The sequence below is a fragment of the Pseudomonas sp. GW821-FHT02H09 genome (assembly GCF_059421425.1).
On the sequence record NZ_JBWKVA010000017.1, the window covers coordinates 1 to 56154 of the forward strand.

Sequence of the window (56154 nt, forward strand, 5' to 3'; positions counted from 1 at the left end):
ATCGCCGATGGTAGTGTGGGGTTTCCCCATGTGAGAGTAGGTCATCGTCAAGATTAACTTCCGAAACCCCTATCTGCGTACGCAGGTAGGGGTTTTGTTTTTGCGCGCAAGAAGCTCACAGTCTTGCGTTTTCTATGCAACGGCTCTAGGCATGGCTATCATGCGTGCCTCATTGTGAGGCGGGATGCGCATGCTGACGTTGTTAAAGCTTCTGAAGGACGGTCGATTTCACTCGGGACAAGCGCTTGGTGCTGCTTTGGGCATTAGTCGCAGTGCTGTGTGGAAGCAGCTTCAGCATTTAGAGGCCGACCTGAATCTATCCATTCACAAGGTGCGTGGTCGTGGCTATCAATTGGCTACACCGCTGACGCTTCTAAATCCTGCCGAGATCGCCGGACAAGCGCCGGATTGTGCGTGGCCGGTGATGATTTTCGACTCTATTGACTCCACTAACGCAGAGGCCCTGCGCTCCATCGAGAGGGGGCTGCCTGCGCCGTTTGTTGTGCTTGCAGAGAGACAGACTGCTGGTAGGGGGCGGCGGGGTCGAAAGTGGGCAAGTCCTTTCGCAGAAAACATTTATTACAGTCTGGTACTGCGTATAGATGGCGGTATGCGACAACTTGAGGGGCTCAGTCTCGTCGTTGGTTTGGCTGTAATGCAGACCTTGCGTGAGTTGGGAGTGCTGGAGGCGGGTCTGAAGTGGCCAAATGACGTTCTAGTCGGTCAGAAAAAGATTGCCGGGATACTATTGGAGTTGGTTGGCGATCCTGCTGATGTGTGCCACGTCGTCTTGGGTGTAGGGATTAACGTGAACATGCAGATGACTGAGGAGGTCGATCAGCAATGGACCTCGATGCGCCTCGAGGCGGGCAAGGCTTTCGATCGCAATCACCTGGTTGCTAGCCTGGGGGGGATGCTTCAGAAGTATTTGAGTCTCCATCAGGATTCGGGCTTTGCCGCTATCCAGGCGGAATGGGAGCAGAACCATCTATGGCAAGGACGCGCAGTTTCGTTGATCGCTGGAGTTAACCAGATTGATGGAATTGTAATGGGCATCGATCGGCAGGGCGGGTTACGTTTGAAGGTGGGTGGCGTGGAAAAAGTATTCAGTGGCGGTGAGCTCAGCTTGAGGTTGCGCAATGATTCTTGAGCTCGACTGCGGTAATAGCTTCATCAAGTGGCGTGTGCTTCTTGCTGATGCGGCTCGTGTATTTGCCGAGGGTGTGGTTGATTCGGATCTCGCTCTGCTGGACAGCTTGCATAAGTGTGACGGGTTGCTCCTGACGCGCTGTCGGTTAGTCAGTGTCCGGACCAATGAAGAGACTCGCGCGCTTATCTCTTCATTGGTTGACTCGTTCGGGGTATCTGTTGCCTGCGCGGCGCCGGCTCGTGAGATGTCGGGGGTTCGAAACGGTTATAAGGAGTACGAGAGGTTAGGTCTCGATCGGTGGCTTGCGATGCTCGGTGGGTTCCATCTCGCGTCTGGAGCTTGTCTGGTGCTCGATTTTGGCACTGCAGTGACAGCTGACTTTATTGCAGCGGATGGCGAGCACCTGGGCGGATTCATCTGTCCAGGAATGCCGTTGATGCGTAACCAGTTGCGCACCCATACACGGCGAATCCGTTATGACGACCTTGCAGCTGAGCGGGCATTGGAAAAGCTGGTGCCGGGTATTACAACGGTCGAAGCGGTTGAGCGCGGTTGCTCATTGATGTTGAGAGGCTTCGTCCTGACTCAGCTGGAGCTGGCGCGCAACTATTGGGGGCAGAATAATTTCACGGTGTTCCTCACGGGTGGTGATGCGGGGCTGGTTTCAGAGGTTGTGCCGGGGGCCAGGGTTGTCCCGGATCTTGTATTTGTAGGCTTGGCTATGGCGTGTCCCTTGTCCTGAGGTTTTTATGCGTTGGTTGTTTCTGTTGTTGCTGGTTCTCAATGGGTTCTATTACGTCTGGCATCAGCAGGAGGCACCTTTGCGGGCAAAAGAGGTGATGCCGCTTACCTTGTATCGTGGTTCGCAGCAGGATATCCGTTTGCTGAGCGAGTCGGCTGATGCGGTGGCGAGGCGCGACAAGGGGCGGTCGGCTGATATGGATAGCAATTGCCTTTATGTGGGGGGCTTTGCTCGTCAGGAAGCTGCTCAGGCACTCGAGCAGCGGTTGAGTGGTATGGATATCAAGGTCCGGCCGCAGTTACTCAACCTTGCTGATTCCGCCGGTTATTGGCTGCGTGTGGAGCCAGAAAGCCGGCATCTGGCGGACGATATGCTTCTGCAAAACCTTTCCAAAGAATTCAATGAGTTAAAACATAAAATAATGCCGTGCGAAGGCATTGCAACTGTCGAATAGTTTGCATAGAATGGCGCCCGCTCCGCAGTGAACACCTCTTGAGGTGTTAGCGGCGAAGCAGAAGGTCATGCAGCTAACCTCAGGTTTTTAATGAGAAAATGCTTGACAGAAGGGCAGCATAGTATAGAATGCTGCCTCGCTTAGGAGGGGTTCCCGAGCGGCCAAAGGGATCAGACTGTAAATCTGACGTCTACGACTTCGAAGGTTCGAATCCTTCCCCCTCCACCATATTTTAAGCGTGAGCTGCAAGCTCCGCGGGTATAGTTTAGTGGTAGAACCTCAGCCTTCCAAGCTGATGATGCGGGTTCGATTCCCGCTACCCGCTCCAAGTTTGCTGTTTGTGCACAGTGTTTCGCTCTTGTAGCTCAGTTGGTAGAGCACACCCTTGGTAAGGGTGAGGTCAGCGGTTCAAATCCGCTCAAGAGCTCCATATAACAAGGCAGATATGAAAATATCTGCCTTTGTTTTAATGGTTGATGTAGCTAGCTCAATTCTTCTCCTGAGGGTGATTTCGATGGCTAAGGAAAAGTTCGAACGTAATAAGCCGCACGTCAACGTAGGTACCATTGGTCACGTCGACCACGGTAAGACCACGCTGACCGCTGCGCTGACTCGTGTCTGCTCCGAGGTTTTCGGTTCGGCAAAAGTTGACTTCGACAAGATCGATAGCGCCCCGGAAGAAAAAGCTCGCGGTATCACCATCAATACCGCTCACGTTGAATATGACTCGGCTGTGCGTCACTACGCACACGTTGACTGCCCGGGTCACGCTGACTACGTAAAAAACATGATCACCGGCGCTGCCCAGATGGATGGCGCGATCCTGGTTTGCTCGGCCGCTGATGGTCCTATGCCGCAGACTCGTGAGCACATCCTGTTGTCTCGTCAGGTTGGCGTTCCGTACATCGTTGTCTTCCTGAATAAGGCTGACATGGTTGACGATGCTGAGCTGCTGGAGCTGGTTGAGATGGAAGTGCGTGATCTGCTGAGCACTTACGATTTCCCAGGCGACGACACTCCGATTATCATCGGTTCCGCTTTGATGGCTCTGAACGGCCAAGATGACAACGAGATGGGTACCACTGCGGTTCGTAAGCTCGTTGAGACTCTGGATAGCTATATTCCTGAGCCGGTTCGTGCAATTGACAAGCCGTTCCTGATGCCGATCGAGGATGTGTTCTCTATTTCTGGTCGCGGTACTGTTGTGACTGGGCGTATCGAGCGCGGAATCGTCAAGATTCAGGAAGAGATCGAGATTGTTGGTCTGCGTGATACTATCAAGACCACTTGTACGGGTGTTGAGATGTTCCGCAAGTTGCTCGACGAAGGTCGTGCTGGCGAGAACTGTGGTGTTCTGCTGCGTGGTACCAAGCGTGACGACGTTGAGCGTGGTCAGGTTTTGGTCAAGCCAGGTAGCGTGAAGCCTCACACCAAGTTTGTTGCTGAGGTTTACGTTCTGAGCAAGGAGGAGGGTGGTCGTCATACCCCATTCTTCAAGGGTTACCGTCCGCAGTTCTACTTCCGTACGACTGATGTGACCGGTAATTGCGAATTGCCGGAAGGCGTTGAAATGGTGATGCCGGGTGATAACGTTCAGATGACCGTTACCCTGATCAAGACCATTGCAATGGAAGATGGTTTGCGTTTCGCCATTCGTGAGGGCGGTCGTACCGTCGGCGCCGGTGTCGTGGCAAAAGTCATCGAGTAAGTTGTTGAAGTATCTTTGTCGGGCCGACATAATGGTCGGCCTGATTTTGTTTTTAGGTCAGTAGCTCAATTGGCAGAGCGACGGTCTCCAAAACCGTAGGTTGGGGGTTCGATTCCCTCCTGACCTGCCAGATTCACTCGGTGTGTCTGGCTTTCTTTTCACAGGATTTTCTTAGATGACACCCAAGGCTGAAGCTCAAGGTTCTCGCTTCGATCTGCTTAAGTGGCTTGTAGTAGTCGCTTTGGTGGTTGTCGGTGTTGTGGGTAATCAGTATTACTCCGGTTCGCCGATCCTGTACCGCGTACTCGTGTTGCTCGTCATTGCTGCTGTAGCTGCCTTTGTAGGCCTGCAGACTGTCAAGGGCAAGTCTTTCTTTGTACTGGTTAAGGAAGCTCGCACCGAAATTCGTAAAGTCGTATGGCCAACTCGCCAAGAAACCACGCAGACCACGTTGATTGTTGTGGCTGTTGTTCTGGTTATGGCGTTGCTGTTGTGGGGGCTTGACTCCCTGCTCGGCTGGCTTGTTTCCTTGATTGTTGGCTAAGGGTGTCCCGTGGCTAAGCGTTGGTACGTTGTGCATGCTTACTCGGGTTACGAGAAGCATGTCATGCGCTCGTTGATCGAGCGTGTGAAGCTGGCTGGCATGGAAGAAGGCTTTGGCGAAATTCTGGTTCCCACTGAAGAAGTGGTTGAAATGCGTAATGGCCAGAAACGCAAAAGCGAGCGCAAGTTCTTTCCAGGCTATGTGCTGGTTCAGATGGATATGAATGAGGGTACTTGGCACTTGGTCAAGGATACTCCTCGTGTGATGGGTTTCATCGGCGGAACCGCCGACAAGCCCGCGCCGATCACCGACAAAGAGGCTGAAGCCATTCTGCGTCGTGTTGCTGATGGTAGCGACAAGCCGAAGCCGAAGACGTTGTTCGAGCCGGGTGAAGTGGTGCGCGTCACAGATGGTCCGTTTGCTGATTTCAACGGTACTGTCGAAGAAGTTAACTACGAAAAGAGCCGGATCCAAGTGGCAGTGCTCATTTTCGGTCGCTCTACTCCGGTAGAGTTAGAGTTCAGTCAGGTCGAAAAGGCATAACTGAACAAGCATCCCATACCCCCGCAGCCCTAGGCTGTGGGGTTTTGTCGTCACTGGGATAAACGCGCAAGTAACCGGGGAGCCTTTTCAGGCGTTTGAACCCGTAATTGGAGTGCCTCATGGCTAAGAAGATTACTGCTTACATCAAGCTGCAAGTGAAGGCCGCACAGGCCAACCCAAGTCCACCCGTCGGCCCGGCTCTGGGTCAGCACGGCGTGAACATCATGGAATTCTGCAAGGCATTCAACGCCCGTACTCAGGGTCTTGAGCCAGGTCTGCCGACTCCTGTGATCATCACTGTTTACAGTGACCGCAGCTTCACTTTCGAAACTAAAAGCACCCCAGCTTCGGTTCTGCTGAAGAAGGCTGCTGGTCTGACTAGCGGTTCCGCTCGTCCGAACACCGTTAAGGTTGGCACCGTGACTCGTGCTCAGCTGGAAGAAATCGCGAAAACCAAAAACGCGGATCTGACTGCAGCTGATATGGAAGCAGCCGTGCGTACTATCGCCGGTTCTGCTCGTAGCATGGGCCTTAACGTGGAGGGTGTGTAATGGCTAAGTTGACCAAGCGTCAAAAGGCTATCGCCGGCAAAATCGAAGCAGGCAAGGCCTACAACTTTGTAGATGCCGCTGCTCTGCTGACCGAGCTGTCGACTGTCAAGTTCAGCGAGTCGGTTGACGTCGCTGTAAACCTGGGTGTTGACCCGCGTAAATCCGACCAGGTTGTTCGTAGCGCTACTGTGCTGCCGCACGGCACTGGCAAGACCGTTCGCGTTGCTGTTTTCACCCAGGGCCCAGCCGCTGAAGCTGCTCTGGCTGCCGGCGCTGATCGCGTAGGTATGGACGATCTGGCTGCTGAAATGAAGGGTGGCGACCTGAACTATGACGTCGTTATTGCTTCCCCGGATGCAATGCGCGTTGTTGGTCAGCTGGGTCAGATCCTCGGTCCACGTGGCCTGATGCCTAACCCTAAAGTCGGTACTGTTACTCCAGACGTCGCTACCGCGGTTAAAAACGCCAAGGCTGGTCAGGTTCGTTATCGCACCGACAAGAACGGCATCATTCACACTTCCGTTGGCAAGGTCGGTTTCGACGCCGTCAAGCTGAAGGAAAACGTTGAAGCCCTGATCGCTGATCTGAAGCGTATCAAGCCGGCCTCCTCGAAAGGCATCTACGTCAAGCGCGTTACCCTGAGCACCACCATGGGCCCAGGTCTGGTCATCGACCAAGGTTCGCTGGACGTATAAGACACAAATTGGCGTGAGAGATCGCGCCAATTGAAAGATTGGGGTCCCTGCCTGGCGGGGGCTATCCAAGACCGTAGGCGACGCAAGTCTTAAACCTCAAGCCTACGCAGATGGTGCTCCCGGTTCCTTACCGAATCAGACACCAAAACGACATCCGGTCTCGACTGGATGAAACGGTAACAAGCAGGAGTTAAACCCGTGGCAATTAAACTCGAAGACAAGAAGGCCATCGTCGCTGAAGTCAACGAGGCTGCCAAAGTCGCTCTGTCCGCTGTCGTGGCTGATGCCCGTGGCGTAACAGTAGGCGCGATGACCGGACTCCGTAAAGAGGCTCGTGAAGCTGGCGTTTACGTACGTGTTGTACGTAACACCCTGCTCAAGCGCGCTGTTGCTGACACTGAATACAGTGTTCTCAACGACGTGTTCACTGGCCCGACCTTGATCGCGTTCTCCAACCAACATCCTGGCGCTGCTGCCCGTTTGTTCAAGGAATTCGCCAAAGGTCAGGACAAGTTCGAGATCAAGGCAGCTGCGTTCGAGGGCAAGTTCCTCGCAGCTAATCAGATCGACGTACTGGCAACTCTGCCGACCCGTGACGAAGCAATTTCCCAGCTGATGAGCGTGATTCAAGGCGCTACCAGCAAGTTGGCTCGTACTCTGGCGGCTATTCGCGACCAAAAAGAAGCTGTTGCAGCCTAAGGCTGAGCACTTCCTTTCGCGCTTTTTTGTTTATTTCGATGGTCGCGTAGGCCGTCCCCAAATCAGGAATTAGAGTCATGTCTATCTCTCAAGACGATATCCTCAACGCCGTAGCTGAAATGTCCGTTATTCAGGTTGTTGAGCTGATCAAAGCTTTCGAAGAAAAATTCGGCGTTACCGCTGCTGCTGCTTCCGCTGGCCCAGCTGTTGCTGCTGCCGTTGCTGAAGAGCAAACCGAATTCAACGTCATGCTGCTTGAAGCTGGCGAGAAGAAAGTTAACGTGATCAAGGCTGTACGTGAGCTGACCGGTCTGGGCTTGAAAGAAGCCAAGGCTGTAGTTGACGGCGCTCCAGGCATGGTTCTGGAAGCTGTAGCTAAAGACGCTGCTGACAAAGCCAAGGCTACCTTGGAAGAAGCAGGCGCTAAAGTCGAGCTGAAGTAAGCATCGACTTTGCGTCTCCAGCCCAAGCGTTAAGCGGAAGGCTGATGGCTGGTGGCTCTTGCCACCGGCCTTTTTCCGTTATTGGCAATCGACTCGGTCGTCGCCACTAACGTGCTGTAACCACCCGATGCGGTGGCGCAAACCATGGGGTTTGCAAGATTTTCTGGCTGCTCCCGTCGGGAGGGGCCAAACAAGCAGGTGACCAAGCTGGGGAACGCTGATGGCTTACTCATATACTGAGAAAAAACGTATCCGCAAGGACTTTAGCAAGTTGCCGGACGTCATGGATGTGCCGTACCTCCTGGCCATCCAGCTGGATTCGTATCGTGAATTCTTGCAAGCGGGAGCGACTAAAGATCAGTTCCGCGACGTGGGCCTGCATGCGGCCTTCAAATCCGTTTTCCCGATCATCAGCTACTCCGGCAATGCTGCGCTGGAGTACGTCGGTTATCGCTTGGGCGAACCGGCATTTGATGTCAAAGAATGCGTGCTGCGCGGTGTCACGTACGCCGTACCTTTGCGGGTAAAAGTTCGTCTGATCATTTTCGACAAAGAATCGTCGAACAAAGCGATCAAGGACATCAAAGAGCAAGAAGTCTACATGGGTGAAATCCCCCTGATGACTGAGAACGGTACCTTCGTAATCAACGGTACCGAGCGCGTAATCGTTTCCCAGTTGCACCGTTCCCCGGGCGTGTTCTTCGACCACGACCGCGGCAAGACGCACAGCTCCGGTAAACTGCTGTACTCCGCGCGGATCATTCCTTACCGCGGTTCGTGGCTGGACTTCGAGTTCGACCCGAAAGACTGCGTGTTCGTGCGTATCGACCGTCGTCGCAAGCTGCCTGCATCGGTACTGCTGCGTGCGCTTGGCTATACCACTGAACAAGTGCTCGACGCGTTCTACACCACCAACGTATTCCATGTGCAGGGTGAAAGCCTCAACCTGGAGCTGGTGCCTCAGCGCCTGCGTGGTGAAATTGCTGTTCTCGATATTCAGGATGACAAAGGCAAGGTTATTGTCGAGCAGGGTCGTCGTATCACCGCTCGTCACATCAATCAGCTGGAAAAAGCCGGGATCAAAGAGCTGCAAGTGCCTCTGGACTATGTCCTGGGTCGCACTACCGCCAAGGTCATCGTGCATCCGGCAACCGGCGAAATCCTGGCTGAGTGCAACACCGAGCTGAACACCGAGATCCTGGCGAAAATTGCCAAGGCCCAGGTCGTTCGCATCGAGACGCTGTACACCAACGATATCGACTGTGGTCCGTTCGTCTCCGACACTCTGAAGATCGACTCCACCAGCAACCAATTGGAAGCGCTGGTCGAGATCTATCGCATGATGCGTCCTGGCGAGCCGCCAACCAAAGATGCTGCCGAGACCCTGTTCAACAACCTGTTCTTCAGCCCTGAGCGCTATGACCTGTCTGCGGTCGGCCGGATGAAGTTCAACCGTCGTATCGGTCGTACCGAGATCGAAGGTTCGGGCGTGTTGTGCAAAGAAGATATCGTCGCAGTCCTCAAGACTCTGGTTGATATCCGTAACGGCAAAGGCATCGTCGATGACATCGACCACCTGGGTAACCGCCGTGTTCGCTGCGTAGGCGAAATGGCTGAAAACCAGTTCCGCGTTGGCCTGGTGCGTGTTGAGCGTGCGGTCAAAGAGCGTTTGTCGATGGCTGAAAGCGAAGGCCTGATGCCGCAAGACCTGATCAACGCCAAGCCAGTGGCTGCGGCGGTGAAAGAGTTCTTCGGTTCCAGCCAGCTGTCCCAGTTCATGGACCAGAACAACCCGCTGTCCGAGATTACCCACAAGCGTCGTGTCTCTGCACTCGGCCCTGGCGGTTTGACTCGTGAGCGCGCCGGCTTTGAAGTTCGTGACGTACACCCGACTCACTATGGTCGTGTATGCCCGATTGAAACGCCGGAAGGTCCGAACATCGGCCTGATCAACTCCCTGGCCGCTTATGCGCGCACCAACCAGTACGGCTTCCTCGAGAGTCCGTACCGTGTGGTCAAGGACGCTCTGGTCACTGACGAGATCGTGTTCCTGTCCGCCATCGAAGAAGCTGATCACGTGATCGCTCAGGCTTCGGCCACGATGAACGATAAGAAAGTCCTGATCGACGAGCTGGTAGCTGTTCGTCACTTGAACGAGTTCACCGTCAAGGCGCCGGAAGATGTCACCTTGATGGACGTTTCGCCGAAGCAGGTAGTTTCGGTTGCTGCGTCGCTGATCCCGTTTCTCGAGCACGATGACGCCAACCGTGCGTTGATGGGTTCGAACATGCAGCGTCAGGCTGTACCGACCCTGCGTGCCGACAAGCCGTTGGTCGGTACCGGCATGGAGCGCAACGTTGCTCGTGACTCCGGCGTTTGCGTCGTGGCTCGTCGTGGCGGCGTGATTGACTCGGTCGATGCTAGCCGTATCGTGGTTCGTGTTGCTGATGACGAAGTTGAAACCGGCGAAGCTGGTGTCGACATCTACAACCTGACCAAGTACACCCGTTCCAACCAGAACACCTGCATCAACCAGCGTCCACTGGTGAGCAAGGGTGATCGGGTTCAGCGCAGCGACATCATGGCCGACGGCCCGTCCACCGATATGGGTGAGCTGGCTCTGGGTCAGAACATGCGCATCGCGTTCATGGCATGGAACGGCTTCAACTTCGAAGACTCCATCTGCCTGTCCGAGCGTGTGGTTCAGGAAGACCGTTTCACCACGATCCACATCCAGGAACTGACCTGTGTGGCGCGTGACACCAAGCTTGGGCCAGAGGAAATCACTGCAGACATCCCGAACGTGGGTGAAGCTGCACTGAACAAACTGGACGAAGCCGGTATCGTTTACGTAGGTGCTGAAGTTGGCGCAGGCGACATTCTGGTAGGTAAGGTCACTCCGAAAGGCGAGACTCAGCTGACCCCGGAAGAAAAACTGCTGCGTGCCATCTTCGGTGAAAAAGCCAGCGACGTTAAAGACACCTCCCTGCGTGTGCCTACCGGCACCAAAGGTACTGTTATCGACGTACAGGTCTTCACTCGTGACGGTGTCGAGCGTGATGCTCGTGCTCTGTCGATCGAGAAGACCCAGCTCGACGAGATCCGCAAGGACCTGAACGAAGAGTTCCGTATCGTTGAAGGCGCTACTTTCGAACGTCTGCGTTCCGCTCTGGTCGGCCACAAAGCCGAAGGCGGCGCCGGTCTGAAGAAAGGTCAGGAAATCACCGACGAAGTTCTCGACGGTCTTGAGCATGGCCAGTGGTTCAAACTGCGCATGGCTGAAGATGCTCTGAACGAGCAGCTTGAGAAGGCCCAGGCCTACATCGTTGATCGCCGCCGTCTGCTGGACGACAAGTTCGAAGACAAGAAGCGCAAACTGCAGCAGGGCGATGACCTTGCTCCAGGTGTGCTGAAAATCGTCAAGGTTTACCTGGCAATCCGTCGTCGCATCCAGCCGGGCGACAAGATGGCCGGTCGTCACGGTAACAAGGGTGTGGTCTCCGTGATCATGCCGGTTGAAGACATGCCGCACGATGCCAATGGCACCCCGGTCGACGTCGTCCTCAACCCGTTGGGCGTACCTTCGCGTATGAACGTCGGTCAGATCCTTGAAACCCACCTGGGCCTCGCAGCCAAAGGTCTGGGCGAGAAGATCAACCGCATGATCGAAGAGCAGCGCAAGATCGCTGATCTGCGCAAGTTCCTGCACGAGATCTATAACGAGATCGGCGGTCGCAACGAAGAGCTGGACACCTTCTCCGACCAGGAGATCATGGACCTGGCTAAGAACCTGCGCGGCGGCGTTCCGATGGCCACTCCAGTGTTCGACGGTGCCAAGGAAAGCGAAATCAAGGCCATGCTGAAACTGGCTGACTTGCCAGAAAGCGGCCAGATGCAGCTGACTGACGGCCGTACCGGCAACAAGTTCGAGCGTCCGGTTACCGTTGGCTACATGTACATGCTGAAGCTGAACCACTTGGTAGACGACAAGATGCACGCTCGTTCTACTGGTTCTTACAGCCTGGTTACCCAGCAACCGCTGGGTGGTAAGGCACAGTTCGGTGGTCAGCGTTTCGGGGAGATGGAGGTCTGGGCGCTGGAAGCATACGGCGCGGCATACACTCTGCAAGAAATGCTCACAGTGAAGTCGGACGATGTGAACGGTCGGACCAAGATGTACAAAAACATCGTGGACGGCGATCACCGTATGGAGCCGGGCATGCCCGAGTCCTTCAACGTGTTGATCAAGGAAATTCGTTCCCTCGGCATCGATATCGATCTGGAAACCGAATAACACGTGACGCGAATCGAGAGCGGGGCAGGATTGCCCGCTCTCTGCTCCGCCAGGAGGAAAGGCCTTGAAAGACCTACTGAATTTGCTGAAAAACCAGGGTCAAGTCGAAGAGTTCGACGCCATCCGTATCGGATTGGCATCGCCTGAGATGATCCGTTCGTGGTCCTTCGGTGAAGTTAAAAAGCCGGAAACCATCAACTACCGTACGTTCAAGCCTGAGCGTGACGGCCTGTTCTGCGCCAAGATCTTTGGCCCGGTAAAGGATTACGAGTGCCTGTGCGGTAAGTACAAGCGCTTGAAGCATCGTGGTGTGATCTGCGAGAAGTGCGGCGTTGAAGTTGCGCTGGCCAAGGTTCGTCGTGAGCGCATGGCGCACATCGAACTGGCATCGCCTGTCGCCCACATCTGGTTCCTGAAATCGCTGCCGTCCCGTATCGGTTTGCTGATGGACATGACCCTGCGTGATATCGAACGCGTTCTCTACTTCGAGAGCTATGTCGTTATCGATCCAGGCATGACCACCCTTGAAAAAGGTCAGCTGCTGAACGACGAGCAGTACTTCGAAGCGCTGGAAGAGTTCGGTGATGATTTCGACGCCCGCATGGGTGCCGAGGCTGTCCGTGAGCTGCTGCACGCTATCGATCTGGAGCACGAGATTGGCCGTCTGCGTGAAGAGATTCCGCAAACCAACTCCGAAACCAAAATCAAGAAGCTGTCCAAGCGTCTGAAGTTGATGGAAGCCTTCCAGGGTTCCGGCAACCTGCCAGAGTGGATGGTGCTGACCGTTCTGCCGGTTCTGCCGCCAGATCTGCGTCCACTGGTCCCGCTGGATGGCGGTCGTTTCGCGACTTCCGACCTCAACGATCTGTATCGTCGAGTGATCAACCGTAACAACCGCTTGAAGCGCCTGCTTGATCTGTCCGCTCCGGACATCATCGTGCGCAACGAAAAGCGTATGTTGCAGGAAGCCGTCGACGCCCTGCTCGACAACGGTCGTCGTGGCCGCGCTATCACTGGTTCCAACAAGCGTCCTCTGAAATCCCTGGCTGACATGATCAAGGGTAAGCAAGGTCGTTTCCGTCAGAACCTGCTCGGTAAGCGTGTTGACTACTCCGGTCGTTCGGTAATTACCGTAGGTCCGACCCTGCGTCTGCACCAGTGCGGTCTGCCGAAGAAAATGGCTCTCGAGCTGTTCAAACCGTTCATTTTCGGCAAGTTGGAAATGCGTGGCCTGGCCACCACCATCAAAGCCGCGAAGAAAATGGTTGAGCGCGAGCTGCCAGAGGTTTGGGACGTTCTTGCTGAAGTAATTCGCGAACACCCGGTACTCCTCAACCGTGCTCCGACCCTTCACCGTCTGGGTATCCAGGCGTTTGAGCCAGTACTGATCGAAGGTAAGGCGATCCAGCTGCACCCACTGGTCTGTGCTGCGTACAACGCCGACTTCGACGGCGACCAAATGGCCGTGCACGTACCGCTGACACTGGAAGCCCAGTTGGAAGCGCGTGCGTTGATGATGTCGACCAACAACATTCTGTCGCCAGCCAACGGTGAGCCAATCATCGTGCCGTCGCAGGACGTTGTATTGGGTCTGTACTACATGACTCGTGAAGCGATCAACGCCAAAGGCGAAGGTCGTGTGTTCGCGGATCTGCAAGAAGTTGACCGTGTATTCCGCGCCGGCGAAGCCGCGCTGCATGCCAAAGTCAAAGTTCGGATCAACGAAACCGTAAACGATCGTGACGGTGGCAGCGTGACCAACACCCGTATCGTCGACACCACTGTCGGCCGTGCGCTGTTGTTCCAGGTTGTGCCAAAAGGCCTGTCCTTCGACGTCGTCAACCTGCCGATGAAGAAAAAGGCGATCTCCAAACTGATCAACCAGTGCTATCGCGTGGTTGGTTTGAAAGAGACCGTGATCTTCGCTGACCAGTTGATGTACACCGGTTTTGCCTATTCGACCATTTCCGGCGTTTCCATTGGTGTTAACGACTTCGTTATCCCTGATGAAAAAGCGGCCATCATCGGTGCTGCTACCGACGAAGTGAAAGAGATCGAAAGTCAGTACGCCTCCGGCCTGGTAACCCAGGGCGAGAAGTACAACAAAGTGATCGACCTTTGGTCCAAGGCGAACGACGAAGTTTCCAAGGCGATGATGTCGAACCTCTCGAAAGAGAAGGTTATCGACCGTCACGGCGTCGAAGTCGACCAAGAGTCCTTCAACTCGATGTACATGATGGCCGACTCGGGCGCACGGGGTTCTGCTGCGCAGATCCGTCAGCTCGCCGGTATGCGTGGTCTGATGGCCAAGCCGGACGGTTCCATCATTGAAACGCCGATTACTGCGAACTTCCGTGAAGGTTTGAGCGTACTTCAGTACTTCATCTCTACTCACGGTGCTCGTAAAGGTCTGGCGGATACCGCGTTGAAAACTGCGAACTCCGGTTACCTGACTCGTCGTCTGGTAGACGTGGCGCAGGATCTGGTTGTTACCGAGATCGACTGCGGCACCGAACACGGTCTGGTGATGACTCCGCACATCGAAGGCGGCGACGTTGTAGAGCCGTTGGGTGAGCGCGTGTTGGGTCGTGTAATTGCTCGCGACGTATTCAAGCCAGGTACTGAGGACGTTATCGTTCCTGCCGGCACTCTGGTCGATGAGAAGTGGGTCGAGTTCATCGAGCTGAACAGCATCGACGAAGTAATCGTTCGTTCGCCGATCAGCTGCGAAACCCGCTACGGCATCTGCGCCAAGTGCTACGGCCGTGACTTGGCTCGTGGTCACCAGGTGAACATTGGTGAAGCTGTCGGCGTTATCGCTGCTCAGTCGATCGGTGAGCCAGGTACACAGCTGACGATGCGTACGTTCCACATTGGTGGTGCGGCGAGCCGGACCTCTGCTGCTGACAGCGTTCAGGTGAAGAATGGCGGTACTGTCCGTCTGCACAACCTGAAGCACGTTGAGCGGGTGGATGGTCACCTGGTGGCTGTGTCCCGTTCCGGTGAGCTGGCAATCGCGGATGACTTCGGTCGTGAGCGTGAGCGTTACAAGCTGCCGTACGGTGCTGTGATTTCGGTGAAAGAGGGTGACAAGGTCGACGCTGGCGCAATCGTGGCCAAGTGGGATCCGCACACTCACCCAATCGTTACCGAAATGAAAGGTACCGTGACCTACGTGGGCATGGAAGAAGGCATCACGATCAAGCGTCAGACTGACGAATTGACCGGTATGACCAACATTGAAGTACTCGACGCCAAAGACCGTCCAGCTGCCGGCAAAGACATCCGTCCTGCCGTGAAGATGGTAGGCATGGATGGCAAGGATCTGCTGTTGCCAGGTACCGACGTACCGGCTCAGTACTTCCTGCCAGCCAACGCCCTGGTCGGCGTTGCGGATGGTGCGCAGATCGCGATCGGTGATGTTATCGCTCGTATCCCGCAAGAAACTTCGAAAACCCGTGACATCACCGGTGGTCTGCCGCGTGTTGCCGACTTGTTCGAAGCTCGTCGTCCGAAAGAAGCCTCGATTCTGGCTGAAGTCAGCGGCACCATCGCGTTCGGTAAAGAGACCAAAGGCAAGCGCCGTCTGGTCATTACCCCGAACGACGGTAGCGATCCGTACGAAGAGCTGATTCCGAAGTGGCGTCACCTGAACGTCTTCGAAGGCGAACAGGTAAACCGCGGCGAAGTTATCTCCGACGGTCCGAGCGATCCACACGACATCCTGCGTCTGCTGGGTGTGAGTGCGCTGGCCAAGTACATCGTCAACGAGATCCAGGACGTTTATCGTCTGCAAGGCGTGAAGATCAACGATAAGCACATCGAGACCATCCTGCGTCAGATGCTGCGTAAAGTTGAAATCGCTGAATCTGGCGATTCCACTTTCATCAAGGGCGACCAGATGGAGCTGACTCACGTTTTGGTCGAGAACGAGCGTTTGAGCGCGGACGAGAAATTCGTTTCCAAGTTCACTCGAGTGTTGCTGGGTATCACCAAGGCGTCGTTGTCCACCGAATCGTTCATCTCGGCAGCCTCTTTCCAAGAGACTACCCGCGTACTGACCGAAGCGGCGGTAACCGGCAAGCGCGATTACCTGCGCGGCCTGAAAGAAAACGTGGTTGTGGGTCGTTTGATCCCGGCCGGTACCGGTTTGGCTTATCACAGCGAGCGTAAGCGTCGCCGTGAAGCTGACAAACCGTTGCGCGTTAGCGCCAGTGAAGTGGAAGCTGCACTGACCGAAGCGCTGAACTCGAGCGGTAACTGAGTTCTGCGATAAATAGGCGCCGGGCCCTGACAGCCCCGTTCAGCGGATCGATGCATTTGTCGAGGTTCGTTGAGCGGGGAGGTCGGGGCCTTGCCTTGACTGGGGACAAGATCCTCTTTAGACTCTTGTACCCCTAAATTTGGCGGGAATTCGTTCCTGCCATTTTTGCTTTTCTTGCAAGACAATAGCGTCGCAAGACAACAGTGGAGCTAGTAGATGGCAACTATCAACCAGCTGGTACGTCAGCCGCGTAAGCGTATCGTCGAGAAATCCGACGTGCCTGCGCTGCAGAACTGCCCGCAACGTCGTGGCGTGTGCACTCGCGTGTATACCACTACGCCGAAAAAACCTAACTCGGCACTGCGTAAAGTATGCCGTGTGCGTCTGACCAACGGTTTCGAGGTTTCCTCGTACATCGGCGGTGAAGGCCACAACCTGCAAGAGCACAGCGTGGTACTGATCCGCGGCGGTCGTGTAAAAGACTTGCCAGGTGTTCGTTATCACACCGTTCGCGGCTCTTTGGATACTTCCGGCGTGAAAGGTCGTAACCAAGGTCGTTCGAAGTACGGTACCAAGAAGCCTAAGTAGTAGCGGCTTTTTGTAAAAAACTGAATTATCTATTTTTCTGAGTCGATAAGAGTAAGGTCGGAGGCGTCCCGAAAGGGCACCGATTCCGAGCGAACCTGAAGACCGTTTGAGGGCTTATCCATGCCAAGAAGACGCGTAGCAGCCAAGCGCGAAGTGCTTGACGATCCAAAATACGGAAGCCAAATCCTGGCCAAGTTCATGAACCACGTAATGGAAAGCGGCAAGAAAGCCGTTGCCGAGCGTATCGTTTATGGCGCGCTGGAGAAGGTTAAAGAACGCAAGAACAGCGACCCCCTGGAAATCTTCGAGAAAGCTCTCGACGCCATCGCTCCGCTGGTCGAAGTGAAGTCGCGCCGTGTAGGCGGTGCTACTTACCAGGTTCCGGTCGAAGTTCGTCCGTCCCGTCGTAACGCTCTGGCAATGCGCTGGTTGGTAGACTTCGCCCGTAAGCGTGGCGAGAAGTCTATGGCTCTGCGTTTGGCTGGCGAACTGTTGGACGCTGCTGAAGGTAAAGGTGCTGCAGTTAAGAAGCGTGAAGACGTGCACCGTATGGCTGAAGCTAACAAGGCTTTCTCGCACTACCGCTTCTAATTTTAGCGTCACTAATTTTGCGAGGGCTTTATGGCTCGTACTACTCCGATTAACCGCTACCGTAACATCGGTATCGTTGCTCACGTGGATGCTGGTAAAACCACCACCACCGAGCGCGTCCTTTTTTACACTGGCGTAAACCACAAGATGGGCGAGGTGCACGACGGCGCCGCGACCATGGACTGGATGGTGCAGGAGCAGGAGCGTGGTATTACTATCACCTCCGCTGCAACCACGGCCTTCTGGTCGGGTTCTGTCAAGCAGTTCGACAAGTATCGCTTCAACATCATCGATACCCCGGGCCACGTTGACTTCACCATTGAAGTGGAGCGCTCGTTGCGCGTGCTCGATGGCGCGGTCGTTGTGTTCTGCGGTACTTCGGGTGTTGAGCCTCAGTCGGAAACCGTATGGCGTCAAGCCAACAAATACGGCGTCCCACGTCTTGTTTATGTAAACAAGATGGACCGTGCTGGTGCGAACTTCCTGCGCGTGATCGATCAGATCAAAAAGCGCCTGGGTCACACTCCGGTGCCAATCCAGTTGGCCATTGGTTCGGAAGACAACTTCCAGGGTCAGGTTGATCTGATCAATATGGAAGCGGTCTACTGGGATGATGCCGACAAGGGCATGGCTCCTCGTCGCGAGGCTATTCCGGCAGATATGCAGGAACTGGCTGAAGAGTGGCGCAGCAACATGGTTGAGGCTGCTGCCGAGGCCAGCGAAGAGCTGATGAACAAGTATCTCGAAGGTGAAGAACTCACCATCGAGGAAATCAAGGCTGCTCTGCGTCAGCGTACTATCGCTGGTGAGATCGTCTTGGCTGTTTGCGGTTCTTCCTTCAAGAACAAGGGTGTTCCCCTGGTTCTCGACGCCGTTATCGACTTCCTGCCGGCGCCAGTCGACATTCCTGCCATCAAGGGTACCGACCCGGATGACGAGACTGTTGAAATGGAGCGTCATGCGGACGACAGCGAGCCGTTCTCGGCTCTGGCGTTCAAGATCGCTACTGACCCATTCGTGGGTACTTTGACCTTTGCTCGCGTTTACTCGGGCGTGTTGAGCTCCGGCGACGGCGTGATCAACTCGGTTAAAGGCAAGAAAGAGCGCGTGGGTCGTATGGTGCAAATGCACGCAAACACCCGCGAAGAGATCAAGGAAGTACGCGCTGGCGACATCGCGGCCCTGATCGGCATGAAGGACGTTACCACTGGTGACACCCTCTGCTCCGCTGACAAGCCAATCATCCTGGTTCGCATGGACTTCCCGGAGCCGGTTATTTCGGTTGCCGTAGAGCCTAAGACCAAGGACGACCAGGAAAAAATGGGTATCGCTCTGGGCAAACTTGCTCAGGAAGACCCGTCTTTCCGCGTCAAGACTGATGAAGAGACTGGTCAAACGATCATCTCCGGCATGGGCGAGTTGCACCTGGACATCCTGGTTGACCGGATGCGCCGTGAGTTCAACGTCGAAGCCAACATCGGTAAGCCGCAGGTTTCCTATCGTGAGCGCATCACGAAGAACTGCGAAATCGAAGGCAAGTTCGTTCGCCAGTCCGGTGGTCGTGGTCAGTTCGGCCATTGCTGGATTCGTTTTGCTCCTGCTGATGAAGGTCAGGAAGGTCTGCAATTCGTGAACGAAGTGGTGGGTGGTGTGGTTCCTAAGGAATACATCCCGGCTATCCAGAAGGGTATCGAAGAGCAGATGAAGAACGGCGTTGTTGCCGGTTATCCGCTGATCGGCCTGAAGGCTACCGTTTTTGATGGTTCTTACCACGACGTCGACTCCAACGAGATGGCGTTCAAGGTGGCTGCTTCCATGGCAACCAAGCAACTGGCTACCAAAGGTGGTGGTGAGCTGCTTGAACCGATCATGGCTGTAGAGGTTGTTACACCTGAGGACTATATGGGTGACGTGATGGGTGACCTGAACCGTCGTCGCGGCATGATCTTGGGTATGGAAGACACGGTTTCCGGCAAAGTGATTCGTGCCGAGGTTCCGCTGGGTGAGATGTTCGGTTATGCGACCGACGTCCGTTCCATGTCTCAGGGTCGCGCAAGCTACTCTATGGAATTCAAAAAATATGATACGGCTCCGGCGCATGTCGCAGAAGCTGTCACTAAAAAACAAGGCTGATTCAGCCCTTTAGGCAAGGAGTTAATTGTCGTGGCTAAAGAAAAATTTGATCGTTCCCTACCGCACGTCAACGTTGGCACCATCGGTCACGTTGACCATGGTAAAACCACTCTGACTGCTGCTCTGACTCGCGTCTGCTCCGAAGTTTTCGGTTCGGCTCGTGTTGACTTCGACAAGATCGACAGCGCACCAGAAGAGAAAGCTCGCGGTATCACCATCAACACCGCTCACGTTGAGTACAACTCGAAGATTCGTCACTACGCTCACGTTGACTGCCCAGGTCACGCTGACTATGTGAAGAACATGATCACCGGTGCTGCCCAGATGGACGGCGCGATCCTGGTTTGCTCGGCTGCTGATGGTCCGATGCCGCAAACTCGTGAGCACATCCTGTTGTCCCGTCAGGTAGGTGTTCCGTACATCGTGGTCTTCCTGAACAAGGCTGACCTGGTAGACGACGCTGAGCTGCTGGAACTGGTTGAGATGGAAGTGCGCGATCTGTTGAGCACTTACGACTTCCCAGGCGACGACACTCCAATCATCATCGGCTCTGCCCGTATGGCTCTGGAAGGTCTGGACGATAACGAAATGGGCACCACTGCCGTTCGTAAGCTGGTTGAGACTCTGGACTCCTACATTCCTGAGCCTGAGCGTGCTATCGACAAGCCATTCCTGATGCCAATCGAAGACGTATTCTCGATCTCGGGTCGTGGTACTGTTGTGACTGGTCGTATCGAGCGCGGTATCGTTCGCGTTCAAGACGCTCTGGAAATCGTTGGTCTGCGTGACACCACCACCACCACCTGCACTGGTGTTGAAATGTTCCGCAAGCTGCTCGACGAAGGTCGTGCTGGCGAGAACTGCGGTGTTCTGCTGCGTGGCACCAAGCGTGACGACGTTGAGCGTGGTCAGGTTCTGGTCAAGCCAGGTTCGGTTAAGCCGCACACCAAGTTCACCGCAGAAGTTTATGTTCTGAGCAAAGAAGAAGGCGGTCGTCACACTCCGTTCTTCAAAGGCTACCGTCCACAGTTCTACTTCCGGACCACTGACGTGACCGGTAACTGCGAGCTGCCGGAAGGCGTTGAAATGGTAATGCCAGGCGATAACATTCAAATGACTGTTACCCTGATCAAGACCATTGCAATGGAAGATGGCCTGCGTTTCGCTATCCGTGAAGGCGGTCGTACCGTCGGCGCTGGCGTCGTAGCTAAAATCATCGAGTAATATCGATGAGTTGAAAAAAGCCCCCGCCTAGCGGGGGCTTTTTTATTGGGTTGACACTATGTTGGCCCGTCTATAGAATTGCGCCTCCTTTTAACGGGCGTATTGCGCTCGGTGGGAATAGCAGCCTGGAGTCTGAAATCCAATGCAAAATCAGCAAATCCGTATCAGGTTGAAGGCTTTTGACCATCGCCTGATCGACCAATCCACCCAGGAAATCGTGGAAACCGCGAAACGTACTGGTGCTCAAGTGCGTGGTCCAATTCCACTGCCTACCCGTAAAGAGCGGTTCACCGTTCTGGTCTCCCCGCACGTCAACAAGGACGCGCGCGACCAGTACGAGATCCGTACTCATAAGCGCGTACTGGATATCGTCCAGCCAACGGATAAAACCGTTGATGCACTTATGAAGCTTGATCTTGCGGCCGGTGTGGAAGTGCAGATCAGCCTCGGCTAAGACTCGGTCTTAGTCGTGTAACGCTCTGAAATGGGCGGCCATAGCGGGTGAAAGCCCCGTACACTCATGAGGTTTACAACATGACTATTGGTGTAGTCGGTCGTAAATGCGGTATGACCCGTATTTTCACCGAAGAAGGTGTCTCCATTCCGGTCACGGTCATTGAGATCGAGCCGAATCGCGTCACCCAGTTCAAAACTGAAGAAACCGATGGCTATCGTGCAGTGCAAGTCACTGTCGGCGAGCGTCGTGCTTCGCGTGTGACTGCTGCTCAAGCAGGTCACTTCGCTAAAGCAAACGTTGCAGCTGGTCGTACCGTAATGGAATTCCGTCTTGAAGAAGGCGAGTACCAGGCCGGCGATCTGATCAACGCTGAAATCTTCGCTGCTGGTCAACTGGTTGATGTAACCGGTCAGTCCAAAGGTAAAGGCTTCCAGGGTACGATCAAGCGTTGGAATTTCCGTGGCCAAGACAACACTCACGGTAACTCCGTTTCCCACCGCGTCCCGGGCTCTATTGGCCAGTGCCAGACTCCTGGTCGTGTATTCAAGGGCAAGAAAATGTCCGGTCATATGGGCGCTGAGCGCGTGACCGTGCAGTCCCTCGAAGTAGTGCGCGTCGACGCTGAACGCAATCTGTTGTTGGTCAAGGGTGCTGTTCCTGGCGCTACTGGCGGCAACCTGGTTGTACGTCCAGCGGCCAAGGCTCGCGGTTAAGGGGAAGCTGACATGCAATTAAATGTAAATGACGCTCAAGCGATCGAAGTTTCCGAACTGACATTTGGCGGCGATTTCAACGAGACGCTGGTTCACCAAGCAGTCGTGGCCTATATGGCTGGCGGCCGTCAAGGTAGCAAGCAGCAAAAGACCCGTTCCGACGTTTCTGGTGGCGGCAAGCGCCCTTGGCGTCAGAAAGGTACTGGCCGTGCTCGTGCCGGTACTATTCGTAGCCCAATCTGGCGTGGCGGCGGTACCACTTTCGCAGCTCGTCCACAGGATCACTCCCAGAAGCTCAACAAGAAGATGTATCGCGCTGCTCTGCGCTCCATCCTTGCTGAACTGGTGCGTACTGATCGTCTGGTCGTGGTTCAGGACTTCGCTGTTGAAGCGCCGAAAACCAAAGATCTGCTGAGCAAACTGAATGGCATGGGTCTGACTGATGTCCTGATCGTGTCTGAAGTTGTTGATCAGAACCTGTACCTGGCTGCTCGCAACCTGCCACACGTTGATGTACGTGACGTGCAAGGTTCCGATCCAGTTAGTCTGATCGCATACGACAAGGTGTTGATCACCGTGTCGGCCGTGAAGAAATTCGAGGAGCTGCTGGGATGAACCAGGAACGCGTATTTAAAGTTCTGCTTGGCCCGCACGTTTCCGAGAAGGCTACGGTTCTGGCAGACAAGAAAGGCCAGTTCGTTTTCAAGGTTGCTACTGATGCAACCAAGCTGGAAATCAAGAAGGCCGTCGAAAGCCTGTTCAGCGTGAAAGTAGAGCGTGTTACTACCCTGAACGTTCTGGGTAAGAGCAAGCGCACTGCTCGCGGTCTGGGCAAGCGTAATGACTGGAAGAAGGCAGTTATCTCCCTTCAGCCAGGCCAAGATCTCGATTTCAGCAGCAGTGCTGAGTAAGGAAGGGGTGCATCATGGCAATCGTTAAATGCAAACCGACTTCCCCTGGCCGCCGTTTTGTGGTCAAGGTGGTCAACCAGGAGCTGCATAAAGGCGCTCCTCACGCACCGCTGCTCGAGAAGAAATCGAAGTCTGGTGGTCGTAACAACAATGGCCGTATTACCACTCGTCACATTGGTGGTGGTCATAAGCAGCATTATCGTCTGGTCGACTTCCGTCGCAACGACAAAGATGGCATCGCTGCCACTGTCGAGCGTATCGAATACGATCCAAACCGTACTGCTCACATCGCTCTGCTGCTGTACGCAGATGGCGAGCGTCGCTACATCATCGCCCCTAAAGGCGTGAGCGCTGGCGACCAGCTGATCGCAGGTGCTTTGGCGCCGATCAAGCCGGGCAACGCTCTGCAACTGCGTAACATTCCAGTTGGTAGCACCGTACACGGCATCGAATTGAAGCCGGGTAAAGGCGCGCAAATCGCTCGTTCCGCTGGTGCTTCGGCTCAGCTGATCGCTCGTGAAGGTGTCTACGTGACCCTGCGTCTGCGCTCTGGTGAAATGCGTAAAGTATTGGCTGAATGCCGTGCAACGCTTGGCGAAGTCTCGAACTCCGAGCACAGCCTGCGTTCGCTAGGTAAAGCTGGTGCCAAACGCTGGCGTGGCGTTCGCCCAACCGTTCGTGGTGTTGCCATGAACCCGGTTGACCACCCACATGGTGGTGGTGAAGGTCGTACCTCTGGTGGTCGTCATCCGGTATCGCCATGGGGCTTCCCGACTAAGGGCGCGAAGACTCGTGGTAATAAGCGTACCGACAAAATGATCGTCCGTCGTCGCAAGTAAATAGAGGGATACGACAGTGCCACGTTCTCTGAAAAAAGGTCCTTTTATTGATCTTCACCTACTGAAGAAGATCGAAGTGGCGGCGGAAAAGAACGATCGCAAACCAGTTAAGACCTGGTCGCGCCGTTCCATGATCCTGCCACAAATGGTCGGTTTGACCATTGCTGTGCATAACGGTCGTCAGCATGTTCCAGTTCTCGTGAACGAAGACATGGTCGGCCACAAACTAGGCGAGTTTGCCGGTACCCGCACATATCGTGGGCACGTGGCAGACAAGAAAGCCAAGCGTTAAGGGGTAAGGAACGATGGAAGTAGCCGCTAAGTTGTCGGGCGCTCGAATCTCCGCCCAGAAAGCCCGCTTGGTCGCCGACCAGATCCGCGGGAAGAAGGTGGGCGAAGCGCTCAACCTGTTGGCTTTCAGCAGTAAGAAAGCCGCCGAGATCATCAAGAAAGTGCTGGAGTCGGCCGTAGCCAACGCCGAGCATAACGAAGGCGCAGACGTTGACGACCTTAAAGTCGCCACCGTTTTCGTCAACGAAGGGCGTTCGCTGAAGCGCATCATGCCGCGTGCCAAAGGCCGTGCTGATCGCATCGTCAAGCGGTCTTGCCATATCACTGTCAAGGTTGCTGACAAGTAACGGAGTCGAAGAGATGGGTCAGAAAGTACATCCCATTGGCATTCGCCTGGGAATCGTCAAGGAGCACACCTCTGTCTGGTACGCAGACGGTCGGACTTATGCGGACTATTTGTTCGCTGATCTGAAGGTGCGTGAGTATCTCCAAGACAAACTAAAAAGCGCGTCCGTAAGCCGTATCGATATCCATCGTCCGGCTCAAACTGCACGTATCACCATCCACACCGCTCGTCCAGGTATCGTTATCGGGAAGAAAGGTGAAGATGTTGAGAAACTGCGTCAGGACCTGACCAAGCAAATGGGTGTGCCTGTGCACATCAATATCGAAGAGATCCGCAAGCCGGAACTCGACGGTATGCTGGTTGCGCAGAGCGTAGCTCAGCAGCTGGAGCGTCGCGTAATGTTCCGTCGCGCTATGAAGCGCGCAGTACAGAACGCCATGCGCATTGGTGCCAAAGGCATCAAAATCCAAGTGAGCGGTCGTCTCGGCGGTGCTGAAATCGCACGTACTGAATGGTATCGCGAAGGTCGTGTGCCACTGCACACCCTGCGTGCCGACATCGACTATGCCAACTACGAAGCTCACACCACTTATGGTGTGATCGGTGTAAAGGTTTGGATCTTCAAAGGCGAAGTAATTGGTGGTCGCCAAGAAGAGCTGAAACCACAAGCACCAGCGCCTCGTAAAAAAGCTGCTAAGTAAGGGGTACGCCAAATGTTGCAACCAAAGCGTACGAAGTTCCGCAAGCAGATGACAGGCCACAACCGTGGCTTGGCTCAGCGCGGTAGCAAAGTCAGCTTCGGCGAATATGCGCTGAAGTCTGTTGCTCGTGGTCGTCTCACCGCTCGTCAGATCGAGTCAGCGCGTCGTGCTCTGACCCGTCACGTAAAACGTGGCGGCAAGATCTGGATCCGTGTATTCCCGGACAAGCCTGTCACCAAAAAGCCACTCGAAGTTCGGATGGGTAAAGGTAAGGGTAACGTGGAATATTGGGTTGCCCAGATTCAGCCAGGCAAAGTCCTGTATGAAATCGAGGGTGTTACTGAAGAGCTGGCGCGTGAGGCTTTCGCCCTGGCTGCTGCAAAGCTGCCGCTCGCCACCTCCTTTGTTAAACGGACGGTGATGTGATGAAAGCGAATGAACTTCGTGAAAAATCAGCACAGCAGCTGAACGAGCAACTGCTCGGCCTGCTGCGCGACCAGTTCAATCTGCGTATGCAGAAAGCAACTGGCCAGTTGGGGCAGTCTCACCTGCTCTCGCAAGTTAAGCGTGACATCGCTCGCGTGAAGACTGTGCTCAACCAGCAGGCAGGTAAGTAATCATGGCTGAAGCCGAAAAAACCGTCCGTACGCTGACTGGCCGTGTTGTCAGCGACAAGATGGACAAGACCATCACCGTTCTGATCGAGCGTCGCGTTAAGCACCCGATCTACGGTAAATACGTTAAGCGTTCGACTAAGCTGCACGCGCACGACGAAACCAATCAGTGCCACATCGGCGACAAAGTCACTATTCGTGAAACTCGTCCGCTGGCCAAGACCAAGTCTTGGGCATTGGTTGAAGTTCTCGAACGCGCTGTGGAAGTCTAAGGACTAGGGGTCGGAGAAATTATATGATTCAGACTCAATCCATGCTCGATGTGGCCGATAACAGCGGCGCTCGCCGCGTTATGTGCATCAAGGTGCTGGGTGGCTCCCATCGTCGTTACGCTGGTATCGGTGACATCATCAAAGTTACCGTGAAGGAAGCAATTCCTCGCGGTAAGGTGAAAAAAGGCCAAGTGATGACTGCTGTTGTAGTCCGCACTCGCCATGGTGTCCGTCGTGCTGACGGCTCCATCATCCGCTTTGATGGCAACGCTGCTGTTCTGCTGAACAACAAGCAAGAGCCGATCGGCACCCGTATCTTTGGGCCAGTGACCCGTGAACTTCGTACCGAGAAGTTCATGAAGATCGTCTCGCTCGCCCCAGAAGTGCTGTAAGGAGATCCGACATGCAAAAGATTCGTCGTGACGACGAGATCATCGTGATCGCCGGCAAAGACAAAGGTAAGCGCGGTAAGGTGCTTAAGGTTCTCGCTGACGACCGTCTGGTTGTTGGTGGTCTGAACCTGGTTAAGCGTCATACCAAGCCTAACCCGATGTCGGGCGTACAAGGCGGTATCGTCGAGAAAGAAGCGCCACTGCACGCTTCCAACGTCGCCATTTTCAACGGCGAAACCAACAAGGCTGACCGCGTTGGTTTCAAAGTAGAAGACGGCAAGAAAATTCGTGTCTTCAAGTCGACCCAAAAAGCGGTTGATGCTTGAACACTGCTAGGTAGAAGACCATGGCACGACTAAAAGAGATTTACCGGAAGGAAATCGCACCGAAACTTAAGGAAGAACTTAAGCTTTCGAACGTGATGGAAGTTCCGCGCGTTACCAAAATCACCCTGAACATGGGTCTGGGCGAAGCGATCGGCGACAAAAAAGTCATCGAGCACGCTGTTGCTGACCTGGAAAAGATCACCGGTCAAAAAGTCGTTGTGACTTACGCTCGGAAATCCATCGCTGGCTTTAAAGTCCGTGAAGGTTGGCCGATCGGCGTCAAAGTGACTCTGCGCCGTGAGCGTATGTACGAGTTCCTGGATCGTCTGCTGTCGATCTCCCTGCCTCGGGTTCGCGACTTCCGCGGCCTGAATGCCAAGTCCTTCGATGGTCGTGGTAACTACAGCATGGGCGTTAAAGAGCAGATCATCTTCCCGGAAATCGACTACGACAAGATCGATGCTCTCCGCGGTCTGGACATTACCCTGACCACCACTGCCAAGAACGATGATGAAGGTCGCGCTCTGCTGCGCGCTTTCAAATTCCCGTTCCGCAACTGATTGGAGTAGGAAAATGGCCAAGATGAGCATGAAAAACCGCGAGCTGAAGCGTCAGCTCACGGTTGCCAAGTACGCCAAAAAGCGTGCAGCGCTTAAAGCTATCATCGTTGATCTGAACGCAAGTCCAGAAGCGCGTTGGGAAGCTACCGTAGCTCTGCAGAAGCAGCCACGTGACGCAAGCGCTTCGCGCATGCGTAACCGCTGCCGCCTGACCGGTCGTCCGCACGGCGTTTACCGCAAGTTCGGCCTCGGCCGTAACAAGTTGCGTGAAGCAGCAATGCGTGGCGACGTACCGGGTCTGGTTAAAGCCAGCTGGTAAGTACTGTCAAAGTCTCGATGTTCGGGATCGCAAGATCCTGACCGTCGGTGGCCTTGAATCTGAATCAAGCCCCTTTTGGGGCTTGATTCATTTCTGGGGTGTGTCTAGAATGACCGGCTCGCCTGAGCCCGTGCCTTTTGTGTGCGGAGTTTTTCGGCGAAGGTTGTAGCCGCAAGGCTTATTTTTTTTGTATCAGGAGCGTCTAGCCCATGAGTATGCAGGACCCGTTAGCGGACATGCTAACTCGAATCCGTAATGCCCAGATGGCTGAAAAGTCCGTCGTAAGCATGCCATCTTCCACGTTGAAGGTAGCTGTAGCAAAAGTCCTGAAGGACGAAGGTTACATCGCGGGTTATCAGATCAGCAGCGAAATCAAACCACTGCTGTCCATCGAGCTGAAGTACTTCGAAGGCCGTCCGGTCATCGAGGAAGTGAAGCGCGTTAGCCGTCCAGGCCTGCGTCAGTACAAGTCCGTCGAGGATCTGCCAAAAGTTCGTGGCGGTCTCGGTGTGTCTATCGTCTCCACCAACAAAGGTGTGATGACGGATCGTGCTGCGCGCGCTGCCGGTGTCGGCGGCGAAGTTCTTTGCACTGTGTTCTAAGGGGGGATAAGCATGTCTCGCGTCGCTAAGAACCCCGTTAAGCTGCCAGCTGGTGTCGAAGTAAAATTCGCAGGCCAACAGCTTTCGGTGAAGGGTGCCAAGGGTACTCTCGAACTGAACATCCATTCGTCCGTTGAGATCGTTGAAGAAGCCGGTGAGCTGCGTTTTGCTGCTCGCAATGGCGATCAACAGACTCGCGCAATGGCCGGTACCACTCGTGCGTTGGTAAACAACATGGTCCAGGGCGTAAGCCAAGGCTTCGAGCGCAAGCTCCAGCTGGTCGGTGTTGGTTACAAAGCGCAAGCAAAAGGCACAGTGCTGAACCTGGCTCTCGGCTTCTCGCACCCAGTGGATTACGAACTGCCGGAAGGCATCACCGCTGAGACTCCTAGCCAGACCGATATCCTGATCCGGGGTATCGATAAGCAGCTGGTAGGTCAAGTGGCCGCCGAGATCCGCGACTTCCGTCCACCAGAGCCTTACAAAGGTAAAGGTGTGCGCTACGCGGACGAAGTCGTCCGTCGTAAAGAAGCCAAGAAGAAGTAGGGCATAGCAAATGACCGACAAAAAAGTTACTCGACTGCGTCGCGCTCGCAAAGCACGCCTGAAAATGCACGAACTCGAAGTCGTGCGTCTCTGCGTGTTCCGCTCTTCGCAGCACATCTACGCCCAGGTCATTTCGGCCGACGGCAACAAAGTCCTGGCAAGCGCCTCGACTTTGGACAAAGAACTGCGTGATGGTGCCACTGGCAACATCGACGCGGCCACTAAGGTTGGCCAGCTGGTCGCTACGCGTGCTAAAGCCGCCGGCGTCTCGCAGGTGGCTTTCGACCGCTCTGGCTTCAAGTACCACGGCCGCGTCAAGGCGCTGGCTGATGCTGCTCGTGAAGCTGGGCTGGAGTTCTAAGTTATGTCAAATAACGACCAAAAGCGCGACGAAGGCTACATCGAGAAGCTGGTTCAAGTTAACCGCGTAGCCAAAACCGTTAAAGGCGGCCGTATCTTCACTTTCACCGCGTTGACCGTGGTTGGTGATGGTAAAGGTCGCGTTGGCTTCGGCCGTGGCAAGTCACGTGAAGTGCCTGCTGCGATCCAGAAAGCAATGGAAGCTGCTCGTCGCAACATGATTCAAGTGGACCTTAACGGCACCACTTTGCAGTACGCAATGAAATCCGCCCATGGCGCTTCCAAGGTGTACATGCAGCCTGCTTCTGAAGGTACCGGTATCATCGCTGGCGGCGCTATGCGTGCTGTCCTCGAGGTTGCTGGCGTTCAGAACGTTCTGGCCAAGTGCTACGGCTCGACTAACCCGGTAAACGTGGTTCACGCCACTTTCAAGGGTTTGAAAGCAATGCAGTCTCCTGAGTCCATTGCCGCCAAGCGTGGCAAAAGCGTCAAGGAGATCTTCTGATCATGGCTACCGTTAAAGTAACGCTGATCAAAAGCATGACCGGCCGTATCCCTAACCACAAATTGTGCGTTAAGGGTCTGGGTCTGCGTCGCATCGGTCACACTGTAGAAGTACTTGATACTCCCGAGAATCGCGGGATGATCAACAAGGCTTACTACATGCTGCGAGTCGAGGGTTAATCGATGAAACTCAATGATCTGAGTCCTGCGCCGGGTTCCCGTCGCGAGAAGCATCGTCCGGGCCGTGGTATCGGTAGTGGTTTGGGTAAGACTGGTGGCCGTGGTCACAAAGGTCAGTCCTCCCGCTCCGGTGGCACCATTGCTCCAGGCTTTGAAGGCGGTCAACAGCCGCTGCATCGTCGTCTGCCGAAGTTCGGTTTCGTTTCCCTGAAGGCCATGGACCGCGCAGAAGTGCGTCTGTCCGAACTGGCTAAAGTGGAAGGCGATATCGTCACCGTGCAGTCCCTGAAGGATGCCAACGTGATTAACCAAAACGTACAGCGTGTGAAAATCATGCTGTCCGGTGAAGTTACTCGCGCAGTCACCATCAAGGGTATCGCCGCCACCAAAGGTGCGCGTGCGGCTATCGAAGCAGCTGGCGGCAAGTTCGAGGAATAAATGGCTAAGCAAGGTGCTCTCTCAGCGCTCAGCAAAGGCGGGTTATCCGAGCTCTGGGCTCGACTGCGTTTTCTATTCCTGGCGATTATCGTCTACCGGATAGGCGCACATATCCCAGTTCCAGGTATCAACCCGGACCGGCTGGCGGACCTGTTTCGACAGAATGAGGGGACCATTCTTAGCTTGTTCAACATGTTTTCCGGCGGCGCGCTGGAACGGATGAGCATCTTTGCACTGGGGATCATGCCGTACATTTCGGCATCGATCATCATGCAATTGATGACCGCCGTCAGCCCGCAGCTGGAGCAGTTGAAGAAGGAAGGTGAGGCTGGTCGTCGTAAGATCAGTCAATACACCCGCTATGGCACCGTCGCCCTTGCTCTTGTTCAGGCTATCGGCATGTCCGTTGGGCTGGCGGGGCAGGGCGTTGCGTTCACTGGTGACTTTGGCTTCCATTTCGTCGCGGTATCCACGTTTGTGGCTGGTGCGATGTTCATGATGTGGCTGGGTGAGCAGATTACTGAGCGTGGTGTTGGTAACGGTATCTCGATGTTGATTTTTTCGGGTATCGTCGCCGGTCTTCCGAGAGCGATCGGGCAGTCTTTCGAGTCTGCGCGTCAGGGTGATATCAATATCTTCGCCCTGGTTGCCATCGGTTTGCTGGCAGTAGCGATTATCGGTTTCGTGGTGTTCATTGAGCGTGGTCAGCGGCGTATCGCCGTTCATTACGCCAAGCGTCAGCAGGGCCGTAAGGTGTTTGCTGCGCAGACTAGCCACTTGCCGCTGAAAGTGAATATGGCCGGTGTTATTCCTGCTATTTTCGCGAGCAGCATTTTGCTGTTCCCGGCTTCGTTGGGTGCCTGGTTCGGTCAGTCTGAAGGTATGGGCTGGTTGCAGGACATCTCGCAGTCGATCGCTCCTGGTCAGCCGTTGAATATTCTGCTGTTTAGTGCAGGGATTATTTTCTTCTGCTTCTTCTATACGGCGTTGATGTTCAATCCGAAAGACGTAGCGGAAAACCTGAAGAAGTCCGGTGCCTTTATTCCGGGTATCCGTCCAGGTGAGCAGTCTGCACGCTATATTGATGGCGTTCTGACCCGCTTGACCATGTTCGGTGCTCTATATATGACGGCCGTGTGCCTGTTGCCCCAGTTCCTGGTGGTTGCAGCAAACGTTCCGTTCTACCTTGGCGGGACCTCGTTGCTGATCGTGGTCGTGGTTGTTATGGACTTTATGTCCCAAGTACAATCGCACCTCGTTTCGCACCAGTACGAATCCCTGATGAAGAAAGCCAACCTGAAGGGTTACGGCAGCGGCATGTTGCGCTGAGTACCCATAAGGTTCGAGGAGTTGGTGATGAAAGTTCGTGCATCGGTGAAAAAGCTGTGCCGTAACTGCAAAATTATTCGCCGCGAAGGTGTTGTTCGAGTAATTTGCAGCGCGGAACCGCGTCACAAACAGCGCCAAGGCTGAGTGTGATCCGCTTGAAGCCCAGCAGCTAGTGCGCTGCTGGGTTGATTATTTGTTATTACAGCGATATTATCTCGCGCCCTATTTCTTGGCTTCCGGGGCGTAGGTAGCTGTCAATTGGAGTCCCACTGAATGGCCCGTATTGCAGGCGTTAACATTCCAGATAACAAGCACACTGTTATCTCGCTGACCTACATCTATGGTGTTGGTCGCACTACTGCACAGAAAATTTGTGCAGTGACTGGGGTCAACCCAGCCGCAAAGATCAAGGATCTGAGCGACGAGCAGATTGAACAGCTGCGTGGCGAAGTGGCGAAGTTCACCACTGAAGGTGACCTGCGTCGCGAAATCAACATGAAAATCAAGCGTTTGATGGACCTCGGTTGCTATCGCGGTCTGCGTCATCGTCGTGGTCTTCCAGTACGCGGTCAGCGTACCAAGACTAACGCGCGTACCCGTAAAGGTCCGCGTAAGCCGATCCGCAAGTAATCGCCCCAGCGAATCGACAGGAATTTAATCATGGCAAAACCTGCTGCTCGTCCTCGTAAAAAAGTCAAAAAGACAGTGGTTGATGGCATCGCCCACATCCACGCGTCTTTTAACAACACCATCGTGACCATCACCGACCGTCAAGGTAATGCGCTTTCTTGGGCTACCTCCGGTGGTTCGGGTTTCCGCGGTTCTCGCAAGTCCACTCCGTTCGCTGCTCAAGTAGCTGCTGAACGTGCTGGTCAAGCTGCGCTGGAATATGGCCTGAAAAACCTCGACGTTAACGTCAAAGGTCCAGGTCCAGGTCGTGAGTCCGCTGTCCGTGCATTGAACGGCTGTGGCTATAAGATCGCCAGCATCACCGACGTGACGCCAATCCCGCACAACGGGTGCCGTCCGCCGAAGAAGCGCCGCGTGTAATCCAGGAGATTGTAAAGAATGGCTCGTTACATTGGTCCAAAATGCAAACTCGCTCGTCGCGAAGGCACCGATCTCTTCCTGAAGAGCGGCGTGCGCGCGATCGAATCGAAGTGCAACATTGAAGCAGCACCTGGTATCCACGGCCAACGCCGCGGTCGCCAGTCCGATTACGGCACCCAACTGCGTGAAAAGCAGAAGGTCCGTCGTATTTATGGCGTTCTCGAGCGTCAGTTCAGCGGTTACTACAAAGAAGCTGCCGGCAAGAAAGGCGCTACTGGTGAGAACCTGTTGCAACTGCTCGAATGCCGTCTGGACAACGTTGTATACCGTATGGGTTTTGGCTCTACTCGTGCCGAATCCCGTCAGCTGGTATCGCACAAATCCGTCAGCGTTAACGGTCAGACCGTAAACGTGCCGTCTTACCAGGTTCGTGCTGGTGACGTGGTCGCGATTCGCGAGAAAGCAAAGAACCAACTTCGCATTGTCCAAGCTCTCGATCTGTGTGCCCAACGTGGCCGCGTAGAATGGGTAGAAGTAGACACTGAGAAGAAGTCGGGCGTTTTCAAGAACGTTCCTGCTCGCAGTGATCTGTCCGCCGACATCAACGAAAGCCTGATTGTCGAGCTCTACTCCAAGTAAGGGCTAGAAAATAGGTGCATCCATGCAGATTTCGGTAAATGAGTTCCTGACACCCCGCCATATTGATGTGCAGGTTGTCAGTCCAACCCGCGCCAAGATCACTCTCGAGCCTCTCGAGCGTGGTTTCGGCCACACCCTGGGCAACGCGCTGCGCCGCATCCTGTTGTCCTCAATGCCCGGCTGTGCAGTAGTCGAGGCCGAGATTGACGGTGTGCTCCACGAGTACAGCGCCATCGAAGGTGTACAGGAAGACGTAATTGAAATCCTGTTGAACCTTAAAGGTCTGGCTATCAAGCTGCATGGCCGTGACGAAGTTACGCTGACCTTGTCGAAGAAGGGTTCGGGGGTGGTTACCGCTGCCGATATTCAGCTGGATCATGATGTCGAGATCGTTAATCCCGATCACGTAATCGCTAACCTGGCGTCTAACGGCGCCCTGAACATGAAGCTCACTGTAGCTCGTGGTCGTGGTTATGAACCGGCCGACTCGCGTCAGAGCGATGAAGACGAAAGCCGCAGCATCGGTCGCTTGCAGCTTGACTCTTCGTTCAGCCCGGTTCGCCGTATCGCATACGTGGTGGAAAACGCCCGTGTCGAGCAGCGTACTAACCTGGACAAGCTGGTTATTGATCTGGAAACCAACGGTACTCTGGATCCTGAAGAGGCTATCCGTCGTGCTGCAACCATTCTGCAACAGCAGTTGGCTGCGTTCGTCGACCTCAAGGGTGACAGTGAGCCAGTGGTAATCGAGCAGGAAGACGAGATCGATCCGATCCTGCTTCGCCCGGTTGACGATCTGGAACTGACTGTACGTTCGGCTAACTGCCTTAAGGCGGAAAACATTTACTACATCGGCGACCTGATTCAGCGTACCGAAGTAGAACTGTTGAAGACTCCGAACCTGGGCAAGAAATCCTTGACTGAAATCAAGGACGTTCTGGCCTCCCGCGGTCTGTCCCTCGGCATGCGCCTCGACAACTGGCCGCCTGCAAGTCTTAAGAAGGACGACAAGGCGACTGCCTGATCGTCGTAATCACCGAACGTGAGTTTGGTAAGGAATGAACCATGCGTCATCGTAAAAGTGGTCGTCACCTGAGCCGTACCAGCTCGCACCGCAAGGCCATGTTTCAAAACATGGCGGTGTCGCTGTTCGAGCACGAGCTGATCAAAACTACACTGCCGAAAGCCAAAGAACTGCGTCGCGTTGCTGAGCCGCTGATCACTTTGGCCAAGACAGACAGCCTGGCTAACCGCCGTCTGGCCTTCGACCGTACTCGTTCGAAAGCCATCGTTGGTAAGCTCTTCAACGACCTGGGCAAGCGTTACGCTACCCGTGAGGGTGGCTACCTGCGCATCCTCAAGTGCGGTTTCCGCGCTGGCGACAACGCGCCTATGGCGTACGTCGAGTTGGTTGATCGTGCTGTCGGCGGTGAAGCTGTATCCGCTGAGTAAGACGTCAGACTGAACAAAGAACCGGGCCTAGTGCCCGGTTTTTTGTGTTCGCCATATTAGTAAATTTCTATCGATAGCAATGACTTAATGAATTTGATGGTGTCATCTCGACGGTCAATACTCCCGCTCAGCCGATTAGCCGGCAGTTCAAAGACTGACAGAGGAAGTTTGAGCATGAGCCAGAAAAAAACGCTTACTACCGCCAGTGGTGCCCCTGTAGCTGATAACCAGAATTCTCGTTCCGCCGGCCCACGTGGCCCGCTGCTGCTCGACGACTTTCACCTGATCGAGAAGCTTGCCCACTTCAACCGTGAAAACATCCCCGAGCGCCGTGTCCACGCCAAAGGTTCGGGTGCTTACGGTACATTCACCGTTTCCCGTGATATCACCCAATACACGAGTGCCAAGCTGTTCGAGTTCGTCGGCAAGCAAACCCCAACCTTCTTACGCTTCTCTACTGTAGGTGGTGAGCGCGGCTCGGCTGATACCGAGCGTGATCCACGTGGCTTCGCTTTGAAGTTCTATACCGAAGAAGGCAACTGGGACATTGTTGGCAACAACACTCCAGTGTTCTTTATCCGTGATCCACTGAAATTCCCGGACTTTATCCACACCCAAAAACGCCTGCCGCAAAGCAACCTGAAGAGCGCGCAGATGATGTGGGACTTCTGGTCGCATTCGCCTGAAGCGCTGCATCAGATCACCATCCTGTTCTCGGATCGCGGGATCCCTGACGGCTATCGCCACATGCACGGCTTTGGTAGTCACACCTACAGCCTGATCAACGCCAAGGGCGAGCGGCACTGGGTGAAATGGCATTACAAAACCAGGCAGGGAATCAAGAATCTGGGTCCGGCGGAAGCCGCACGGCTGGCCGGTACTGATCCAGACTATGCCCAGCGTGACCTGTTTGGGGCAATCGAGCGTGGTGACTTCCCGAAATGGCGCGTGTGCATTCAGATCATGACCGAGGCCCAAGCCGCGGCGCACTATGAGAACCCGTTTGATGTGACCAAGACCTGGTCGCAGAAGGAGTTCCCGCTGATCGAAGTGGGTGAACTGGAACTCAACCGTAATCCGCAGAATTACTTCGCTGAAGTCGAGCAGGCGGCTTTTGCTCCAAGCAACATGGTGCCAGGTGTTGGTCTGTCGCCGGATCGCATGCTGCAAGGCCGCGTGTTCGCCTATGCCGATGCGCACCGCTATCGTATTGGCACCAATCACCAGCATTTGCCGGTGAATGCGCCGAAGAGTCCGGTCAACAGCTACCAGCGTGATGGCTCCATGGCGTTTGGCAGCAACGCAGGTGCTACTCCGAACTACGAGCCGAACAGCTACGCTGATGCACCGAAACAAGCGCCGCAGTACGCAGAGCCAGCGCTGGCTTTGAGTGGTGCCGCAGATCGGTACGATCATCGCGAAGATACCGACTATTACAGTCACGCCGGTGCGCTGTTCCGCTTGATGAACGGTGAGCAGAAGGCGCTGCTGATCAACAACATCGCGGGGACCATGAGCGGAGTTTCGGCCGATGTCGTTCAGCGTCAACTGCAGCACTTTTCCAAGGCCGATGCCGCTTACGGGGAAGGTATCGCCAAGGCGTTGGGTGTACAGCTTAACTAAGTCTAAGTGATAAACGAAACCGCCCTCATTTGGGCGGTTTTCGTTTCAGTTCGCCGGTTTTTCTCGACAATTTCGTACCTTCCAGGCTTTTTTGAAGTGACCTGTAAGTCAGCTTGGTTCAAACTACAAACTTTCAAGCAGGGAGATGCAGAGCGATGCAAGGCCACCCGGATGTAATCGATTACCTCAACACGTTGCTGACGGGCGAACTGGCGGCACGTGATCAATATTTCATCCATTCGCGGATGTATGAGGACTGGGGCTTCAGCGAGCTCTACGAGCGCATCAATCACGAGATGGAAGAAGAAGCGCAACACGCTGACGCCTTGATGCGTCGGATCCTGATGCTTGAGGGTACGCCGCGTATGCGTCCGGATGACCTGGACACCGGTACCACGGTGCCTGAGATGCTCGCCAGTGACCTGCGCCTGGAATACAAGGTCCGTGCCGCACTCTGCAAGGGCATTGAGCTTTGTGAGTTGCACAAGGACTATGTCAGCCGCGAGATCCTGCGTGTCCAGTTGGCCGACACCGAAGAAGATCACACCTATTGGCTTGAGAAGCAGCTGGGTCTGATCAAATTGGTCGGCCTGGAGAACTATCTGCAATCGCAGTTCTGAATCCCGCCGGTGCTTTGCTCGCGATAGCGGTCTAACAGATACAAAAAAACCCCTGTCACTGACGAAGTGACAGGGGCTTTTTCATTGGCCTCAGGCCCTGTCGCGTTCCAGCAGCGGCTTCAAGTAGTAGCCGGTGTAGGACTGTGGCATCTCTGCCACTTCTTCAGGTGTGCCGACAGCAATGATCTGTCCGCCCTTTGAGCCACCTTCAGGCCCCAGGTCCACCAGCCAGTCGGCGGTCTTGATCACGTCCAGGTTGTGTTCAATCACGACCACAGTGTTGCCGTGATCGCGCAGGCGATGGAGTACATCGAGCAGTTGCTGGATATCGGCGAAGTGCAGGCCGGTGGTCGGCTCGTCGAGGATGTACAGGGTCTTGCCGGTATCGCGCTTGGACAGTTCGCGGGATAGCTTGACCCGCTGCGCCTCACCACCGGACAGGGTGGTTGCCGACTGCCCCAGCTTGATGTACGACAGACCAACGTCCATCAGCGTTTGCAGTTTGCGCGCCAGGGCCGGAACCGCGTCGAAGAACACTCGTGCTTCTTCGATGGTCATTTCCAGCGTCTCGTGGATGCTCTTGCCCTTGTACTTGATCTCCAGAGTTTCGCGGTTGTAGCGCTTGCTCTTGCAGACGTCGCACGGCACGTAAATGTCCGGCAGAAAGTGCATCTCCACCTTGATCAGACCGTCGCCCTGACACGCCTCGCAGCGCCCGCCCTTCACGTTGAACGAGAAACGTCCCGGACCGTAGCCACGGGAGCGCGATTCCGGTACGCCGGCGAACAGCTCGCGAATCGGCGTGAAGAGCCCGGTGTAAGTCGCCGGGTTGGAACGCGGCGTACGACCGATCGGGCTCTGGTCGATATCCACCACTTTATCCAGATGCTGCAAGCCGTTGATGCTGTCGTGACCCGACGCCTCAAGGGTGGTCGCCCCGTTCAGTGCCGTAGCGCTGAGGGGGAACAGGGTGTTGTTGATCAACGTCGACTTGCCCGAGCCGGACACGCCGGTGACGCACGTCAGAAGGCCGATCGGGATATCCAGGTCGACTTCGCGCAGGTTGTTGCCACGGGCGCCCTTGAGCGACAGCGAGAGCTTTTTGTTACGGGGCGTACGTTTGGCTGGCACTTCAATCTTCACCCGGCCGGACAGGTACTTGCCGGTCAGTGAGTCAGGGTGAGCCATGACTTCAGCCGGCGTACCTTCGGCGACGATATGGCCGCCATGCACGCCAGCGCCTGGACCGATATCCACTACATAGTCGGCCAGACGAATCGCGTCTTCGTCGTGTTCGACCACGATCACGGTATTACCGATATCCCGCAGATGCTTCAGCGTACCGAGCAGTCGATCGTTATCGCGCTGATGCAAACCAATCGACGGTTCATCGAGGATGTACAGAACTCCGACCAGGCCTGCACCGATCTGACTGGCCAGACGAATACGCTGAGCCTCGCCACCGGACAAGGTATCGGCACTTCGATCAAGGGACAGGTAGTCGAGGCCGACGTTGACCAGAAACTGCAAGCGCTCGCGGATTTCCTTGAGAATCTTGTCGGCAATTTCGCCACGTCGGCCGGTCAGTTTCAGGACGCCGAAATACTCACACGCGTCGCCAATGGGCAGGTTGGTGACCGCCGGTAGCGTCTTCTCACCAACCCACACGTGACGTGCCTCCCGACGCAGACGGGTGCCGCGGCAATCCGGGCAGGGTTGGGTGCTGAGGAACTTGGCCAGCTCTTCACGTACGGAGGCCGACTCGGTTTCGCGGTAGCGACGCTCCAGGTTCGGCACGATGCCTTCGAACGGGTGCGAGCGTTTGACGATATCGCCACGATCGTTCAGGTATTTGAAGTCGACGTTCTGCGAACCGCTGCCATGCAGGATGACTTTTTGTTGATCCGCCGGTAGTTCATTGAACGGCACCTCCAGGCTGAAACCGTAATGGGAGGCCAGGGAGCCGAGCATCTGGAAGTAATAAACGTTGCGCCGGTCCCAGCCGCGAATCGCTCCCTCGGCCAGTGTCAGCTCAGCGTTGACCAAACGCTTGATGTCGAAGAACTGTTTGACCCCCAGACCATCACAGGTCGGGCAAGCGCCCGCTGGATTGTTGAAGGAGAACAGCTTGGGTTCCAGCTCGCTGATGGCGTGGCCACAGATCGGGCAGGCGAAGCGCGCAGAAAAGATGATTTCTTCGCCAGGCTCTTCGTCCATCGGTGCGACCAGCGCAATACCGTCGGCGAGCTTCAAGGCGGTTTCGAATGACTCGGCCAGTCGTTGCTGCAGATCAGCGCGAACCTTGAAGCGGTCGACCACTACGTCGATCGAGTGCTTCTTCTGTTTGTCGAGCTTGGGCAGCTCATCCAGTTCATAGAGCTTGCCATTGACCCGGGCGCGTACGAAGCCTTGGGCGCGCAACTCTTCGAACACCGAAAGGTGTTCGCCTTTGCGTTCGCGAATTACCGGAGCCAGCAGCATCAGCTTGCTGCCTTCGGGCTGTGCCAGGACCAGATCGACCATCTGGCTGACGGTCTGCGCCTCCAGCGGGATGTCGTGGTCCGGGCAGCGTGGAATACCGACGCGAGCGTAAAGCAGACGCAGGTAGTCGTAGATTTCGGTGATGGTACCGACGGTCGAACGCGGGTTGTGCGAGGTCGACTTTTGTTCGATGGAGATCGCCGGCGACAGGCCTTCGATGGTGTCGACGTCAGGCTTTTCCATCATCGACAGAAACTGCCGGGCATAAGCCGACAGCGACTCGACATAGCGGCGTTGTCCTTCGGCGTACAGCGTGTCGAAAGCCAGGGATGATTTGCCCGATCCGGACAGTCCGGTGATGACGATCAGTTTGTCCCGTGGAAGGGTCAGGTCGATGTTCTTCAGGTTGTGGGTTCGGGCCCCACGAATCAGGATCTTGTCCAAAAGTGGCCTCGCTCGGCGGGCGTAAACGTAGGAGTATAAGGCCAAATACTGGATGGATGCACACTATCAAATTAGAGTATTTGAGCTACCCATGACAGGGCGCGGCACAAGTGCGCAGAGCAAGCTCGCGACAAAGCGTCGCCCTATACCCCCTCAATCGATGGGACTGGTAGAATCTCCGCCGGTTCACATGAGGTTTATCCATGCACGATCCCCACAGCGAACGCATGAGTGGCAGCGAGACCCGCGCAGCAAGCGGTCTGGCCCTGGTGTTCGCATTCCGTATGCTTGGCATGTTTATGGTATTGCCGGTCCTGGCGACCTATGGAATGGATCTCGCAGGAGCGACCCCGGCCCTTATCGGGCTGGCGATAGGCGCTTACGGCTTGACCCAGGCAATCTTCCAGATCCCGTTCGGGTTCATTTCCGACCGCATTGGTCGGCGTCCGGTGATTTACCTGGGGCTGATCGTGTTTGCGCTTGGCAGTGTGCTGGCGGCCAATGCCGATTCGATCTGGGGTGTGATCGCCGGACGAATCCTGCAAGGCGCCGGGGCGATTTCCGCTGCGGTCATGGCCTTGTTGTCAGACCTGACCCGCGAACAGCACCGCACCAAGGCCATGGCCATGATCGGCATGACCATTGGCCTGTCCTTCGCGGTCGCCATGGTTGTCGGCCCATTGCTGACCCGTGCGTTCGGATTGTCCGGGCTGTTCCTCGCCACTGGTGGCATGGCGCTGTTCGGCATCGTGATCGTGATGTTCATGGTGCCGCGTTCCACCGGACCGTTGCAGCATCGCGAATCGGGCGTGGCGCGTCAGGCCTTGGGGCCGACCTTGCGGCATCCCGATTTGCTGCGCCTGGATCTCGGGATTTTTGTGTTACATGCGATGCTGATGTCCAGCTTCGTTGCCTTGCCTCTGGCACTGGTGGAAAGAGCCGGATTGCCTAAAGAGCAGCATTGGTGGGTCTATCTGACAGCCTTGTTGATTTCATTCTTCGCCATGATCCCGTTCATTATCTACGGCGAGAAGAAACGCAAAATGAAACGAGTTTTACTCGGTGCGGTCAGTACGCTGATGCTCACTGAGCTATTCTTCTGGCAGTTTGGCGATAGCTTGCGGGCCCTGGTGATTGGTACGGTGGTGTTTTTCACTGCGTTCAATCTGCTGGAAGCCTCGCTGCCGTCGTTGATCAGCAAGGTTTCACCGGCGGGTGGCAAAGGCACGGCGATGGGGGTTTATTCCACCAGCCAGTTTCTTGGGTCGGCGGCGGGCGGGATTCTCGGCGGCTGGCTGTTCCAGCATGGCGGTCTGTCGGTTGTGTTCCTTGGATGCGCGGGCCTGGCTGCACTTTGGTTGGCCTTTGCTGTTACCATGCGTGAACCCCCATATGTGACGAGCCTGCGCTTGCCGTTATCGCCTGAAGCGATCCGCGAAGCTGGTCTGGTCGAGCGCCTGCTGGCCGTCGTTGGGGTAACAGATGCAGTGGTGGTTGCTGATGAAGCGGCCATTTACATCAAATTGGACACCGAACTATTGGATCGCACGACCCTCGAGCGCCTGGTCAACAACCCGGCGCCGACGATGTGCGAAGCCTAGGAGAACGTTATGGCCCGTGGGGTTAACAAAGTCATATTGGTCGGCACTTGCGGCCAGGATCCCGAAGTTCGCTACTTGCCTAACGGTAACGCCGTGACCAACCTGAGTCTGGCGACCAGCGAACAGTGGACCGACAAGCAAACCGGTCAGAAGGTCGAGAAGACCGAATGGCACCGTGTGTCGATGTTCGGCAAGGTTGCGGAAATCGCTGGCGAGTACCTGCGTAAAGGTTCGCAGGTCTACATCGAAGGCAAACTGCAAACCCGCGAGTGGGAAAAAGACGGTATCAAGCGTTACACCACCGAAATCGTGGTCGACATGCAAGGCACCATGCAACTGCTGGGCGGCCGTCCACAGGGCGACCAACAAGGCCAGGGTGGCATGTCCAACTCGGCGCCGCGTCCTCAGCAGTCGCGTCCGCAGCAATCTCAGCCATCGCAGCAGCCACAACGTGAGTCGCGTCCAGCGCCACAACAGGCCGCACCGCAACCGGCTCCGGATTTCGACAGCTTTGATGACGATATTCCGTTCTGAACCTCATAAGGTCAGGATGTAAAGTTTTTTACCAAAAAAGGGCCCCTGATTCTTGTAACGGAAATCAGGGGCTCTTTTTTTGTGTATAAAGCTTGCTCCAGTAAAACCCGGCAAACGGTTTTGACAATCTACACCGCCGGGATCGACTTACATAGCTGCTTCGTTTTGAGTCCTTTCCAAGTGGTTTACAAGTAGCCACCATAGATGTTCAGACGCAGGGTGTAGCCGTCGATCAGAGCTACGAAGAATATGGCACTGTGATTCCCTTGCGATTGAGTGATCAAGTGGTATAGCTAAAAGTTTTGAATCCCCGCCTTGTTGCCCAAGCGATTGGGCTGTCATGAAAGCTACCCCAAGGCCAGCTTGGCATAAAGTTATCGCAACTGACTGCTGGTTACAGCGATAGGCTGGTGTGAAAATCAAGCTTTCGGACTCGAACATTTTATTTACATAGCGTTGTATGCCATACGCATTTGAAAGTGCTATGAGTCTATGGTCTGCAAGCTCTTTTATGGGGATGGTTGTGAAGTTTTTTAATGGATGATCATCGGGAACAATTGCGCAAATAGGGCCTCTTGTAAAACTGCGTCGCTGAAGAGAAACGTTATCGATAGGGCCGAAGGATAAAGCCATATCTACTTCCCCGCGTACGAGCATCATCAGCGTAGCGCTCATATCGCCTGAGCTAATGTCTACAAACACGTCAGGGTAGACTTTGGAGAACTCACGTAGCTCGTTTGCCACAAAGTTGGTAACCATTCCCGGCCCGATACGAAGGGTTACCGTTCCGCCTCGCATATATCGAAGGTCATTCAAGTGTTTGGTTAGAGCTTCTCGGCGATCTTGAGTTTCTGAGAAATGATCCGAAAGGAGTTTTCCGGCCTCAGTCAGCACCACGTTTCGTCCACGACGTTCAAGTAGCGGTAAATGCAAGCTTCGCTCAAGAAGGGCAATCTGTCGGCTGATGACGGAGGGATTGATGTTAAGCACGTCAGCTGCCTTGCGAATGCCGCCTTGAAGCCCAACCTCGTGGAGGTAGCCCAGACGCTTTTCTTGAAATTCGTGCTCCATATCTAACCCTTCTAGTAGTCAACTGTTGCCCTCAGGGCAACAATTTAGTGCCGCTCCTCGTATTTTTCAAGCAATGGAGGCGCTCCATACTCAGGTTCCATTCTTCCATGACAGGCTCGAAAAATATGAGTGCCGTACAAGAATACCTCCGCCTGCATTCCGACAGTCTTCTCGCCGATCTAAAGCTATTGGTCAGTGCTGAGTCACCCTCCACAGATAAACGGGCGGTTGATGCATGCGGCGAAGTGCTCCAGGAAATCATGGCGCGGCGTATCGGCGCTACCGCAGAGATCGTGCCGCGTGATGGGTACGGAAATCATCTCGTTTTCACGGTCGGTAAAGGTTCAAGGCGCACGGCTATCCTTGGGCACTTTGACACTGTCTGGGATATTGGGCGTCTCCCAATAAAGGTAGAGGACGGCAAGTTATACGGGCCAGGCGTTTTGGATATGAAAGCCGGGCTTATTCAAGCAATTTGGGCGACAAAGGCCCTCATTGATCTTGGTTTGCTCACAGACCGAGAGATCCGTTTTTTATGCTCAAGCGATGAAGAACTCGGCAGCCCGAGCTCTCGGGAGTGGATTGAAAGTGAAGCCCGATTGTGTGAGCAGGTTCTTGTTGTTGAGCCGGCTACGTCATATACCCATGCGCTTAAGACCAAGCGCAAAGGAACGGGGCGTTTCGACATCAATATTAAAGGTCGTGCTGCCCACGCCGGCAACAACCCTGAGGACGGGGTCAGCGCAGTGCATGAGATGGCCGAGCAGATCCTTTTTCTCCATGGCTTAAATGCCCCTGAGTTGGGAACAACACTTAATGTTGGGATCGCGAAGGGAGGTCAACGGACGAATGTTATTGCAGACAGCGCCGAGTTGAATGTTGATTTGCGTGTCAGCAGTTTGTCAGAGGCCAAACGTATCGAATCGATAGTTAAAGAAATAAAGCCATGTCTGGCCGGTGCGGAAATTTCTGTAACAGGCGGCTTGGTTCGTCCGCCACTTGAGTATACGCCCGCAAACCAAGCGCTTTTTGCTCTTGCCCAAGATGCCGCGAACGCACTGGGCATTCAAATTCAAGGTGCCTCAGTGGGCGGAGGAAGTGATGGGAACTTTACCTCCGCAGTAGGTATTCCCACACTGGATGGGCTTGGGGCCACAGGTGTTGGGCCGCATGCTATTCATGAACACATCATTATCTCGGACTTGCCAGTACGGGCTGCTCTTCTTGCTGAGCTCATCCAGAGACTTTGAATCTACCCGGAAAATTCGAGGAAAAAGGCTATGATAAATACAACATCGGCCCTTGAGGAAAAAAGCGCTTTCTCAAAGCGCTCAAAGCAAGAAAGCAAGAGTCCCTATGTTTTTCTGTTCATTATTTTGGTGGTTGCCGCTATTGCCACCTGGATTGTTCCGGCGGGTGTTTTTGATCGTGAAGTGCGCGATGGTATTTCATTTGTCATCTCAGGAAGTCTTCATCCAGTTGCCCAAAATGGAGTTCATCCGCTGGGGCTTTTTACGGCGATAGCTTTAGGTTTGCAAAGCTCGGCGCCGATCATATTTTTGATCCTGTTTACAGGCGGTGCTTTGGCTGTACTTGAGAGCACCGGTGCTATTCATCAAGCGCTAAACGGAATAGCACGCAGTACAAAGCTTAATGATTTTTTGATCATTATTATATTTGGCTTGATTTTTGGGGCGCTTGGAACAACGGGAGTTGTGGTCAATGCTGTTGTTGCTTTCGTCCCGATTGGTCTGCTGGTTGCTAAATCGCTAGGTTTGAATCCCCTCTTTGGGGTGTCACTGGTGTACCTGACATGTGCGTCTGGTTTCAATGTTGCGCTTACAAACCCAGTGACAACAGGGCTTACTCAGAGACTTGCGCAACTGCCACTGTTTTCTGGCTTTGGGTTGCGCGGGATTACTTCAGCTCTTTTCATCCTGGCCTGCATTGTTTTTTTGACAGTTTATATGCGGGCTTGTCGAAAAAATGGAGAAAAGCGTCCTAAAGTTATCGAGGTATCTGGGCAAGACTCGATGGCGACAACACGGCACTGGGTTATTCTGGCTTTCGCATCTATTTCCCTGGTTACCTTCATTTATGGTGCTATGACCCTAAGATGGGGTGAAGTTGAAATGACAGCCATGTTTGTGTTCATGGCTATTGTCGCGGGAATGATAGGCAAGCTGTCGGCGTCTGAAATTGCCAATAGCTTTCTTGGCGGATGTTCTCGGATTGTGTCTGGAGCACTCATTGTCGGCATGGCGCGTGCGATATCGATAGTCTTGGATAACGGTAAAATTCTTGACCCCATTGTCGGATGCCTTGCTGATTTATTAGCCCCGCTACATCCTGCGATGGCAGCAGTAGGCATGTATTTGAGTGCTGCTCTTATGCATTTTGCGATTTCTTCTGGCTCGGGTGAATCGGCTTTACTTATACCTATTTATGTCCCTATCGGAGACATGATAGGGCTGACGCGGCAAGTTGTAGTCCATGCGGTCTTGTTCGGTGAGGGTATCGTTAATTGTATAAATCCGACATCTGGTGTTCTGATGGGGGTTCTTGCTGTGGCAGGAATACCTTTCGGCAAGTGGGTGAAATTTGTCGCGCCACTGATTGCTGTTTGGATGGTGATCTGCGTGGTCGTACTGATTATCGCAGTGGAAATAAAGTGGGGGCCGTTTTGAGTATTCCCAGTTGCCATCTGTTTGCACCGTAGTGGATGGGTGGGATTTTGTGTTGATTGAGCTGCTCAAAATAAAAAAAGCCGGAGCGCTATAAGTGACCGTAAAGAAAATCGCTACAACTTTCGTACTGAGCAGTATCGCTCTGAGCACCCAGGCTTATGCGGACTTCCTAAGTGACGGGAAAGCTACCTTGGGAATGAGAAACTTCTACTTCAATAATGACAACCGTGATGGTACCGCCGCGCCTTCGAAAACCGAAGAGTGGGCGCAGGGTTTCATGCTGGACTACAAGTCGGGCTACACCGACGGCACCATCGGTTTTGGCGTCGACGCACTGGGGCTGGTGGGGGTTACGCTGGACAGCGGTAAGGGACGCCATGTCGGCAGCACCATGATTCCTTCGGACAGTGACAACAGAGCCGTCGATGAGTGGAGCCGGCTGGGGCTGACCGGCAAAGTCAAAATGTCGAAGACTGAACTGCGCCTGGGCACGCTGATGCCGAAACTTCCGATCCTGGTGGCCAACGATGGACGGCTGCTGCCACAGACCTTCGAAGGTGGCCAAATCACCTCGAGCGAGTTCAAGGATCTGACCCTGACGGGTGGACGAATCGAACATGCAACAGGTCGCGGTTCAACTGATCGGACGGGGCTGGCAGCTACGGGCGGTACACGTGAAAGCAACCAGTTCGACTTCGCAGGGGGCGACTGGAAAGTCACCAAGGACCTGACGGCTCAGTACTACTACGCCAATCTCGACAACTACTACACCCAGCAGTTTTTCGGACTGATCCACACGCTGGCGATCGCGGACAATCAATCCCTGAAAACCGACCTGCGCTACTTCAAGACAGACTCGTCCGGTTCCAACAGCTCGGGGACCACAGGCTACCGAATCAGTGGCTATACCAAAGACGGCGATGGCGAGATCGACAACCGGACCTGGAGTGCCGCGCTGGTGTACACCTTGGGTGGCCATGCGATCACCGCGGGCTACCAAAGCGTGTCGGACGGCAGCAACTTCACTCAACTCAATCAGGGCAGCCTGGTAGACAAGGGCGCCGGTGGGGCCAGTCTTTACCTGTATACCGATCGTCTGATCCAGAGCTTCACCCGTGCAGGTGAGCGCACAGCCTTCGGTCAGTACGCTTACGACTTCGCCGCCTTGGGTGTCCCTGGCCTCAAAGCCTCGGTTATCTACCTCTCCGGGGACAACATCAAGACGACGTCCGGCGACAACCAGAAGGAATGGGAGAGGGATATCAGCCTGGACTACGTCCTTCAGTCGGGAGCACTAAAAGGCGTCGGATTCGGCTGGCGTAACGGCAAATCCAATAGCGAAGCCGCTCGTGATCAAGATCAGAACCGGGTGTTTGTAAGCTACAGCATTCCGCTTCTCTAAGAACGCTGCATAACCGTGAAGCTACCAGTGGTGCGTCGATCGAGGCCCTCGGTAGCCATTCTCTGCATTACAGGCACACCTCCCCTGTATTCATCAGTAAATGTCGGCGGGCCATCCGCAGGTTAGACAGCACGAACAGCGTCACCAACTGAGCGGTGTTCTTTACCGGATCACGGAAGCGCACGTTAACGTAGCCGAACTGCTGCTCGATCACCCGGAATGGATGGGCACGATCTGGTCATCGTCGCCGTGGCCACGCCGGTCATGGGCGGTGGGTGAGGCTTAGCGGCTGCCAGCCAGGAAATCGTCGGTGGACACCACAGTTGCATAGGCAAAGCCCAATGCCGACATGAAGGCGGCATGCACGTGGGCGGCCGGAACAGTCAGGCCGTTGAACTCAAGATCGCGGGTGGCGCAGGCGTCATGGATTACCGTGATGGTGTAGCCAAGGTCGGCTGCGGCTCGAGTGACGCCGTCGATGCACATGTGGCTCATGCTGCCGACGATCACCAGGCTCTCGATGCCCTGCTGGTCGAGGATTGACTGTAGTTCGGTTTCGCGGAACGAGTTGACGAAGTGCTTGAGCACCACCGGCTCGTTGGCGCGGTTGATGACTTTAGGGTGCAGGCGTGCGCCTTCAGAGCCAGGGGTGAAGAACGGCGCCGTGTCGGAGGTGAATTCGTGGCGGATGTGCACCACCGTGTCACCGGTATCGCGAAATGCCTGAATCAGCCGTGCGGCGTTGTCGGCGGCGGCTTCGACACCCACCAACGGCCATTTGCCGTGGGGGAAGTAGTCGTTCTGGATATCGACTACGATGAGTGCTTGCTTGGCCATGGGTGTTTCCTCGGATGTGTTTGTGTGGCGTGAAGTATTGGGGTTAGCCGGCCGTTCGAGGATTGGCCGCACCGACAATAGAAGGGGGAAAACTGACAATGGGTGTAGAAAGCGCAGTCGCCGAATTGGGCGTGCTGATCTATCCCGGCGCGCAGATGGCGGCGGTACATGGCTTGACCGATCTGTTTGGTGTAGCAAACCGCATTGCGGCCGAATATCAGGCTACGCAACTGCCGCTGCTGCGGGTCAGCCACTGGCGTACCGATGCCTTTGAGGCGCCGGTGCGGGTCTTCGACAGTCATCCGGGGCCCGACCAGGCGTTGATGGCGGTGTTGATCCCGCCTTCGATCGCCGGGTTTTCTGACGCTCAGGCTCCGTCAGCGTTGACCCATTGGCTTCGCCAGCAACACGCCAGCGGTGCGACTCTCGGCGGAGTGTGCGTGGGTTCTATTCTGATGGCGCAAAGCGGTTTGCTGGATGGCCGCAGCGCGACCACTCACTGGACCTCGGCGAAACAGTTCGCCGAGCGTTACCCGAGGGTCAAACTCAATGCCGACAAACCTATTGTCGACGACGGCGACCTGATCACCACCGCCGGGCTAATGGCCTGGTCCGAGTTGGGATTGCGTCTGGTGGACCGTCTGCTCGGGCCGAGCATCGCGACCGGCACTGCGCGGTTTCTGGTGATCGAGCACAGCGACAGCGCGAGCCGGTGCGGCAGTAACTTTGCGCCAATACTCGGCCATGGCGACCCGGCGATCCTCAAGGTCCAGCATTGGCTGCAAGGTAACGGTGCGGTGGAGGTCTCGCTGACGGCGATGGCCCAGCAGGCCGGTCTGGAGGAACGTACCTTCCTGCGGCGCTTTCGCTCGGCAACCGGTCTGAAACCCACCGAATACTGTCAGCATCTGCGGGTCGGCAAGGCCCGGGAGATGCTCGAATTCACCAACGGGACCATCGACCACATTGCCTGGACCGTCGGCTATCAGGACCCAAGTGCTTTTCGCGCCACGTTCAAAAAAATCACCGGCCTTGCCCCAAGTGATTACCGCGCGCGGTTTGGAGTGACGGCACCCGCGCGGGTATAGGTGGGGGCGTACAAAAAAACGCAGCCCGAAGGCTGCGATCTTTTAATGCCCGGCGACAATCTGCGCCGAACCCTGCGCCGGCTCTGGATACACCGGGCCGAGACGATCGAGACGACCACTCCAGGCGGTCAATGCAAGGGCGACCAGCACCACCAGACCGCCGATCCATGCGGTATGAATCAGGCCCATGTGGGCGACGATCAGACCGCCACCCCAAGCGCCGCCGGCGATGCCAAGGTTGAAAGCAGCGATGTTCAGACCCGAAGCCACGTCCACCGCATTCGGGGTGTGATGTTCGGCCTGGCGCACTACATACACTTGCAGGCCCGGTACGTTGCCGAAAGCGACCGCGCCCCAGACCAGTACGGTGGCCAATGCCAGCCAGGGATTACCGGCGGTCAAGGTCAGCACAAAGAGCACAGCGGCGAGCAGGGCGAAGATGAGCTTCAAGGCGCTGATCGGGCCGCGTTTATCGGCCAGTTTGCCGCCCCAGATGTTACCGATGGCCACCGAGATGCCGTAGACCAGCAGCACCAGGCTAACGGTGCTGGCGCTGAAGCCGGAGATGTCCTGAAGAATTGGCGCCAGGAAGGTGAACGCAATGAACGATCCGCCGTAGCCGACCGCAGTCATGGCGAACACCAGCAACAACCGTGGCTGTTTCAGAACTTGAAGTTGCTGTAGCAGCGAAGCAGGTTTGCTGTGGGCAATGTTTTTCGGCACGTAAATCAGGCTGCCAATAAAGGCGATCACCCCCAGGGCCGAAACGGCGAGGAAGGTTTCGCGCCAACCGAAGTGCTGGCCAATGAAGGTGCCCAGTGGCACGCCAGTGACCAAGGCTACGGTCAGACCGGTAAACATGATCGCAATCGCGCTGGCGGCCTTTTCCTTGGGCACCAGGCTGGTGGCAATGGTCGAGCCGATGGAGAAGAACACCCCGTGGGCGAGCCCGGTAACGATTCGTGCAATGACCAGCGATTCGTAGCTGGGTGCTTTCCAGGCCAACAGGTTGCCGAGGGTGAACAGCACCATCAACGACAACAGCAAGAGTTTACGCGGCACTTTGCCGGTCAATGCGGTGAGTACCGGTGCGCCAATGGCCACGCCCAGCGCGTAAAGGCTGACCAAAAGACCGGCGGACGGCAGGCTGACGCCAAGGTCGGCACCGATAGTGGGTAACAGGCCAACGATGACGAACTCGGTCGTCCCGATGGCAAATGCGCTTAGGGTTAGCGCGAGCAAGGCAATGGGCATGGCTGCAACTCCGGTGGGTTTAAATCAGGAGCGCAGTGTCGGTGTTTGACTCGTGTGGAAAAATAGCGGTATCGGCACAAGATATTTGATCGCAAGTCAAATATACGGTCTTGTGTGTTGACCGTTCCCACGCTCGCGCGTGGGAATGCAGCCGGTGACGCTCCGCGTCACAGTAAGAGCGGACGCGGAGCGTCCAGTGAGGCGTTACCACGCAGAGCGTGGGAACGATCACTTACTCAAGAGCGGTGTTGCACCAGTTTGTTGCGCACCTCGGCACTGGCCTGCTGATCCAGTTCCAGCCAGAAATGCTGCTTGCCGGCGATTTCGGCGGCGGCAGGCAAGCCGTCGCGGTACACCAACCGATTGCTGGCCAGCGCAGGGACTTTGCTGCCCGGCAGCAGCGTACCGGCCAGGTTCAACGGGTCGACGCCGCAGACACCAATCAGGCTGCCGTCATGGGGGCGTCGACGTACTTCCCGCAGTAGAGGAATCGCCTCCGGCAACGCGAACTGCTCGCCCGCCAGGCCGCTGACAAATCGCCCACCGCGAATTTCGCCTCGGGCCTCGAGGCGATGGAACGTGCGCAGCAGTTCGCGCCAGACTGGCAGCCAATCAGCCTCGCGCTCAAGCAAACGCCAGAAGACCACGCCATAACGCCGAAGCAGAGTCTTCGCGACATGCTCCAGTGTCGCCGTCGGGGTTTGCCCGGGACGAGTGATTTCGCTTGCCACTGCTGCAGCGGGGCGTCGCAACAAGGCCCAACGTCCGGCATCGTCCATCCCGCCAATAAACGCCCCGCGGCCACGGCGACTGCTGCGGGCCTGGCGTTTGCTGGCGGGGGTGATCAGCGCCCGCAGCCCGGCAAAACTGTCGGCATTCACCAGTCCCGCACCAACCAGCTCCTGCAATGCGCTTTCCAGTTCGCTGCGCAGCAGATGCGCTTCATGCAGCAGTTCGTCGAAGAACAAGGCGCCATGTTGGGTCAGGGCCTGATGGACTTTCCGGGTTTTTGGCGATAACTCGCTGCTGTCGGTCTGCTCGGTCAAGCCGCTCCAGAGCGCAACCTGGTTGCGTGGCAACAACACGATTGGGGTACTGCGAAGCGCGGCACTCGCGGGCTTGTTGCGCGCGGTCAACCGGGTCCAGACCAGTTTGCCGCTGCGGCACAGGTCATCCAGCCAGCTGACTGAATAACCCTTGAGCCGCGCCGGCAAAATATCGCTGTCCCAGGCCGCGGCGGCGGCTGGGTAGCCTTCAAACTGGTTGACGATCTCTGGCAAAACGGCGCTGCCCTGGCCTTGAGTTGTCGTAGACAGATGCTGCCAGTCAAACAGGAATCGCATGAAGTCCTGCAACGCTACCGGCTCGATTTCCCGGCGCAGTCGTCTGACCGTGTAGCGATGAATACGCGCCAGCAAATGCCGTTCGCACCATTGATCGTCGCTGGCGCCCGGGCTGAAGCGTCCGCGCAGCACGTAACCTTCACGTTCCAGTTGCGCCAAGGCCTGAGTGACGCTGGCCATCGGCAGCGCCAGTGGTTCGGCGATCTGGTTCAAAGGCAGAGGCCCGAAACCACTGAGACGGGCGCGGATCACTTCCACCAGCGCCTCATCGACATCCCAGGGTTCATCGAATCCGGGCAAAGCCTGCAACCCAGGCTGCAACGCAGCGTCGGGATACAGCGCCCGCAAACACGTCAGCCGCTCCAGTGCCAACCATAACGACTGCTCGGCATTGAGCTGCAGACGGCTGGCCCGACCACTGTCGGCCAAGGCGTGCAGCCAGGTCAGCCAGTGCTCATTGGTCTGCGCCTCAGCATCGCTGATGCACGCCAGACTCATCAGCGCTTCGTGCATTTCGTCGACGCCCGTGGGCGCGGGCCAGGCTTCGTCGCGCACGGCCTGAATCGCCTCGCTATCCAGCGCGCCCAGATCATCGGTCGATTGCGGGTCGCTCCAGCGGCGGTTGAGCACGGCTTGGGTGCGACGTTCTTCCAGTGGTGCGTCATCGAGAAAGGTGTAGGGCCGGGCGCTCAGAATTTCGGCGGCCAAGGGCGACGGCGCCGGCAGATTGCGGCTGATCAACCGCACTTCGCCGTTCTCCATACGCCGCAGCAGTGCCAGCCAGCCTTCGCTGTCCATGGCGTCATGAAGGCAGTCATCGAGGGTTTGCTCCACCAGCGGATGCTCGGGAATTTCCCGCTCGCCGGCGAGGTTTTCCAGGCAAGCGATCTGATCGGGAAACACACTGGCGATCAGGTCTTCGCTTTTCATCCGCTGGATCTGCGGCGGGACTTTGCGCCCGCCGGAATAACGCGGCAGGGCCAGGGCGACGCCAGCATTCCAGCGCCAGCGCACGCCGAACAACGGGGCCTCCAATACAGCCTGGATCAGGATGTGCTCAGCGCTGTTGCTGTGCAGGTAACGCCAGACGTCGTCCAGCTCAAAGCTGTGACTGGTGGACAGCGAGAGCACGATGGCGTCTTCGCTGGCAGCGGCCTGCAATTCGAAATTGAAAGTACGGCAAAAACGCTTGCGCAGCGCCAGGCCCCAAGCGCGATTGATGCGGCTGCCAAACGGCGTATGGATGATCAGTTGGGTGCCGCCGGACTCATCGAAAAAACGCTCCATGATCAGCGTGTCCCGGGACGGTAATGCACCCAGCGTCAAACGTGCGCGCGCCAGATACTCCACCAGCTGCTCGGCGCTGGAGATGCTCAGGCCCAGGGTGTCGGTCAACCAGTCGAGGCTCGGTTGCAAGTCGCCGGGGCTGGCGCTGAGCAGTTCATCGAGTTGCGCGTGCAGGCGCGCCACGGCGAACGACAGTTCTGCGCTGCGACCGGGCGCTTCACCGAGCCAGAACGGAATGGTCGGCGGTTGGCCTTGAGCATCTTCGACCCGTACTTTGCCGGTTTCGATGCGCAGGATCCGGTACGAGGTATTGCCCAACTGGAAGATGTCGCCGGCGATGCTTTCGACGGCAAAGTCCTCGTTGACGCTGCCGATGTTCAGGCTCTGTGGCTCCAGCAATACGCTGTAGTCGGCGTTGTCCGGGATCGTCCCGCCGCTGGTTACAGCGGTGAGCTTGCTGCCGCGACGGCCTCGCAGGGTTCGTGTCACGGCATCGCGATGCAGATAAGCGCTGCGGATTCCCTGACGGCCGTTGTAGCCCTCGGCGAGCATCTGCAATAACGCCTGAAAATGTGTTTCATCGAGATCGCTATAGGGCGACGCACGGCGGAGCATTTCCAGTAGCGCTTGCTCCTCCCATTGCTGGCAACTGACCTCGGCGACGATCTGCTGGGCCAGCACGTCAAGCGGCGCCACGGGAATCAGCAAGGTGTCGAGTTCACCGCGACGCACGCAGTCGAGCAGGGCCGCGCATTCGATCAGGTCGTCCCGTGTGGTGGCGAACAGACGCCCCTTGGGTGTGCCGCCGACCTGGTGTCCGGAGCGGCCAACCCGTTGTAGAAATGCCGCAATTGAACGCGGCGAGCCTATCTGGCAGACCAGATCGACATCGCCGATATCGATGCCCAGCTCCAGCGACGCGGTGGCGATCAGTACTTGCAGGTCGCCACGCTTGAGCCGTTGCTCGGCGTCCAGTCGGAACTCTTTGGCCAGGCTGCCGTGGTGGGCGGCCACCGCCTCTTTGCCAAGACGTTCGCTCAAATGCCGGCTCAAACGCTCTGCCAGGCGCCGGGTGTTGACGAAAACCAGCGTGGTTTTGTGCTCGCCGGCGAGCACGGCGAGCCGGTCGTAGACCAGTTCCCAGACGTCATTGGCCATCACCGCTGACAACGGTACCGGCGGCACTTCGATGCTTAAGTCCCGTGGACGGGCGTGGCCAATGTCGACAATCTCGCAGGCGTGGTCGCGGCCCACCAGAAAACGTGACACCGCTTCGATGGGTTTTTGCGTGGCCGATAAGCCGATGCGCATCAACGGATCCGGGCACAGCGCCTGTAGGCGCTCCAGGCTCAGGGTTAAATGACTGCCGCGCTTGCTGGAGGCAATGGCGTGGATCTCGTCGACGATCACTGTGCGGGTGCTGGCGAGCATGCGTCGGCCGGAGTCCGAACCGAGTAATACGTAAAGCGACTCCGGGGTGGTCACCAGAATATGCGGTGCGCTTTTGCGCATCGCCGTGCGGTCTTTTTGGGTGGTGTCGCCGGTTCGCACAGAGGTGTTGATCTTCAGTTGAGGCAAACCCATGCAGCGCAATTGTTCGGTAATCCCGGCAAGCGGGTTTTGCAGGTTGATCTGAATGTCGTTGGACAGCGCCTTGAGCGGCGAGACGTAGACCACCAGCGTCTCGTTCGGCAGTTCGCCGTTTTGCTCCAGTCCTTGATGGACCAGGTCATCGATCACCGCGAGAAACGCGGTGAGGGTTTTTCCGGAGCCTGTGGGCGCGGCAATCAACGTCGAGCGGCGCTGGCGGATCAACGGCCACGCCTGAGCCTGGGCGGCGGTGACCGAGGGGAACGTCGCGTTGAACCAGGCTCTGACGGCAGGGTGGAAGCCGGTCAGGGCGTTGTCCGCTGATTCGGGAAGATTCATGAGCAGATTTATGCGACTGACAGGCAGAACTTGCAACCCCTCGCTACAAAGGCCGTATTGTTGGGCCCTGATCTGGCCGTTCTACACTTTGCGGGTGACGGCTGCGCTGGAAACCCGCAAAATGCAACGATTCTGGCAAATGCCAACGGCAAGGCTATATGGCTTGTCCGATATAAACCATCGTTCTAAACAGACTGGGCCTGCTGACTCTATGCGAATGCGCCTTATGTTACTGGGCGGCGGAAATGCCCTTGGGCAAGCGCTGATTCGCCTCGGTGCGGAGGAAGATATTGGTTTCCTCGCCCCCCGTCCGCCGCAAGACGGCTGGGATGCCGCGAGCCTGACGCAACTGCTCGATGACACCCGTCCGGATGCCTTGATCAACCTTGCCTATTACTTCGACTGGTTTCAGGCGGAGACGGTCGGCGAGACGCGTCTGGCCGGGCAGGAGCGGGCGATCGAGCGGCTTGCCGAGCTGTGCCAACATCACAATATCATCCTGGTGCAGCCCTCCAGCTATCGGGTCTTCGATGGCTCGCGAGCGACTGCCTACAGCGAAAAAGACGAACCGGTGCCGCTGGGTCTGCGTGGCCAGGCCTTGTGGCGGATCGAGCAGAGTGTGCGCGCAACCTGTCCGCAGCATGTTTTGTTGCGCTTTGGCTGGCTGCTCGATGACAGTGCCGACGGCACGCTCGGGCGCTTCCTGGCCCGGGCCGAGCGACCCGAAGAGTTGCTGATGGCCGACGACCGTCGCGGTAATCCGACCCCGGTGGATGACGCGGCGCGAGTGATTATTTCGGTACTCAAACAGCTCGATTGCTCGGCGCCGCTGTGGGGCACTTACCACTACGCCGGGCATGAAGCGACTACGCCGCTGGCATTGGGTCAGGCGATTCTCGCCGAGGCCCGGCAGTTGCATCCGCTGGCCATCGAGGCGCCGACTGCGCAAGCCCATGCTGCGCGCCCTGATGCTGCTGAAGAGCCGCAACATGCGGTCCTGGCCTGCAAGAAAATTCTGCACACCTTCGGGATCAAACCCCGCGCCTGGCGTGCGGCACTCCCGGGCTTACTGGATAGGTTTTATCGCCATGGCTGACGGCCCTGTTTTAATCACCGGCGGCGCCGGGTTTATTGGTTCGCACCTGGTCGATGCCTTGCTCGCCAAGGGTTACGCGGTGCGGATTCTCGATGACTTGTCCAGCGGCAAACGCAGCAACTTGCCATTGGATAATGCTCGGGTCGAACTGATTGAAGGCGACGTCGCCGATGCTGCGCTAGTGGCGCGGGCGATGGTGGGTTGCCAGGCTGTCGCCCATCTCGCGGCGGTGGCTTCGGTGCAGGCCTCGGTGGATGATCCGGTGCGCACCCACCAGAGCAACTTCATCGGCACGCTGAACGTTTGTGAAGCCATGCGTCAGGCTGGCGTCAAGCGCGTGCTGTTCGCCTCAAGCGCGGCGGTCTATGGCAACAATGGCGAAGGTGAGTCAAT

59 protein-coding genes, 4 tRNA genes and 1 pseudogene (1 of these 64 only partly in view) are annotated in these 56154 nt (G+C 55.9%); 58 read left to right on the top strand and 6 right to left on the bottom strand.

The window, feature by feature from the left end; translation table 11 throughout:
* Nucleotides 1–190 precede the first annotated feature (190 nt).
* The 50 genes from birA to bfr all read left to right on the top strand — a co-directional run bounded on the left by birA (nt 191) and on the right by bfr (nt 36707).
* Entirely contained in the window at nt 191–1150 is a 960-nt protein-coding gene (gene birA / locus AC07VR_RS21255; RefSeq protein ID WP_494994961.1) for a bifunctional biotin--[acetyl-CoA-carboxylase] ligase/biotin operon repressor BirA, read from the top strand.
* On the top strand, nt 1140–1892 hold the full coding sequence (locus AC07VR_RS21260) for a pantothenate kinase (protein ID WP_494994962.1): 753 nt from the start codon (nt 1140–1142) through the stop codon (nt 1890–1892). Before birA ends, AC07VR_RS21260 begins: the two co-directional genes overlap by 11 nt.
* A gap of 7 nt (nt 1893–1899) precedes the next feature.
* Entirely contained in the window at nt 1900–2346 is a 447-nt protein-coding gene (locus AC07VR_RS21265; protein WP_494994963.1) for a hypothetical protein, read from the top strand.
* A 143-nt stretch (nt 2347–2489) separates the two neighbouring features.
* Nucleotides 2490–2574: transfer RNA gene (locus tag AC07VR_RS21270), tRNA-Tyr, on the top strand.
* Nucleotides 2575–2600: 26 nt separating this feature from the next.
* Nucleotides 2601–2674, top strand: a tRNA-Gly gene (locus AC07VR_RS21275).
* Nucleotides 2675–2700: 26 nt separating this feature from the next.
* Nucleotides 2701–2776: transfer RNA gene (locus AC07VR_RS21280), tRNA-Thr, on the top strand.
* A gap of 84 nt (nt 2777–2860) precedes the next feature.
* Entirely contained in the window at nt 2861–4054 is a 1194-nt protein-coding gene (gene tuf, locus AC07VR_RS21285) for an elongation factor Tu (RefSeq protein WP_150804250.1), read from the top strand.
* Nucleotides 4055–4108: 54 nt separating this feature from the next.
* Nucleotides 4109–4184, top strand: a tRNA-Trp gene (locus tag AC07VR_RS21290).
* Between the two features lie 45 nt (nt 4185–4229).
* A complete protein-coding gene (gene secE, locus AC07VR_RS21295; RefSeq protein WP_494994964.1) occupies nt 4230–4598 on the top strand; it encodes a preprotein translocase subunit SecE in 369 nt (122 codons plus the stop codon).
* 9 nt (nt 4599–4607) lie between these two features.
* Nucleotides 4608–5141, top strand: coding sequence for a transcription termination/antitermination protein NusG (gene nusG / locus AC07VR_RS21300; protein ID WP_123573478.1), 534 nt, complete (start codon nt 4608–4610; stop codon nt 5139–5141).
* A gap of 119 nt (nt 5142–5260) precedes the next feature.
* Nucleotides 5261–5692, top strand: a complete 432-nt coding sequence (gene rplK / locus AC07VR_RS21305) for a 50S ribosomal protein L11 (protein WP_007933726.1) — start codon at nt 5261–5263, stop codon at nt 5690–5692.
* Nucleotides 5692–6387 carry a 50S ribosomal protein L1 gene (gene rplA / locus AC07VR_RS21310; RefSeq protein WP_003232403.1) on the top strand — a complete coding sequence of 232 codons (696 nt, stop codon included), beginning with the start codon at nt 5692–5694 and terminating at the stop codon, nt 6385–6387. The genes rplK and rplA overlap by 1 nt, the downstream gene beginning before the upstream one ends.
* Before the next feature lie 198 nt (nt 6388–6585).
* Nucleotides 6586–7086 (top strand): 50S ribosomal protein L10, encoded by a 501-nt coding sequence (gene rplJ, locus AC07VR_RS21315; protein WP_095147408.1) that lies wholly within the window; start codon nt 6586–6588, stop codon nt 7084–7086.
* A gap of 77 nt (nt 7087–7163) precedes the next feature.
* The gene (gene rplL / locus AC07VR_RS21320; protein WP_494994965.1) at nt 7164–7529 is read left to right on the top strand and encodes a 50S ribosomal protein L7/L12; all 366 of its coding nucleotides are present in this window, start codon (nt 7164–7166) and stop codon (nt 7527–7529) included.
* 220 nt (nt 7530–7749) lie between these two features.
* The gene (gene rpoB, locus AC07VR_RS21325) at nt 7750–11823 is read left to right on the top strand and encodes a DNA-directed RNA polymerase subunit beta (RefSeq protein ID WP_494994966.1); all 4074 of its coding nucleotides are present in this window, start codon (nt 7750–7752) and stop codon (nt 11821–11823) included.
* A gap of 64 nt (nt 11824–11887) precedes the next feature.
* Nucleotides 11888–16087 (top strand): DNA-directed RNA polymerase subunit beta', encoded by a 4200-nt coding sequence (rpoC, locus tag AC07VR_RS21330; protein ID WP_494994967.1) that lies wholly within the window; start codon nt 11888–11890, stop codon nt 16085–16087.
* Nucleotides 16088–16303: 216 nt separating this feature from the next.
* Nucleotides 16304–16675 carry a 30S ribosomal protein S12 gene (rpsL, locus tag AC07VR_RS21335; protein WP_002555494.1) on the top strand — a complete coding sequence of 124 codons (372 nt, stop codon included), beginning with the start codon at nt 16304–16306 and terminating at the stop codon, nt 16673–16675.
* A 120-nt stretch (nt 16676–16795) separates the two neighbouring features.
* Entirely contained in the window at nt 16796–17266 is a 471-nt protein-coding gene (gene rpsG / locus AC07VR_RS21340) for a 30S ribosomal protein S7 (RefSeq protein ID WP_002555493.1), read from the top strand.
* 30 nt (nt 17267–17296) lie between these two features.
* Complete coding sequence (gene fusA / locus AC07VR_RS21345) at nt 17297–19399, top strand: elongation factor G (protein ID WP_494994968.1); 2103 nt, start codon at nt 17297–17299, stop codon at nt 19397–19399.
* Between the two features lie 30 nt (nt 19400–19429).
* The gene (gene tuf / locus AC07VR_RS21350) at nt 19430–20623 is read left to right on the top strand and encodes an elongation factor Tu (protein WP_494994969.1); all 1194 of its coding nucleotides are present in this window, start codon (nt 19430–19432) and stop codon (nt 20621–20623) included.
* A 142-nt stretch (nt 20624–20765) separates the two neighbouring features.
* Complete coding sequence (gene rpsJ, locus AC07VR_RS21355; RefSeq protein WP_003186070.1) at nt 20766–21077, top strand: 30S ribosomal protein S10; 312 nt, start codon at nt 20766–20768, stop codon at nt 21075–21077.
* An 80-nt stretch (nt 21078–21157) separates the two neighbouring features.
* Nucleotides 21158–21793: a 50S ribosomal protein L3 gene (rplC, locus tag AC07VR_RS21360; RefSeq protein ID WP_003186059.1), complete on the top strand. Its 636-nt coding sequence runs from the start codon at nt 21158–21160 to the stop codon at nt 21791–21793.
* A gap of 12 nt (nt 21794–21805) precedes the next feature.
* Nucleotides 21806–22408, top strand: a complete 603-nt coding sequence (rplD, locus tag AC07VR_RS21365; RefSeq protein ID WP_494994970.1) for a 50S ribosomal protein L4 — start codon at nt 21806–21808, stop codon at nt 22406–22408.
* The gene (gene rplW, locus AC07VR_RS21370; protein WP_002555488.1) at nt 22405–22704 is read left to right on the top strand and encodes a 50S ribosomal protein L23; all 300 of its coding nucleotides are present in this window, start codon (nt 22405–22407) and stop codon (nt 22702–22704) included. Before rplD ends, rplW begins: the two co-directional genes overlap by 4 nt.
* A 14-nt stretch (nt 22705–22718) precedes the next feature.
* Nucleotides 22719–23543, top strand: a complete 825-nt coding sequence (gene rplB / locus AC07VR_RS21375; RefSeq protein WP_003186055.1) for a 50S ribosomal protein L2 — start codon at nt 22719–22721, stop codon at nt 23541–23543.
* A gap of 16 nt (nt 23544–23559) precedes the next feature.
* Entirely contained in the window at nt 23560–23835 is a 276-nt protein-coding gene (gene rpsS, locus AC07VR_RS21380; protein WP_002555486.1) for a 30S ribosomal protein S19, read from the top strand.
* Between the two features lie 13 nt (nt 23836–23848).
* A complete protein-coding gene (gene rplV / locus AC07VR_RS21385; RefSeq protein ID WP_419116571.1) occupies nt 23849–24181 on the top strand; it encodes a 50S ribosomal protein L22 in 333 nt (110 codons plus the stop codon).
* A gap of 13 nt (nt 24182–24194) precedes the next feature.
* A complete protein-coding gene (gene rpsC, locus AC07VR_RS21390) occupies nt 24195–24881 on the top strand; it encodes a 30S ribosomal protein S3 (protein ID WP_003176422.1) in 687 nt (228 codons plus the stop codon).
* 12 nt (nt 24882–24893) lie between these two features.
* The gene (gene rplP / locus AC07VR_RS21395; RefSeq protein WP_095080428.1) at nt 24894–25307 is read left to right on the top strand and encodes a 50S ribosomal protein L16; all 414 of its coding nucleotides are present in this window, start codon (nt 24894–24896) and stop codon (nt 25305–25307) included.
* Nucleotides 25307–25498, top strand: a complete 192-nt coding sequence (gene rpmC, locus AC07VR_RS21400; protein ID WP_002555481.1) for a 50S ribosomal protein L29 — start codon at nt 25307–25309, stop codon at nt 25496–25498. The genes rplP and rpmC overlap by 1 nt, the downstream gene beginning before the upstream one ends.
* Before the next feature lie 2 nt (nt 25499–25500).
* Nucleotides 25501–25767, top strand: coding sequence for a 30S ribosomal protein S17 (rpsQ, locus tag AC07VR_RS21405; protein WP_096514759.1), 267 nt, complete (start codon nt 25501–25503; stop codon nt 25765–25767).
* Between the two features lie 23 nt (nt 25768–25790).
* On the top strand, nt 25791–26159 hold the full coding sequence (rplN, locus tag AC07VR_RS21410) for a 50S ribosomal protein L14 (protein WP_002555479.1): 369 nt from the start codon (nt 25791–25793) through the stop codon (nt 26157–26159).
* 11 nt (nt 26160–26170) lie between these two features.
* Complete coding sequence (rplX, locus tag AC07VR_RS21415; RefSeq protein ID WP_007896770.1) at nt 26171–26485, top strand: 50S ribosomal protein L24; 315 nt, start codon at nt 26171–26173, stop codon at nt 26483–26485.
* 20 nt (nt 26486–26505) lie between these two features.
* Nucleotides 26506–27045, top strand: a complete 540-nt coding sequence (rplE, locus tag AC07VR_RS21420; RefSeq protein WP_003210069.1) for a 50S ribosomal protein L5 — start codon at nt 26506–26508, stop codon at nt 27043–27045.
* Nucleotides 27046–27058: 13 nt separating this feature from the next.
* On the top strand, nt 27059–27364 hold the full coding sequence (gene rpsN / locus AC07VR_RS21425; protein ID WP_003176414.1) for a 30S ribosomal protein S14: 306 nt from the start codon (nt 27059–27061) through the stop codon (nt 27362–27364).
* A gap of 209 nt (nt 27365–27573) precedes the next feature.
* Nucleotides 27574–27966: a 30S ribosomal protein S8 gene (gene rpsH, locus AC07VR_RS21430; RefSeq protein ID WP_017848802.1), complete on the top strand. Its 393-nt coding sequence runs from the start codon at nt 27574–27576 to the stop codon at nt 27964–27966.
* Nucleotides 27967–27978: 12 nt separating this feature from the next.
* Nucleotides 27979–28512 carry a 50S ribosomal protein L6 gene (rplF, locus tag AC07VR_RS21435; protein ID WP_007896774.1) on the top strand — a complete coding sequence of 178 codons (534 nt, stop codon included), beginning with the start codon at nt 27979–27981 and terminating at the stop codon, nt 28510–28512.
* Between the two features lie 10 nt (nt 28513–28522).
* The gene (gene rplR, locus AC07VR_RS21440; protein WP_003186037.1) at nt 28523–28873 is read left to right on the top strand and encodes a 50S ribosomal protein L18; all 351 of its coding nucleotides are present in this window, start codon (nt 28523–28525) and stop codon (nt 28871–28873) included.
* A 3-nt stretch (nt 28874–28876) separates the two neighbouring features.
* Nucleotides 28877–29377: a 30S ribosomal protein S5 gene (gene rpsE / locus AC07VR_RS21445; RefSeq protein ID WP_003186035.1), complete on the top strand. Its 501-nt coding sequence runs from the start codon at nt 28877–28879 to the stop codon at nt 29375–29377.
* Nucleotides 29378–29379: 2 nt separating this feature from the next.
* Nucleotides 29380–29556, top strand: a complete 177-nt coding sequence (rpmD, locus tag AC07VR_RS21450) for a 50S ribosomal protein L30 (RefSeq protein ID WP_003186033.1) — start codon at nt 29380–29382, stop codon at nt 29554–29556.
* Nucleotides 29557–29559: 3 nt separating this feature from the next.
* Entirely contained in the window at nt 29560–29994 is a 435-nt protein-coding gene (gene rplO / locus AC07VR_RS21455; protein ID WP_002555470.1) for a 50S ribosomal protein L15, read from the top strand.
* A complete protein-coding gene (secY, locus tag AC07VR_RS21460) occupies nt 29995–31323 on the top strand; it encodes a preprotein translocase subunit SecY (RefSeq protein WP_494994971.1) in 1329 nt (442 codons plus the stop codon).
* 27 nt (nt 31324–31350) lie between these two features.
* The gene (gene rpmJ, locus AC07VR_RS21465; protein ID WP_002555468.1) at nt 31351–31467 is read left to right on the top strand and encodes a 50S ribosomal protein L36; all 117 of its coding nucleotides are present in this window, start codon (nt 31351–31353) and stop codon (nt 31465–31467) included.
* Nucleotides 31468–31596: 129 nt separating this feature from the next.
* Nucleotides 31597–31953: a 30S ribosomal protein S13 gene (gene rpsM / locus AC07VR_RS21470; RefSeq protein WP_003186020.1), complete on the top strand. Its 357-nt coding sequence runs from the start codon at nt 31597–31599 to the stop codon at nt 31951–31953.
* Nucleotides 31954–31983: 30 nt separating this feature from the next.
* Entirely contained in the window at nt 31984–32373 is a 390-nt protein-coding gene (gene rpsK, locus AC07VR_RS21475; protein WP_002555466.1) for a 30S ribosomal protein S11, read from the top strand.
* Nucleotides 32374–32391: 18 nt separating this feature from the next.
* Complete coding sequence (gene rpsD, locus AC07VR_RS21480) at nt 32392–33012, top strand: 30S ribosomal protein S4 (protein ID WP_003210056.1); 621 nt, start codon at nt 32392–32394, stop codon at nt 33010–33012.
* A 22-nt stretch (nt 33013–33034) separates the two neighbouring features.
* Nucleotides 33035–34036, top strand: a complete 1002-nt coding sequence (locus AC07VR_RS21485) for a DNA-directed RNA polymerase subunit alpha (protein ID WP_003176403.1) — start codon at nt 33035–33037, stop codon at nt 34034–34036.
* Nucleotides 34037–34077: 41 nt separating this feature from the next.
* Nucleotides 34078–34464: a 50S ribosomal protein L17 gene (rplQ, locus tag AC07VR_RS21490; protein ID WP_007924175.1), complete on the top strand. Its 387-nt coding sequence runs from the start codon at nt 34078–34080 to the stop codon at nt 34462–34464.
* A 174-nt stretch (nt 34465–34638) separates the two neighbouring features.
* Nucleotides 34639–36087, top strand: a complete 1449-nt coding sequence (locus AC07VR_RS21495; RefSeq protein ID WP_495012463.1) for a catalase — start codon at nt 34639–34641, stop codon at nt 36085–36087.
* Nucleotides 36088–36242: 155 nt separating this feature from the next.
* Nucleotides 36243–36707: a bacterioferritin gene (bfr, locus tag AC07VR_RS21500; RefSeq protein WP_494994973.1), complete on the top strand. Its 465-nt coding sequence runs from the start codon at nt 36243–36245 to the stop codon at nt 36705–36707.
* 90 nt (nt 36708–36797) lie between these two features.
* Here the strand turns inward: bfr and uvrA are convergent, their stop codons facing one another.
* Nucleotides 36798–39632, bottom strand: a complete 2835-nt coding sequence (gene uvrA, locus AC07VR_RS21505) for an excinuclease ABC subunit UvrA (protein ID WP_495012464.1) — start codon at nt 39630–39632, stop codon at nt 36798–36800.
* A 203-nt stretch (nt 39633–39835) separates the two neighbouring features.
* Between uvrA and AC07VR_RS21510 the strand changes: the two genes are divergently transcribed.
* The gene (locus AC07VR_RS21510) at nt 39836–41233 is read left to right on the top strand and encodes an MFS transporter (RefSeq protein ID WP_494994975.1); all 1398 of its coding nucleotides are present in this window, start codon (nt 39836–39838) and stop codon (nt 41231–41233) included.
* Between the two features lie 9 nt (nt 41234–41242).
* Nucleotides 41243–41767 carry a single-stranded DNA-binding protein gene (locus tag AC07VR_RS21515; RefSeq protein WP_419116578.1) on the top strand — a complete coding sequence of 175 codons (525 nt, stop codon included), beginning with the start codon at nt 41243–41245 and terminating at the stop codon, nt 41765–41767.
* Nucleotides 41768–41914: 147 nt separating this feature from the next.
* Here AC07VR_RS21515 and AC07VR_RS21520 read toward each other — a convergent pair whose 3' ends face one another.
* Nucleotides 41915–42838, bottom strand: a complete 924-nt coding sequence (locus AC07VR_RS21520; protein WP_495012465.1) for a LysR family transcriptional regulator — start codon at nt 42836–42838, stop codon at nt 41915–41917.
* A gap of 107 nt (nt 42839–42945) precedes the next feature.
* Between AC07VR_RS21520 and AC07VR_RS21525 the strand changes: the two genes are divergently transcribed.
* The 3 genes from AC07VR_RS21525 (at nt 42946) to AC07VR_RS21535 (ending at nt 46927) form a co-directional block, all read left to right on the top strand.
* Nucleotides 42946–44088 (top strand): M20 family metallopeptidase, encoded by a 1143-nt coding sequence (locus AC07VR_RS21525; RefSeq protein ID WP_495012466.1) that lies wholly within the window; start codon nt 42946–42948, stop codon nt 44086–44088.
* Between the two features lie 30 nt (nt 44089–44118).
* Nucleotides 44119–45525, top strand: a complete 1407-nt coding sequence (locus tag AC07VR_RS21530; RefSeq protein ID WP_495012467.1) for a YfcC family protein — start codon at nt 44119–44121, stop codon at nt 45523–45525.
* A gap of 94 nt (nt 45526–45619) precedes the next feature.
* The gene (locus tag AC07VR_RS21535; RefSeq protein ID WP_495012468.1) at nt 45620–46927 is read left to right on the top strand and encodes an OprD family porin; all 1308 of its coding nucleotides are present in this window, start codon (nt 45620–45622) and stop codon (nt 46925–46927) included.
* Nucleotides 46928–46994: 67 nt separating this feature from the next.
* On the opposite strand, the pseudogene AC07VR_RS21540 reads toward AC07VR_RS21535, so the two are convergent.
* Together AC07VR_RS21540 and AC07VR_RS21545 are read right to left on the bottom strand one after the other, a co-directional pair.
* Nucleotides 46995–47153, bottom strand: a pseudogene (locus AC07VR_RS21540) (IS5/IS1182 family transposase); the annotation flags it as partial.
* Between the two features lie 56 nt (nt 47154–47209).
* Complete coding sequence (locus AC07VR_RS21545; RefSeq protein ID WP_495012469.1) at nt 47210–47764, bottom strand: cysteine hydrolase family protein; 555 nt, start codon at nt 47762–47764, stop codon at nt 47210–47212.
* A gap of 98 nt (nt 47765–47862) precedes the next feature.
* Between AC07VR_RS21545 and AC07VR_RS21550 the strand changes: the two genes are divergently transcribed.
* Nucleotides 47863–48852 (top strand): GlxA family transcriptional regulator, encoded by a 990-nt coding sequence (locus tag AC07VR_RS21550; RefSeq protein WP_495012470.1) that lies wholly within the window; start codon nt 47863–47865, stop codon nt 48850–48852.
* 42 nt (nt 48853–48894) lie between these two features.
* Here AC07VR_RS21550 and AC07VR_RS21555 read toward each other — a convergent pair whose 3' ends face one another.
* Entirely contained in the window at nt 48895–50106 is a 1212-nt protein-coding gene (locus AC07VR_RS21555; protein WP_494994978.1) for an MFS transporter, read from the bottom strand.
* Nucleotides 50107–50342: 236 nt separating this feature from the next.
* Complete coding sequence (locus tag AC07VR_RS21560; RefSeq protein WP_495012471.1) at nt 50343–54665, bottom strand: DEAD/DEAH box helicase; 4323 nt, start codon at nt 54663–54665, stop codon at nt 50343–50345.
* 211 nt (nt 54666–54876) lie between these two features.
* Between AC07VR_RS21560 and AC07VR_RS21565 the strand changes: the two genes are divergently transcribed.
* Together AC07VR_RS21565 and AC07VR_RS21570 are read left to right on the top strand one after the other, a co-directional pair.
* Nucleotides 54877–55761, top strand: coding sequence for a sugar nucleotide-binding protein (locus AC07VR_RS21565; RefSeq protein ID WP_494994980.1), 885 nt, complete (start codon nt 54877–54879; stop codon nt 55759–55761).
* Nucleotides 55754–56154: the 5' end (the start) of an NAD-dependent epimerase/dehydratase family protein gene (locus AC07VR_RS21570; RefSeq protein WP_495012472.1), read on the top strand. Its footprint extends 529 nt past the window's final position; only the first 401 of its 930 coding nucleotides appear in the window; it begins with the start codon at nt 55754–55756; its stop codon lies beyond the right edge, outside the window. Before AC07VR_RS21565 ends, AC07VR_RS21570 begins: the two co-directional genes overlap by 8 nt.

Bases quoted from the DNA above. Each gene is read 5' to 3' on its own strand.
- birA (WP_494994961.1), top strand. From the start codon at position 191: ATGCTGACGTTGTTAAAGCTTCTGAAGGACGGTCGATTTCACTCGGGA.
- AC07VR_RS21260 (WP_494994962.1), top strand. From the start codon at position 1,140: ATGATTCTTGAGCTCGACTGCGGTAATAGCTTCATCAAGTGGCGTGTG.
- AC07VR_RS21265 (WP_494994963.1), top strand. From the start codon at position 1,900: ATGCGTTGGTTGTTTCTGTTGTTGCTGGTTCTCAATGGGTTCTATTAC.
- tuf (WP_150804250.1), top strand. From the start codon at position 2,861: ATGGCTAAGGAAAAGTTCGAACGTAATAAGCCGCACGTCAACGTAGGT.
- secE (WP_494994964.1), top strand. From the start codon at position 4,230: ATGACACCCAAGGCTGAAGCTCAAGGTTCTCGCTTCGATCTGCTTAAG.
- rplK (WP_007933726.1), top strand. From the start codon at position 5,261: ATGGCTAAGAAGATTACTGCTTACATCAAGCTGCAAGTGAAGGCCGCA.
- rplA (WP_003232403.1), top strand. From the start codon at position 5,692: ATGGCTAAGTTGACCAAGCGTCAAAAGGCTATCGCCGGCAAAATCGAA.
- rplL (WP_494994965.1), top strand. From the start codon at position 7,164: ATGTCTATCTCTCAAGACGATATCCTCAACGCCGTAGCTGAAATGTCC.
- rpoB (WP_494994966.1), top strand. From the start codon at position 7,750: ATGGCTTACTCATATACTGAGAAAAAACGTATCCGCAAGGACTTTAGC.
- rpsL (WP_002555494.1), top strand. From the start codon at position 16,304: ATGGCAACTATCAACCAGCTGGTACGTCAGCCGCGTAAGCGTATCGTC.
- rpsG (WP_002555493.1), top strand. From the start codon at position 16,796: ATGCCAAGAAGACGCGTAGCAGCCAAGCGCGAAGTGCTTGACGATCCA.
- fusA (WP_494994968.1), top strand. From the start codon at position 17,297: ATGGCTCGTACTACTCCGATTAACCGCTACCGTAACATCGGTATCGTT.
- rpsJ (WP_003186070.1), top strand. From the start codon at position 20,766: ATGCAAAATCAGCAAATCCGTATCAGGTTGAAGGCTTTTGACCATCGC.
- rplC (WP_003186059.1), top strand. From the start codon at position 21,158: ATGACTATTGGTGTAGTCGGTCGTAAATGCGGTATGACCCGTATTTTC.
- rplD (WP_494994970.1), top strand. From the start codon at position 21,806: ATGCAATTAAATGTAAATGACGCTCAAGCGATCGAAGTTTCCGAACTG.
- rplW (WP_002555488.1), top strand. From the start codon at position 22,405: ATGAACCAGGAACGCGTATTTAAAGTTCTGCTTGGCCCGCACGTTTCC.
- rplB (WP_003186055.1), top strand. From the start codon at position 22,719: ATGGCAATCGTTAAATGCAAACCGACTTCCCCTGGCCGCCGTTTTGTG.
- rplV (WP_419116571.1), top strand. From the start codon at position 23,849: ATGGAAGTAGCCGCTAAGTTGTCGGGCGCTCGAATCTCCGCCCAGAAA.
- rpsC (WP_003176422.1), top strand. From the start codon at position 24,195: ATGGGTCAGAAAGTACATCCCATTGGCATTCGCCTGGGAATCGTCAAG.
- rplP (WP_095080428.1), top strand. From the start codon at position 24,894: ATGTTGCAACCAAAGCGTACGAAGTTCCGCAAGCAGATGACAGGCCAC.
- rpmC (WP_002555481.1), top strand. From the start codon at position 25,307: ATGAAAGCGAATGAACTTCGTGAAAAATCAGCACAGCAGCTGAACGAG.
- rpsQ (WP_096514759.1), top strand. From the start codon at position 25,501: ATGGCTGAAGCCGAAAAAACCGTCCGTACGCTGACTGGCCGTGTTGTC.
- rplN (WP_002555479.1), top strand. From the start codon at position 25,791: ATGATTCAGACTCAATCCATGCTCGATGTGGCCGATAACAGCGGCGCT.
- rplX (WP_007896770.1), top strand. From the start codon at position 26,171: ATGCAAAAGATTCGTCGTGACGACGAGATCATCGTGATCGCCGGCAAA.
- rplE (WP_003210069.1), top strand. From the start codon at position 26,506: ATGGCACGACTAAAAGAGATTTACCGGAAGGAAATCGCACCGAAACTT.
- rpsN (WP_003176414.1), top strand. From the start codon at position 27,059: ATGGCCAAGATGAGCATGAAAAACCGCGAGCTGAAGCGTCAGCTCACG.
- rpsH (WP_017848802.1), top strand. From the start codon at position 27,574: ATGAGTATGCAGGACCCGTTAGCGGACATGCTAACTCGAATCCGTAAT.
- rplF (WP_007896774.1), top strand. From the start codon at position 27,979: ATGTCTCGCGTCGCTAAGAACCCCGTTAAGCTGCCAGCTGGTGTCGAA.
- rplR (WP_003186037.1), top strand. From the start codon at position 28,523: ATGACCGACAAAAAAGTTACTCGACTGCGTCGCGCTCGCAAAGCACGC.
- rpsE (WP_003186035.1), top strand. From the start codon at position 28,877: ATGTCAAATAACGACCAAAAGCGCGACGAAGGCTACATCGAGAAGCTG.
- rpmD (WP_003186033.1), top strand. From the start codon at position 29,380: ATGGCTACCGTTAAAGTAACGCTGATCAAAAGCATGACCGGCCGTATC.
- rplO (WP_002555470.1), top strand. From the start codon at position 29,560: ATGAAACTCAATGATCTGAGTCCTGCGCCGGGTTCCCGTCGCGAGAAG.
- secY (WP_494994971.1), top strand. From the start codon at position 29,995: ATGGCTAAGCAAGGTGCTCTCTCAGCGCTCAGCAAAGGCGGGTTATCC.
- rpmJ (WP_002555468.1), top strand. From the start codon at position 31,351: ATGAAAGTTCGTGCATCGGTGAAAAAGCTGTGCCGTAACTGCAAAATT.
- rpsM (WP_003186020.1), top strand. From the start codon at position 31,597: ATGGCCCGTATTGCAGGCGTTAACATTCCAGATAACAAGCACACTGTT.
- rpsK (WP_002555466.1), top strand. From the start codon at position 31,984: ATGGCAAAACCTGCTGCTCGTCCTCGTAAAAAAGTCAAAAAGACAGTG.
- rpsD (WP_003210056.1), top strand. From the start codon at position 32,392: ATGGCTCGTTACATTGGTCCAAAATGCAAACTCGCTCGTCGCGAAGGC.
- AC07VR_RS21485 (WP_003176403.1), top strand. From the start codon at position 33,035: ATGCAGATTTCGGTAAATGAGTTCCTGACACCCCGCCATATTGATGTG.
- rplQ (WP_007924175.1), top strand. From the start codon at position 34,078: ATGCGTCATCGTAAAAGTGGTCGTCACCTGAGCCGTACCAGCTCGCAC.
- AC07VR_RS21495 (WP_495012463.1), top strand. From the start codon at position 34,639: ATGAGCCAGAAAAAAACGCTTACTACCGCCAGTGGTGCCCCTGTAGCT.
- bfr (WP_494994973.1), top strand. From the start codon at position 36,243: ATGCAAGGCCACCCGGATGTAATCGATTACCTCAACACGTTGCTGACG.
- AC07VR_RS21510 (WP_494994975.1), top strand. From the start codon at position 39,836: ATGCACGATCCCCACAGCGAACGCATGAGTGGCAGCGAGACCCGCGCA.
- AC07VR_RS21515 (WP_419116578.1), top strand. From the start codon at position 41,243: ATGGCCCGTGGGGTTAACAAAGTCATATTGGTCGGCACTTGCGGCCAG.
- AC07VR_RS21520 (WP_495012465.1), bottom strand. From the start codon at position 42,838: ATGGAGCACGAATTTCAAGAAAAGCGTCTGGGCTACCTCCACGAGGTT.
- AC07VR_RS21525 (WP_495012466.1), top strand. From the start codon at position 42,946: ATGACAGGCTCGAAAAATATGAGTGCCGTACAAGAATACCTCCGCCTG.
- AC07VR_RS21530 (WP_495012467.1), top strand. From the start codon at position 44,119: ATGATAAATACAACATCGGCCCTTGAGGAAAAAAGCGCTTTCTCAAAG.
- AC07VR_RS21545 (WP_495012469.1), bottom strand. From the start codon at position 47,764: ATGGCCAAGCAAGCACTCATCGTAGTCGATATCCAGAACGACTACTTC.
- AC07VR_RS21550 (WP_495012470.1), top strand. From the start codon at position 47,863: ATGGGTGTAGAAAGCGCAGTCGCCGAATTGGGCGTGCTGATCTATCCC.
- AC07VR_RS21555 (WP_494994978.1), bottom strand. From the start codon at position 50,106: ATGCCCATTGCCTTGCTCGCGCTAACCCTAAGCGCATTTGCCATCGGG.
- AC07VR_RS21560 (WP_495012471.1), bottom strand. From the start codon at position 54,665: ATGAATCTTCCCGAATCAGCGGACAACGCCCTGACCGGCTTCCACCCT.
- AC07VR_RS21565 (WP_494994980.1), top strand. From the start codon at position 54,877: ATGCGAATGCGCCTTATGTTACTGGGCGGCGGAAATGCCCTTGGGCAA.